Annotated in this window: 57 protein-coding genes (2 of these 57 only partly in view); 30 read left to right on the forward strand and 27 right to left on the reverse strand. The window is 71.3% G+C overall.

The window, feature by feature from the left end; translation table 11 throughout:
• Positions 1-1,245, reverse strand: partial view of a substrate-binding and VWA domain-containing protein gene (locus ADK67_RS08390; RefSeq protein ID WP_053715823.1) — the 5' portion only. Its footprint begins 456 nt before the window's first position; 1,245 of the gene's 1,701 nt are visible here — the first part of the coding sequence; its start codon is at positions 1,243-1,245; its stop codon lies off the left edge, out of view.
• Between the two features lie 420 nt (positions 1,246-1,665).
• On the opposite strand from ADK67_RS08390, the gene ftsH reads away from it, so the two are divergent.
• The 8 genes from ftsH to ADK67_RS08430 are packed head-to-tail and all read left to right on the forward strand — an operon-like array spanning position 1,666 to position 9,234.
• Positions 1,666-3,924, forward strand: coding sequence for an ATP-dependent zinc metalloprotease FtsH (gene ftsH / locus ADK67_RS08395; protein ID WP_053715824.1), 2,259 nt, complete (start codon positions 1,666-1,668; stop codon positions 3,922-3,924).
• 17 nt (positions 3,925-3,941) lie between these two features.
• Entirely contained in the window at positions 3,942-4,565 is a 624-nt protein-coding gene (gene folE / locus ADK67_RS08400) for a GTP cyclohydrolase I FolE (protein ID WP_053715910.1), read from the forward strand.
• Positions 4,566-4,594: 29 nt separating this feature from the next.
• Positions 4,595-5,383 (forward strand): dihydropteroate synthase, encoded by a 789-nt coding sequence (folP, locus tag ADK67_RS08405; protein WP_053715825.1) that lies wholly within the window; start codon positions 4,595-4,597, stop codon positions 5,381-5,383.
• A 28-nt stretch (positions 5,384-5,411) separates the two neighbouring features.
• Complete coding sequence (gene folB / locus ADK67_RS08410) at positions 5,412-5,774, forward strand: dihydroneopterin aldolase (RefSeq protein WP_053715911.1); 363 nt, start codon at positions 5,412-5,414, stop codon at positions 5,772-5,774.
• A complete protein-coding gene (gene folK, locus ADK67_RS08415) occupies positions 5,767-6,249 on the forward strand; it encodes a 2-amino-4-hydroxy-6-hydroxymethyldihydropteridine diphosphokinase (RefSeq protein ID WP_053715826.1) in 483 nt (160 codons plus the stop codon). The genes folB and folK overlap by 8 nt, the downstream gene beginning before the upstream one ends.
• Positions 6,250-6,302: 53 nt before the next feature.
• Complete coding sequence (locus ADK67_RS08420; protein WP_053715827.1) at positions 6,303-6,959, forward strand: maleylpyruvate isomerase family mycothiol-dependent enzyme; 657 nt, start codon at positions 6,303-6,305, stop codon at positions 6,957-6,959.
• 17 nt (positions 6,960-6,976) lie between these two features.
• Complete coding sequence (locus ADK67_RS08425) at positions 6,977-7,429, forward strand: DUF3180 domain-containing protein (protein ID WP_053715828.1); 453 nt, start codon at positions 6,977-6,979, stop codon at positions 7,427-7,429.
• Positions 7,430-7,479: 50 nt separating this feature from the next.
• Positions 7,480-9,234: a DUF6779 domain-containing protein gene (locus ADK67_RS08430; protein WP_157620013.1), complete on the forward strand. Its 1,755-nt coding sequence runs from the start codon at positions 7,480-7,482 to the stop codon at positions 9,232-9,234.
• A 4-nt stretch (positions 9,235-9,238) separates the two neighbouring features.
• Here ADK67_RS08430 and ADK67_RS08435 read toward each other — a convergent pair whose 3' ends face one another.
• From ADK67_RS08435 to ADK67_RS08445, 3 genes are all read right to left on the reverse strand, one after another.
• Positions 9,239-10,303, reverse strand: coding sequence for an NADH-quinone oxidoreductase subunit D (locus tag ADK67_RS08435; RefSeq protein WP_053715830.1), 1,065 nt, complete (start codon positions 10,301-10,303; stop codon positions 9,239-9,241).
• A gap of 42 nt (positions 10,304-10,345) precedes the next feature.
• Entirely contained in the window at positions 10,346-10,792 is a 447-nt protein-coding gene (locus ADK67_RS08440) for a DUF1203 domain-containing protein (protein ID WP_053715831.1), read from the reverse strand.
• Positions 10,793-10,855: 63 nt separating this feature from the next.
• Positions 10,856-11,284, reverse strand: a complete 429-nt coding sequence (locus ADK67_RS08445) for a MarR family winged helix-turn-helix transcriptional regulator (protein ID WP_053715912.1) — start codon at positions 11,282-11,284, stop codon at positions 10,856-10,858.
• Between the two features lie 64 nt (positions 11,285-11,348).
• Between ADK67_RS08445 and ADK67_RS08450 the strand changes: the two genes are divergently transcribed.
• Positions 11,349-11,672 (forward strand): hypothetical protein, encoded by a 324-nt coding sequence (locus tag ADK67_RS08450; RefSeq protein ID WP_053715832.1) that lies wholly within the window; start codon positions 11,349-11,351, stop codon positions 11,670-11,672.
• A gap of 38 nt (positions 11,673-11,710) precedes the next feature.
• Here the strand turns inward: ADK67_RS08450 and ADK67_RS54560 are convergent, their stop codons facing one another.
• Positions 11,711-12,901, reverse strand: coding sequence for an SAM-dependent methyltransferase (locus ADK67_RS54560; RefSeq protein ID WP_053715833.1), 1,191 nt, complete (start codon positions 12,899-12,901; stop codon positions 11,711-11,713).
• 30 nt (positions 12,902-12,931) lie between these two features.
• On the opposite strand from ADK67_RS54560, the gene ADK67_RS08460 reads away from it, so the two are divergent.
• The 5 genes from ADK67_RS08460 (at position 12,932) to ADK67_RS08480 (ending at position 17,321) form a co-directional block, all read left to right on the forward strand.
• Positions 12,932-14,104 carry a PrsW family intramembrane metalloprotease gene (locus ADK67_RS08460; RefSeq protein WP_053715834.1) on the forward strand — a complete coding sequence of 391 codons (1,173 nt, stop codon included), beginning with the start codon at positions 12,932-12,934 and terminating at the stop codon, positions 14,102-14,104.
• Positions 14,105-14,195: 91 nt separating this feature from the next.
• On the forward strand, positions 14,196-15,086 hold the full coding sequence (locus ADK67_RS08465) for a Rossmann-like and DUF2520 domain-containing protein (protein ID WP_053715835.1): 891 nt from the start codon (positions 14,196-14,198) through the stop codon (positions 15,084-15,086).
• A complete protein-coding gene (panC, locus tag ADK67_RS08470) occupies positions 15,083-15,973 on the forward strand; it encodes a pantoate--beta-alanine ligase (protein WP_053715836.1) in 891 nt (296 codons plus the stop codon). Before ADK67_RS08465 ends, panC begins: the two co-directional genes overlap by 4 nt.
• Before the next feature lie 10 nt (positions 15,974-15,983).
• Positions 15,984-16,466, forward strand: a complete 483-nt coding sequence (panD, locus tag ADK67_RS08475; protein ID WP_053715837.1) for an aspartate 1-decarboxylase — start codon at positions 15,984-15,986, stop codon at positions 16,464-16,466.
• A 69-nt stretch (positions 16,467-16,535) separates the two neighbouring features.
• Positions 16,536-17,321 carry a type III pantothenate kinase gene (locus tag ADK67_RS08480; RefSeq protein WP_053715838.1) on the forward strand — a complete coding sequence of 262 codons (786 nt, stop codon included), beginning with the start codon at positions 16,536-16,538 and terminating at the stop codon, positions 17,319-17,321.
• A 4-nt stretch (positions 17,322-17,325) separates the two neighbouring features.
• Here the strand turns inward: ADK67_RS08480 and ADK67_RS08485 are convergent, their stop codons facing one another.
• Positions 17,326-18,081 carry a class I SAM-dependent methyltransferase gene (locus ADK67_RS08485; RefSeq protein WP_053715839.1) on the reverse strand — a complete coding sequence of 252 codons (756 nt, stop codon included), beginning with the start codon at positions 18,079-18,081 and terminating at the stop codon, positions 17,326-17,328.
• 62 nt (positions 18,082-18,143) lie between these two features.
• On the opposite strand from ADK67_RS08485, the gene lysS reads away from it, so the two are divergent.
• The 5 genes from lysS to ADK67_RS08510 all read left to right on the forward strand — a co-directional run bounded on the left by lysS (position 18,144) and on the right by ADK67_RS08510 (position 23,248).
• The gene (gene lysS / locus ADK67_RS08490) at positions 18,144-19,655 is read left to right on the forward strand and encodes a lysine--tRNA ligase (protein ID WP_053715840.1); all 1,512 of its coding nucleotides are present in this window, start codon (positions 18,144-18,146) and stop codon (positions 19,653-19,655) included.
• Between the two features lie 114 nt (positions 19,656-19,769).
• Positions 19,770-20,117, forward strand: coding sequence for a histone-like nucleoid-structuring protein Lsr2 (locus tag ADK67_RS08495; RefSeq protein WP_053715841.1), 348 nt, complete (start codon positions 19,770-19,772; stop codon positions 20,115-20,117).
• A gap of 259 nt (positions 20,118-20,376) precedes the next feature.
• Positions 20,377-21,366, forward strand: a complete 990-nt coding sequence (locus ADK67_RS08500; RefSeq protein WP_231648074.1) for a FecCD family ABC transporter permease — start codon at positions 20,377-20,379, stop codon at positions 21,364-21,366.
• Positions 21,367-21,371: 5 nt separating this feature from the next.
• Positions 21,372-22,445, forward strand: a complete 1,074-nt coding sequence (locus ADK67_RS08505; RefSeq protein WP_197289343.1) for a FecCD family ABC transporter permease — start codon at positions 21,372-21,374, stop codon at positions 22,443-22,445.
• A complete protein-coding gene (locus tag ADK67_RS08510; RefSeq protein WP_053715844.1) occupies positions 22,442-23,248 on the forward strand; it encodes an ABC transporter ATP-binding protein in 807 nt (268 codons plus the stop codon). Before ADK67_RS08505 ends, ADK67_RS08510 begins: the two co-directional genes overlap by 4 nt.
• Positions 23,249-23,390: 142 nt before the next feature.
• On the opposite strand, the gene ADK67_RS08515 is transcribed toward ADK67_RS08510, so the two are convergent.
• The gene (locus ADK67_RS08515; protein ID WP_053715845.1) at positions 23,391-24,191 is read right to left on the reverse strand and encodes a (2Fe-2S)-binding protein; all 801 of its coding nucleotides are present in this window, start codon (positions 24,189-24,191) and stop codon (positions 23,391-23,393) included.
• Positions 24,192-24,555: 364 nt separating this feature from the next.
• On the opposite strand from ADK67_RS08515, the gene ADK67_RS08520 reads away from it, so the two are divergent.
• Complete coding sequence (locus ADK67_RS08520; RefSeq protein ID WP_053715846.1) at positions 24,556-27,114, forward strand: ATP-dependent Clp protease ATP-binding subunit; 2,559 nt, start codon at positions 24,556-24,558, stop codon at positions 27,112-27,114.
• A gap of 66 nt (positions 27,115-27,180) precedes the next feature.
• On the opposite strand, the gene pcp is transcribed toward ADK67_RS08520, so the two are convergent.
• Positions 27,181-27,813: a pyroglutamyl-peptidase I gene (pcp, locus tag ADK67_RS08525; protein ID WP_053715847.1), complete on the reverse strand. Its 633-nt coding sequence runs from the start codon at positions 27,811-27,813 to the stop codon at positions 27,181-27,183.
• An 18-nt stretch (positions 27,814-27,831) separates the two neighbouring features.
• On the opposite strand from pcp, the gene ADK67_RS08530 reads away from it, so the two are divergent.
• Positions 27,832-28,806 (forward strand): endonuclease/exonuclease/phosphatase family protein, encoded by a 975-nt coding sequence (locus ADK67_RS08530; protein ID WP_053715848.1) that lies wholly within the window; start codon positions 27,832-27,834, stop codon positions 28,804-28,806.
• Here ADK67_RS08530 and ADK67_RS08535 read toward each other — a convergent pair.
• From ADK67_RS08535 to ADK67_RS08550, 4 genes are read right to left on the reverse strand one after another with little or no spacing between them, the layout of a single operon-like run.
• A complete protein-coding gene (locus ADK67_RS08535) occupies positions 28,778-29,575 on the reverse strand; it encodes an SIR2 family NAD-dependent protein deacylase (protein WP_053715849.1) in 798 nt (265 codons plus the stop codon). The two genes, ADK67_RS08530 and ADK67_RS08535, sit on opposite strands and share 29 nt — an antisense overlap.
• Positions 29,576-29,585: 10 nt before the next feature.
• Positions 29,586-29,894 (reverse strand): antibiotic biosynthesis monooxygenase family protein, encoded by a 309-nt coding sequence (locus ADK67_RS08540; protein ID WP_053715850.1) that lies wholly within the window; start codon positions 29,892-29,894, stop codon positions 29,586-29,588.
• Positions 29,895-29,903: 9 nt separating this feature from the next.
• A complete protein-coding gene (locus ADK67_RS08545) occupies positions 29,904-30,515 on the reverse strand; it encodes a CGNR zinc finger domain-containing protein (RefSeq protein ID WP_053715851.1) in 612 nt (203 codons plus the stop codon).
• A gap of 39 nt (positions 30,516-30,554) precedes the next feature.
• Positions 30,555-32,042, reverse strand: coding sequence for a M1 family metallopeptidase (locus tag ADK67_RS08550; protein WP_053715852.1), 1,488 nt, complete (start codon positions 32,040-32,042; stop codon positions 30,555-30,557).
• 17 nt (positions 32,043-32,059) lie between these two features.
• On the opposite strand from ADK67_RS08550, the gene ADK67_RS08555 reads away from it, so the two are divergent.
• On the forward strand, positions 32,060-32,806 hold the full coding sequence (locus tag ADK67_RS08555; protein WP_053715853.1) for an alpha/beta fold hydrolase: 747 nt from the start codon (positions 32,060-32,062) through the stop codon (positions 32,804-32,806).
• Here ADK67_RS08555 and ADK67_RS08560 read toward each other — a convergent pair.
• The 3 genes from ADK67_RS08560 to ADK67_RS08570 are packed head-to-tail and all read right to left on the reverse strand — an operon-like array spanning position 32,755 to position 34,660.
• A complete protein-coding gene (locus ADK67_RS08560; protein ID WP_053715854.1) occupies positions 32,755-33,252 on the reverse strand; it encodes a 2'-5' RNA ligase family protein in 498 nt (165 codons plus the stop codon). The two genes, ADK67_RS08555 and ADK67_RS08560, sit on opposite strands and share 52 nt — an antisense overlap.
• A 2-nt stretch (positions 33,253-33,254) precedes the next feature.
• On the reverse strand, positions 33,255-34,130 hold the full coding sequence (locus ADK67_RS08565; protein ID WP_053715855.1) for an A/G-specific adenine glycosylase: 876 nt from the start codon (positions 34,128-34,130) through the stop codon (positions 33,255-33,257).
• A gap of 38 nt (positions 34,131-34,168) precedes the next feature.
• Positions 34,169-34,660, reverse strand: a complete 492-nt coding sequence (locus ADK67_RS08570) for a beta-class carbonic anhydrase (RefSeq protein ID WP_053715856.1) — start codon at positions 34,658-34,660, stop codon at positions 34,169-34,171.
• Between the two features lie 139 nt (positions 34,661-34,799).
• On the opposite strand from ADK67_RS08570, the gene ADK67_RS08575 reads away from it, so the two are divergent.
• A complete protein-coding gene (locus tag ADK67_RS08575; protein ID WP_053715857.1) occupies positions 34,800-35,450 on the forward strand; it encodes a hypothetical protein in 651 nt (216 codons plus the stop codon).
• 3 nt (positions 35,451-35,453) lie between these two features.
• On the opposite strand, the gene ADK67_RS08580 is transcribed toward ADK67_RS08575, so the two are convergent.
• The 3 genes from ADK67_RS08580 to ADK67_RS08590 form a co-directional block, all read right to left on the reverse strand.
• The gene (locus tag ADK67_RS08580; RefSeq protein WP_053715858.1) at positions 35,454-36,356 is read right to left on the reverse strand and encodes an aminoglycoside phosphotransferase family protein; all 903 of its coding nucleotides are present in this window, start codon (positions 36,354-36,356) and stop codon (positions 35,454-35,456) included.
• 239 nt (positions 36,357-36,595) lie between these two features.
• The gene (locus ADK67_RS08585) at positions 36,596-37,699 is read right to left on the reverse strand and encodes a LacI family DNA-binding transcriptional regulator (RefSeq protein ID WP_082403313.1); all 1,104 of its coding nucleotides are present in this window, start codon (positions 37,697-37,699) and stop codon (positions 36,596-36,598) included.
• 107 nt (positions 37,700-37,806) lie between these two features.
• A complete protein-coding gene (locus ADK67_RS08590) occupies positions 37,807-38,856 on the reverse strand; it encodes a LacI family DNA-binding transcriptional regulator (protein ID WP_053715860.1) in 1,050 nt (349 codons plus the stop codon).
• A 226-nt stretch (positions 38,857-39,082) separates the two neighbouring features.
• Here ADK67_RS08590 and ADK67_RS08595 point away from each other — a divergent pair, with 226 nt between their 5' ends.
• From ADK67_RS08595 to ADK67_RS08605, 3 genes are all read left to right on the forward strand, one after another.
• Positions 39,083-40,339, forward strand: a complete 1,257-nt coding sequence (locus ADK67_RS08595; protein WP_053715861.1) for an extracellular solute-binding protein — start codon at positions 39,083-39,085, stop codon at positions 40,337-40,339.
• 103 nt (positions 40,340-40,442) lie between these two features.
• A complete protein-coding gene (locus tag ADK67_RS08600; protein WP_053715913.1) occupies positions 40,443-41,324 on the forward strand; it encodes a carbohydrate ABC transporter permease in 882 nt (293 codons plus the stop codon).
• Complete coding sequence (locus tag ADK67_RS08605) at positions 41,324-42,217, forward strand: sugar ABC transporter permease (RefSeq protein WP_053715862.1); 894 nt, start codon at positions 41,324-41,326, stop codon at positions 42,215-42,217. The genes ADK67_RS08600 and ADK67_RS08605 overlap by 1 nt, the downstream gene beginning before the upstream one ends.
• 43 nt (positions 42,218-42,260) lie before the next feature.
• On the opposite strand, the gene ADK67_RS08610 is transcribed toward ADK67_RS08605, so the two are convergent.
• Both ADK67_RS08610 and ADK67_RS08615 read right to left on the reverse strand, forming a co-directional pair.
• Complete coding sequence (locus tag ADK67_RS08610) at positions 42,261-42,665, reverse strand: PIN domain-containing protein (RefSeq protein WP_231648075.1); 405 nt, start codon at positions 42,663-42,665, stop codon at positions 42,261-42,263.
• On the reverse strand, positions 42,658-42,933 hold the full coding sequence (locus tag ADK67_RS08615; RefSeq protein ID WP_053715863.1) for a hypothetical protein: 276 nt from the start codon (positions 42,931-42,933) through the stop codon (positions 42,658-42,660). Before ADK67_RS08615 ends, ADK67_RS08610 begins: the two co-directional genes overlap by 8 nt.
• A 257-nt stretch (positions 42,934-43,190) precedes the next feature.
• Between ADK67_RS08615 and ADK67_RS08620 the strand changes: the two genes are divergently transcribed.
• From ADK67_RS08620 to ADK67_RS08635, 4 genes are all read left to right on the forward strand, one after another.
• On the forward strand, positions 43,191-44,291 hold the full coding sequence (locus ADK67_RS08620) for an ABC transporter ATP-binding protein (RefSeq protein WP_053715864.1): 1,101 nt from the start codon (positions 43,191-43,193) through the stop codon (positions 44,289-44,291).
• A gap of 179 nt (positions 44,292-44,470) precedes the next feature.
• On the forward strand, positions 44,471-45,415 hold the full coding sequence (locus ADK67_RS08625) for a metal ABC transporter solute-binding protein, Zn/Mn family (RefSeq protein ID WP_157620014.1): 945 nt from the start codon (positions 44,471-44,473) through the stop codon (positions 45,413-45,415).
• Entirely contained in the window at positions 45,412-46,245 is an 834-nt protein-coding gene (locus tag ADK67_RS08630) for a metal ABC transporter ATP-binding protein (RefSeq protein WP_053715866.1), read from the forward strand. Before ADK67_RS08625 ends, ADK67_RS08630 begins: the two co-directional genes overlap by 4 nt.
• The gene (locus ADK67_RS08635) at positions 46,245-47,075 is read left to right on the forward strand and encodes a metal ABC transporter permease (protein WP_053715867.1); all 831 of its coding nucleotides are present in this window, start codon (positions 46,245-46,247) and stop codon (positions 47,073-47,075) included. Before ADK67_RS08630 ends, ADK67_RS08635 begins: the two co-directional genes overlap by 1 nt.
• A gap of 326 nt (positions 47,076-47,401) precedes the next feature.
• On the opposite strand, the gene ADK67_RS08640 is transcribed toward ADK67_RS08635, so the two are convergent.
• From ADK67_RS08640 to ADK67_RS08670, 7 genes are all read right to left on the reverse strand, one after another.
• Entirely contained in the window at positions 47,402-48,817 is a 1,416-nt protein-coding gene (locus ADK67_RS08640) for a GGDEF domain-containing protein (RefSeq protein WP_231648076.1), read from the reverse strand.
• A 293-nt stretch (positions 48,818-49,110) separates the two neighbouring features.
• Positions 49,111-50,334: an MFS transporter gene (locus tag ADK67_RS08645; RefSeq protein WP_053715869.1), complete on the reverse strand. Its 1,224-nt coding sequence runs from the start codon at positions 50,332-50,334 to the stop codon at positions 49,111-49,113.
• 359 nt (positions 50,335-50,693) lie between these two features.
• Positions 50,694-52,115 carry an MBOAT family O-acyltransferase gene (locus ADK67_RS08650; protein ID WP_053715870.1) on the reverse strand — a complete coding sequence of 474 codons (1,422 nt, stop codon included), beginning with the start codon at positions 52,113-52,115 and terminating at the stop codon, positions 50,694-50,696.
• Between the two features lie 489 nt (positions 52,116-52,604).
• Complete coding sequence (gene rlmB / locus ADK67_RS08655) at positions 52,605-53,573, reverse strand: 23S rRNA (guanosine(2251)-2'-O)-methyltransferase RlmB (RefSeq protein ID WP_053715871.1); 969 nt, start codon at positions 53,571-53,573, stop codon at positions 52,605-52,607.
• A gap of 4 nt (positions 53,574-53,577) precedes the next feature.
• A complete protein-coding gene (gene cysS / locus ADK67_RS08660; RefSeq protein ID WP_053715872.1) occupies positions 53,578-54,969 on the reverse strand; it encodes a cysteine--tRNA ligase in 1,392 nt (463 codons plus the stop codon).
• Positions 54,970-55,014: 45 nt separating this feature from the next.
• On the reverse strand, positions 55,015-55,626 hold the full coding sequence (locus ADK67_RS08665; RefSeq protein ID WP_053715873.1) for an HAD family hydrolase: 612 nt from the start codon (positions 55,624-55,626) through the stop codon (positions 55,015-55,017).
• A 91-nt stretch (positions 55,627-55,717) separates the two neighbouring features.
• Positions 55,718-55,829: the end of a PPOX class F420-dependent oxidoreductase gene (locus ADK67_RS08670; RefSeq protein WP_053715874.1), read on the reverse strand. It continues 284 nt past the right edge of the window; only the last 112 of its 396 coding nucleotides appear in the window; the start codon falls outside the window, past its right edge — the gene reads right to left on this strand; the stop codon is at positions 55,718-55,720.

Below are 55,829 nucleotides of genomic sequence, written 5' to 3' on the forward strand. Positions count from 1 at the left end.
CGGCGGCTTCTTGTTCGTCGAGAACGCCCACAGGCCGATCTCCGAGGTGTCGGGCAGCATGCCCAACGCGGTCAGCGCCGCCTCCCGGGCCGCCTCGACGCGGGTCTGGCCGTTGCTCATCTTCTCGGCCATCGAGCCGGACACGTCCAGCACGGCGAGCAGCCGGGTGTCCAGGCTCACCGCGCCCCACGTGCGCAGCAGCTCGGAGACCTGGTCGGGGTCCGGCGTCTGCAGCACGGCCACGTCGTCGCCGCGCACGCCGTGCTCCTCGTTGGTCCAGCCGCCGGGCGCCTTGCCGTCGGGCGTGCGGAAACCGGCCTCGGCGAACCGCTGGGCGGTCCGGCTGGTGCGCAACGCCTGCTCGAAGCCCTCCGCGGCCTGCGCGGTGCCCGCCTGCTCGCTCAACCGGCTCACCCGCACCACCGGGTAGTCGAACGCGACGGTGCCCTCCTTGGGGTAGGAGGCGACGACCCGGCGTGACCCGGCCGTGCGGTTGGCGGACAGCACGGACTGCTCCGAAGCGGTGAACACGGGCGCGTTGTCCGCGCCCTGCACGACCTTGCCGAACGCGTCGCGCACGGACGGCAGCGCGTTGCGGCCGACCCGCAGCAGCGCGCCGATCAGCTCCGCCTTCGGCGTGCCGTCCGGGTTGCCGAGCTGCGCGCGGATGACCGCGAGCGTGGCCAGGCCCTCGGTGGACGTGGTCGGGTCGCTCAGCGTCACCGGCACCCTCGGGTCGACGACCTTCGCCCAGGTCACGGGCGCGATGGGCCAGCCGAGCGCGGTCATGGCCTGCTCCGAGCCCGCGATCACCAGCGGCGAGCTCGCCAGCGGGTCGTGGATGTCGAGCCGCGGCGCCTCGGTGCCCTCGTCACCGGCCTGCCGCTGGGTCTCGGCCGCCCACATGGACGAGTCCGGCACCCACAGCGCGGGCGGGTTGATCTGCGCGGTCGGCAGCTCGTTGGCCACGTCGGCCGCGCCGCGCGCCTCGACCTGCACCTGCACGCACTTGCCGTCGACGATGGGCTGGGTCGCCTGGTAGTCGTCGGCCGCGCCGCGCACGACTTCCTCGATCGCCGGGGTCACCGCGATCTTGAGCGGTAGGGTGCCCTTGCACTCGGGTCCGCTGGTGGCCCGCAGCGCCACCACCGTGACGCCCGCGGCGGCGATCACGCCGAGCAGCGCGCCGACGGGCAGGATGACGCGGCGGAGGCGACCGGGGCTGTCCGGGTTGCGAGCTGACATCTTCGTACCTTCGGTCGGTGTTCACCCTTTCGGGTGGGCGAGGAACACTCGGTGGTTGCCGAGGATGACACGGCTCACTCACATGACAAACTCTCGTGTTCTACGTCACTCGAGTGGTCCTCATGTTGTCGCTACCTGCTAGGCACGGATAACCCCTCGTGAGTGGTTACGGTGCCGACAGCCATCCGGTTCATGATCGAAACGGTCGACCGGTCGAACCCGGCGTGACCTGCGATGCGTGTTCGCGGTCACCACGGGAACACTGGACGCCTCTCGCCCGTTGGTCCGGCAAGACGCGACAGGGCCCGCACGCGGAGCGCTTCGCCCGAGCCATGGGCGGTAGTCTGGTCGGACGGGTGTGCCCGTCTGCGCCCGTCGACAAGTCAGGGAGGGTCGAGGCCGCCCGCCGGCCGTAAGTGCATGGACCGCAAGCGCCTGCTTCGCAACCCGCTGCTGTGGATCGTGGCGGTGTTGTTGCTCTTTTACGCCTTCAACGTGCTCTTCGACGACAACCGGGGCTACACCCCGATCAAGACGTCCCAGGCACTGCAACAGATCCGGGACGGCCAGGTCAAGGAAGCCACGATCGAGGACAAGGAGCAGCTCCTCAAGCTCACCCTCAACGACGGGGTGACCGTCGAGGGCAGCAACCGCGTGCGCGCCCAGTTCCCGGCGAGCTCGACGGACGAGGTCTTCACCATCCTCGACCAGGCTGGCAACAAGCCGGTCGTGGAGACCAAGGTCACGCAGGACTCGTTCCTGATGCAGATGCTGCTGTACATGATCCCGTTGGGTCTGCTGCTGCTCCTGCTGATGTGGATGATGAACAACTCCCAGGGCGGCGGGAACCGCGTCCTGAACTTCGGCAAGTCCAAGGCCAAGCAGCTGTCCAAGGACATGCCCAAGACGACGTTCGCCGACGTCGCGGGCGCCGAAGAGGCCGTCGAAGAGCTCTACGAGATCAAGGACTTCCTGCAGAACCCGGGCCGCTACCAGGCCCTGGGCGCGAAGATCCCCAAGGGCGTGCTGCTGTACGGCCCGCCCGGCACCGGCAAGACGCTGCTCGCGCGCGCCGTGGCCGGCGAGGCCGGCGTGCCGTTCTACTCGATCTCCGGCTCGGACTTCGTCGAGATGTTCGTCGGCGTCGGCGCCTCGCGCGTCCGCGACCTGTTCGAACAGGCGAAGCAGAACGCGCCGTGCATCATCTTCGTCGACGAGATCGACGCGGTCGGCCGCCACCGCGGCGCGGGCCTCGGCGGTGGGCACGACGAGCGCGAGCAGACCCTCAACCAGCTCCTGGTGGAGATGGACGGCTTCGACTCGCGCGGCGGGATCATCCTGATCGCGGCGACGAACCGGCCCGACATCCTCGACCCGGCGCTGCTGCGCCCCGGCCGGTTCGACCGGCAGATCCCGGTGTCCGCACCGGACCTGAAGGGCCGCAAGCAGATCCTGCGCGTGCATTCCAAGGGCAAGCCGTTGACGCCGGAAGCGGACCTCGACGGCCTGGCCAAGCGCACCGTGGGCTTCTCGGGCGCCGACCTGGCCAACGTGATCAACGAGGCCGCCCTGCTCACCGCGCGCAAGAACGGCACGGTGATCAGCAGCGTCGAGCTGGAGGAGTCCGTCGACCGCGTGATCGGCGGTCCGGCCCGCAAGAGCCGGATCATCTCCGAGAAGGAGAAGAAGATCACCGCGTACCACGAGGCCGGGCACGCCCTGGCCGCGTGGGCGATGCCGGACATCGACCCGGTCTACAAGGTCACGATCCTCGCCCGCGGCCGGACGGGTGGTCACACCCTCTCCGTGCCCGAGGAGGACAAGGACCTGATGACCAGGTCCGAGATGATCGCCCGGCTGGTGTTCGCGCTGGGTGGCCGCTCCGCCGAGGAGCTGGTCTTCCACGAGCCGACCACGGGCGCGTCCAACGACATCGAGCAGGCGACCAAGATCGCCCGCGCGATGGTCACCGAGTACGGAATGTCCGCCCGGCTCGGCGCCGTCAAGTACGGCCAGGAGCAGGGCGAGCCGTTCCTCGGCCGCACGGCGGGCCGGCAGGCCGACTACTCGCTCGAGGTCGCGCACGAGATCGACGAGGAAGTCCGCGAGCTGATCGAGGCCGCGCACACCGAGGCGTACGAGGTGCTGAACACGTACCGCGACGTGCTCGACGCGCTGACGCTGGAGCTGATCGAGAAGGAGACCCTGCACCAGAAGGAACTGGAGCGGATCTTCGCCGCGGTCGAGAAGCGCCCGCGGATCACGAAGTTCAACGACTTCGGCCACCGCACCCCGTCGGACAAGCCGCCGGTCAAGACCCCGGCGGAACTGGCCAAGGAGCGCGGCGAGCCGTGGCCGCCGGCGATCGAGGACACCCTCGACGCCGAGCCCCGGCCGCAGGACCAGGTGCCCACGCCGCCGAACGGCAACGGCGTGCCGCCCCACAGCCCGCAGCCGCAGCCGTACCCGCAGGCCTACCCGCAGCAACAGCAGCCGCAGCCCTACCCGCCGCAGCCGCAGCACCCGTCGTCCGGCCCGCCGAACTACGGCGCGCCGCCCGGGTGGACGCCCGCGACGGTGCCCGGCGGCGCCCCGCAGCCACCGCAGTGGCAGCCGGAGCCGACGGACGCGGAAGCGGGGAAGCGGTCCTTCGACACGGACCCGGACAACCGCACGTGACCGAGCACGGCACCGCGATCGACCAGACCGGCCTCTCCGTCAACGGGGGGGCCGGTTTGGCGCGCCGGCCCTTCGACCAGAAGCGGGCCGAGGCGGCGGTGCGTGAGCTGCTGCTCGCGTGCGGTGAGGACCCGGAGCGCGAAGGGCTCCGCGACACGCCGGCACGGGTGGCGCGGGCGTACCGGGAGCTGTTCGCCGGGCTGCACACCGACCCGGACAGCGTGCTGGCCAAGACGTTCGACGAGAGCCACGAGGAGCTGGTGCTGGTCACCGACATCCCGATGTTCTCGTTCTGCGAGCACCACCTCCTGCCGTTCCACGGCGTCGCGCACGTCGGGTACATCCCGAACGAGCACGGCCGGGTGACCGGGCTGTCGAAGCTGGCCCGGCTGGTCGACCTGTACGCCAAGCGGCCCCAGGTGCAGGAGCGGCTGACGTCGCAGGTGGCGGACGCGCTGATGCGGCGGCTCGACCCGCGCGGCGTGATCGTGGTCGTCGAGGCCGAGCACTTGTGCATGGCCATGCGCGGCGTGCGCAAGCCGGGCTCGCGGACCACGACGTCGGCGGTGCGCGGGCTGCTGCGCAGTTCGGCGTCGTCGCGGTCGGAGGCGATCGACCTGATCAAGGGGCGGTTGCGGTGAGCGTGCCCAGGCCGGGGCACTGCGTGGTGATGGGTGTGCTCAACGTCACACCGGACTCGTTCTCCGACGGCGGCCGGTACCTCGACCTGGACGACGCGGTGGCGCACGGCGTCGCCCTGTTCCGCCGCGGCGCGGACCTGGTCGACGTCGGCGGCGAGTCGACGCGGCCCGGCGCGGACCGGGTGTCGCCGGAGGTCGAGGCGGCCCGGGTCGCGCCGGTGATCCGGGCGCTGGTCGCGGAAGGCGTGCCGGTCAGCGTCGACACCACGCGGGCCGAGGTGGCGCGGGCGGCGCTGGACGCGGGCGCGTCGATCGTGAACGACGTGTCCGGCGGGCTGGCCGACCCGGCGATGGCGCCGCTGGTGGCGTCGGCGGGCGTGCCGTACGTGCTGATGCACTGGCGCGGGCACAGCAGGCGGATGGACCGGCTGGCCGTTTACGACGACGTGGTGCGCGACGTGCGCGACGAGCTGTGCCGCCAGGTGGACGCCGCGCTGGCCGCCGGTGTGGCGTGGGACGACATCATCCTCGACCCCGGGCTGGGTTTCGCGAAGGACGCCACGCACAACTGGCAGCTGCTGCACGGCTTGGGCTCGTTGCTGGAGCTGGGTTTCCCGGTGCTGGTCGGCGCGTCGCGCAAGCGGTTCCTCGGCGCGCTGCTCGGCGACCGGGCCCCGGACGGTCGGGAGGACGCGACGGCGGCCGTGTCGGCGCTGGCGGCGTTCGTCGGCGCGTGGGGCGTGCGGGTGCACGACGTGGACCGGTCATTGGACGCGGTGGCCGTGGCGCGGGCGTGGAGGCGTGGCCGTGCCGACTGACGGGGGTGGCCGAGCGGAGGTGGCCGGGATTTCCGACCGGATCTCGTTGCGCGGCCTGCGGGTGCGCGGGTTCCACGGCGTGTTCGAGCACGAGAAGCGCGACGGCCAGGACTTCCTGGTCGACATCACCGCGTGGCTGGACCTGTCGCGCGCGGCGGCCACGGACGACCTGCGGGAGACGCTGCACTACGGCGAGCTGGCCGAGCGCGCGGCGGCGATCGTGGCCGGCGGGCCGTACGACCTGATCGAGACGGTGGCGGGCAAGGTCGCCGACGAGGTGATGACCGACCTGCGGGTGCGGGCGACCGAGGTGACGGTGCACAAGCCGTCGGCCCCGATCCCGTTGGCGTTCGAGGACGTCGCGGTGACGATCAGGCGCTCGCGTGACTAGGGCGGTGCTGTCGCTCGGCTCGAACCTGGGCGACCGGCTCGGGCACCTGCGGCTCGCGGTGGCCGGGTTCGCCGACGTGCTGGTGGCGGCGTCGCCGGTGTACGAGACGGCGCCGTGGGGCGTGACGGACCAGGACGACTTCCTCAACGCCGTGCTGATCGTCTCCGGAGACGTGGACGAGTGGGGCTGGCTGCGGCGCGGGCAGGCGTTGGAGCAGGCCGCCGGGCGGGTCCGGGAGCGCCGCTGGGGCCCGCGCACGCTCGACGTGGACGTCGTGACGGTGGACGGCGTGCGGTCGTCGGACCCGGAACTGCTGCTGCCGCACCCCGGCGCGCACGAACGCGCGTCGGTGCTGGCGCCGTGGCTCGACGTGGAGCCGGACGCGGTCGTGCCGGGGCACGGCCCGGTGCGCGACCTGCTCGCCGGCCTCGGCCTCGACGGCGTCACCCGACGGGATGATCTTCGGCTGACCTGATCAGCGCTGCGGCGTGCGCGCGGCGGGGTTAGCGTGGGCGCGGAGGTGGCGCGATGAGCAACGCGGTCACTTACGACGCCGCACGGCGGCGGATCATCAGCCTGGTCACCGGCGGCGATCCCGACGCGCCGGTCGGCGCCTGCCCGGGGTGGACGGTGCGGGACGTGGTCGCGCACCTGGCCGGCGGGTTGGGCGACTTCACCGAGCGCCGGTTCGAGGGCGTGACCGACGGCTCGTGGGGCGAGCGGCAGGTGCACGACCGGCGCGGCCGCACGATGGGCGAGCTGCTGGTCGAGTGGGAGCGGAACTTCCAGATCGCCGAGGGCCTGTTCGACTCGCCGATGGGCGCGGTCCTGATCGCCGAGATCGTCTCGCACGAGCACGACATCCGCACCGCGCTGGGGCAGCCGGGCGAGCGGGACAACGTGGCCGTGCGGGCGGCGTTGACGCGGCCGTTGCAGGAGCTGGACAAGCGGCTGCGGGACAAGCACCTGCCCGCGCTGCGGATCACGCTGGAGCACGGCGACCGGGTCGTCGGCGAGGGCGAGCCGGCGGGCGCGCTGCGGACGTCGTCGTTCGAGCTGCTGCGCGTGCTGGGCGGTCGGCGTGACGAGGACCAAGTGCGCGCGCTGGACTGGGACACCGACCCCGGGCCGTGGCTGCCCGAGCTGTCGCTGTTCGGCAGGCGCGACACCGCGCTGGTCGAGTAGTCGGGGACGATGGTGGGGTGAGGTTCACCAAACCCCGTGACCTGCTCGCCGTCGGACTCGTCGCGGGCCTGCTCGCGCACCTGCTGATCAGGCTCGCCTACGACACGCTGCCGCCGCTGCCGACGTTCGCCGGTTTCACCCTGCTGGTGATCGCGGCGGTCAACCTGTACCTCGCGTTCTCGCTGCGCGCCCGCATCCTGCGCAAGCCGGGCGCGCGGCCCGTCGAGCCGTTGACCGCGGCGCGGGCGGTGGCGTTCGCCAAGGCGTCGTCGCTGCTCGGCGCGATCATGCTGGGCGCGTGGGCGGGCGTGCTGGTGTACGTGCTGCCGGCTCGCGGCGAGTTCGAGGCGGCCGACCGCGACACGGTCAGCGGGTTCGTCGGCGCCGGCTGCGCGGCCGTGCTCATCGCCGCCGCGTTGTGGCTGGAACGGTGCTGCAAGACACCCGACGACCCGCATCTCGATCAATAGATACCGACACCGAGGTCTCAATCGGATAACTGACCGGTACGGTAGACGCCATGACCGGGCGAGGCGCGTCGGAAGATGACGAGCAGCAAGATCACGGTCGTGGCACCGGGCGACTACTGCTGGTAGCGGCATTGGCGCTCGCACTCGGTGCCGCGGCGGTGTTGGTGCTGAGCGACAACGCCCGCTGGCTGCGGTTGGCCGTGGTCGCCGCGCTGTGGGCGGCGCTGGTCGGCGCGTTCCTCGCGGCCCGCTACCGCAAGCAGATCTCCGAGCGCGAGGACGAGGTGGCCGACCTGCAGTCGGTCTACGAGCTCGAGCTGGAACGCGAGATCGCCGCACGCCGCGAGTACGAGCTGGAGGTCGAGGCCGAGACCCGCAGGCGCGTGCAGGAGGAGGCCAAGGACGACCTGGACGCGCTGCGCGGCGAGCTGCGCGCCCTCCGGGAGAACCTGGAGGCACTGCTCGGCGGCGAGGTGCTGGTCGAGCGGGTGGCGCTGCGCGCCGAGTCGACCCGGATGCGCGCCCTGTCCGACCAGTCCCGGTTGATGGCGGTGGGTGACAAGCGGATCATCAACGCGGGCCCCGCCGTACCGGTGGCGAAGAAGGCCGCGGAGGCGCCGCAGGTCGAGCGGGTCGAGCGCACGGAGCTGATCGAACGGGTCAACGTCGACACCTCGCGCAAGGACCAGGTTCGGCGTCCCGAACCGACGCGCCCCGAGCCCGTGCGGCGCGAACAGGCCCAGCCGGCGCGCCGCGAGCCGGCCAGGGCGACGGCCCAGCCCCGCCCGACGCCGCCGGTGGTGGTGCGGCGGGAGGCCGCCAAGCAGGAGCCGACCGAGCGGGTGGGCCGGGACGTGGCGGCGCGGTTGTCGCCGCAGTCCGCGCCGGCCGGTCGGCCCGCCGAGCCGTCGAAGACCGAGCACACCGTGCAGCGGCGCAGCCGGGTGGCCGACCGGACCGAGATGATCAGCCGGGAGGCGTTGGCCGAAGGTCCCGTGCGGCGGCCCGAGGGTGCGAGCGCCGTGCGGCGGACGGGTGAGCAGCGGGCCGTGCCGTCGACCGGGTCGACCGGCGAGCAGCGCGCCGTGCCCGCGAACGGCCGCCCGTCGACCGCGCGGGCGGAGCTGACCGGCGAGCACCGCCCGGTGGACCCGCACCGGCCCGTCACGCGTGCCGAGGCGACCGGTGAGCACCGTCCGGTCGAGCCCGGTCGTCGGCCTGCCGGCCGTGCCGACCTGACGGGTGAGCACCGGCCTGTCGGTCGCCCTGACGTGACCGGTGAGCAGCGGTCCGTCGGTCGGCCCGACCTGGCCGGTGAAGCCGGTCGACGGATCGGCACGACCGGTGAGCAGCGGTCCGTCGGCTCGCGTCCCGACCCGGCGCGCCGACCCGCGACGCGTGCCGAGCTGACCGGCGAGCACGTCCCGGTCGCCGAACCCGCGCGCCGGTCCACGACCGAGGACGACGCGCGCCGGTCGCGCCGTGCGGCCGAGCTGACCGGCGGGCACCGCCCCGTGGTCGAGCCGGAGTCGATCGGTGGTCGTTCGGCGGATTCCGCGTCGGCGTCCGTGACGCCCGAGGGCCGTCGCCGGGCCGCCGAGCCCGCGGCCGAGTCGGGTGGTCGGCGTCGGGCCGAAGAGCGCTGGGACTCGTGGGAGGACACCCCGAAGCCGGCCGGCAGGCGCAGCGCGCCGGAGCCCGCCGAACCCGCGGGCGCCCACGCGGACGGCAAGTCGGTCAGCGAGCTGCTCGCCGCGTTCGGCGGTGGCGACTCGCCGCGCCGCCGTCGTCGCCGCGAGGACTAGGCCCTTACTTGTCGATGTCGCCGACGACCACGGCGAACGACCCGAGCACCGCGGGCAGGTCCGCCACCTTCGTGCCGGGCAGCAGCGCGGACAGCGCCTGGACGTTGTTGAACGACGGCGTGCGCAGCTTCAGCCGCCACGGCGTCTTCTCGCCCCGTGACGCGAGGTGCACGCCGGACGTGCCCAACGGCGCCTCGACCCACGTGTAGACCGAGCCCTCGGGCGCCTTGATCGCCTTCGGCAGGCGCAGGTTCACCGGGCCGGACGGCAGGTGGTCCAGGCACTGGTTCGCGAGCGCGACGGACAGGCGGACCTCGTCCACCAGGCCGCGGACGCGGGCCAGCGCGTCGCCCTCGGTGCGCACGACGGGCCGCACGTCCAGGTTCCGGTAGCCGGGCAGCGGGTCGTCGCGGCGCAGGTCGAAGTCCACTCCGGACGCCCGGCCGATCGGACCGGTGACGCCGAACGCGAGCGCGGCGTCCCGGTCGAGCACCCCGAGGCCCGCCAACCCCTCCGGCGCCTCACCGGGGTCCACAGTGGACAGCACCTCGCGCACGCGACCGGTCCAGCCGGCGGGGACGTCCTCGCGCAGGCCGCCGATCCGGTTGAACATGAAGTGGATCCGGCCGCCGGAGGCCTCTTCCAGCACGGCCTGCACGGCGTCGCGGTCGCGGGTGCCGGTGAGCGGCGCGAGGAACACCAGGTGCGCCATGATCCGGTTCAGCTCGCACAGCAGCACGCGCAGCGCCTGGGCGCGCGGCGGGACGTCCATGCCGGTCATGCGTTCCACGGCCAGGGCGACGGCCAGCTCGTTGCAGAAGGCGGCGAGCCAGTCGTGCCGGTTGGCGAGGGTGAGGACCTGCCGGTAGTCGCGGACCTCGAACAGCTTCTCCGCGCCCCGGTGCAGGTGGCCGACCAGGGGTGCGGCGGTGGTGATGACCTCGTCGTCGCGGACCGTCAGCCGCAGCCGGTACGCGCCGTGCGCCGACGGGTGCAGGGGGCCGAGGTCGACCACCCGGTCCACGCCCAGGTGGCGTGCACCGGCGCCCACGCCAACGGTGATCTCCACCCGGTCATCGTCGCACGGCCGGGCCGCCGTTCGGGGGCAGGCCTAATCGCGGGTGATCGCGAAGAGGAAGCACCCGTGGGACACGCTGCGGACCTGGATTTCGGCGACGTCCGGATCGTCGAGCAATGCGGTGACGCGGTCGGCGAGGTTTTCCGGGGCGGCGATTTCACCGCCGTGGATGCGGCCTTCGGCGGTGTAGGCGCGCAGGGTGCGGGGCGCGTGGCGGAACGCTTCGGGGAACTCCGCGGTGGTCGCCGGCCCGTCGCACGGCTCGGCGTGCGCGAACACCGGGCCCAGCTCCTCGTACGGCCCGACGCCCGCGGTGGGGGTGTGGCGGAAGAGGATCAGCGACTCGCCCGGCTCGGCTTTGCGCAGGCAGCAGCGCAGCGGCGCGCCGGGTGACTCGTCGTGCGACTCGTGGTGCTCGTCCGTGCCGGCGAGCTCGCGGGCGCGGTCCAGCACGTTGTTCGGCAGCGCGTGGATTCTCATGTGCCCGACCTTGTCCCGTGCCGTGTCGTGCCGCCGGCGGTCTTCGGCCGTCGAACCGGCGGGTCACCAGACCGGGCGGATGCCTTCCGACTTGCTGTCCGCGAGGTAGGTCTCCAGGGCCTCACGGACGATGGTCAGTTGTTCCGCGCCGACGACGGCCGCGAATTCCTCTTCCAGTTCCGACCAGAGGGCGTCGGCGAAGCGGAGGTAGGCGTGGCCTTTGCCGGTGAGGGTCAGCGCGTGGGCGCGGCGGTCGGTGGGGTGGGGCGTTCGGTGGACGTAGCCCCACTCGACCAGTTCGGCCACGGTCTTGGTCGCGGCCTGCTTGGAGACGCCCAGGTGGGCGGCGAGGTCGACGGCGGTGGCCGAGGGTTGGGCGGCGAGGTAGCGGAAGACGTAGCCGTGCGCCGGGCGCAGTGGTTCGAGGTCGCGTCCGGCCAGCCGTTCGTGGAAGCGGTCGGTCATGGCGCGGAACGTTCTGGCGAACAACATCGACACGGGTTCCACGGTCGCCTAGTCTGCTACTAGACAACTTGGTTGACTAGTTTGGAGAACAATGTTCGAGCGCCACGGCTTCGTGTTCCACCCCCACGCCTCCCCGTCCAACGGTGGGAGCACCCAGATCGCCCTGTGGACCGTCGAGGTGCCGGCGGACGCGGAGAGCGAGAGGCACCAGGTGGACAAGGAGGAGGTGTTCCACGTGCTGGAGGGTTCGGTGACGATCAACGACGTCGCGGCGGGCGCCGGGGACACGGTCGTCGTCCCGCCGCACCTGGAGTTCCAGCTGGTGGGTGGGCCGGCCAAGGTCCTGGTCGCGACGTCGGTCGGGATCACGGGACTGGTCGGGGACCAGCGGATCACCCCGCCCTGGGCGGTGTAGGCGCGCGGCCGGGTCGCGGAGGTCGGGGGCGGCGGAGGTCAGGGTCGCCACGGGGGCAGCGGCGGGACCAGGGACGACACGGGCACGCCGACGCCGTGCAGCAGCCAGCCGAACGACCCCAACCCGCCCTCCGCCCGCAGTTCCGCGATCCGGGACGCCCGCTCGGCCGCCGCCAACCACGCCAACCCGGCCCCGGCACCCGGTCCGGTCCGGCCTGCGCCCCCGGACCCGCCTGCCGATCCGGGCCGGCTCGCGGCGCCAACCTCACCTGCGATACCGGCCCCGCTTGCCGCCCCGAACCTCGCTGCCGTGCCGGACCCGCTTGTCGACCCTGGCTTGCCCGACCCGCCCGCCAGGCCTGCCGACGCGGGCCTGCCTGACGAACCGGACCCGCCTGGCGAACCAGGCCGGTCTGTCGGGCCAGACTCACTTGCCGTGCCGGACCCGGCTGACCCACCCGCCGGACCTGCCATGTCCACCTTGCCGACCAGACCCAGCGCGGCCAGCGCGTCGCGCTGCGAGACCAGCACCCACTCACCACCGGCCGCCTCGGCGCACGCGTCCAGCGCCACGTGCGCCGTCAGGTCGCACGTGCCGTCGAACACCGGCTCCACCCGACGCCCGCCCCGGTACGCGGCGAACGTGCCCGCCACGTACCGCCCCGCCACCCGGTCGGCCCGCACGTGCCCGTAGTCCACCGCCAGCGCCGCCCCGCGCGCCACCCGCGACACCGCGTCCGCCCACGCCGCGTCCCGCGGCTCCCCGATCTCCGCCCGTTCCCCCTCTCCCACCGGCCACCACCGATCCAACCAAGGATGGGATAACGGCCCCGTAACCAACGGGCACGGCACCGCGTCCAGCCACTCGTGCCCGACCAACAACCCGCGCACCGAACCCGGCAACGTCGACCGCCACCGCACCCCCGGCACCGACCGCGCCGGCCCCACGTCCACGGCCGTCACCACCAGCCGCGCCGCCAGCGAGCCCGTCGCCGACGACCGCACCGCCCCCGCCAGCTCCCCGCCGCCGGCGCCCACGTCGACGAAATCCAGCCGCGCCGGCCGGCCGAGGGCGAAATCCACCCGATCGAGCAGCACGAGCAGTGCTTCGGCCAGCTCAGGGCCCACCAACGGAGCGGTGCGGAAGTGGTCGGCGGGCACCTCGCCACGCGTGAAGAACCCCGACGGCCCGTACAACGCCTCCCGCCACAGGGCTTCCGAGTCCACCATCGGTCAAGTGTCCCTTTAAGGTTTCTCCCCGTGACCACTCCCGCCCGCAAGCGAGTCGACCAGCAGCGCTGGACGGTCCTGCTCCCGGTCCTGGGCCTGATCGCGTTGGGCGTGTGCGGGCTGGTCCTGCTCGGCCTCGGCACCTCCCAGACCGGTCTGCTGCCGATCCTGGTCGGCGCGGTGGCCGCGCTGCTGCCCGTCCTCGCCGTGATCGGCGCCTACCTGTGGGTCGACCGCTGGGAGCCGGAGCCCGCGAAGATCCTCCTGCTGGCCTTCCTCTGGGGCGCGTGCGGCGCGACGATCACGTCCCTGGTGTTCAACCAGAGCGCGCACGTGCTCGGCCAGCTCATCGACGGCGGCGACGGCAGCACGTTCGCCGCCGTGGTCGGCGCGCCGATCACCGAGGAGGCCGCGAAGGCGGCGTTCATCGTGGTGCTGTTCCTGCGCCGCCGCCAGGAGTTCGACGGCGTGGTGGACGGCGTGGTCTACGCGGGCGTGACGGCCGCCGGCTTCGCGTTCACCGAGAACATCTGGTACTTCGCCCGCGTCTTCTCCGACAGCGGTTTCGGCGACCTGAGCAGCGGCGTGATCGCGCTGTTCATCCTGCGCGGCGTGCTCTCGCCGTTCGCGCACCCGCTGTTCACGTCGATGACGGGCATCGGGATCGGCATCGCGGCCATGACCGCGAGCCCGAAGGTGCGGGTCGCCGCGCCGGTCCTCGGCTACCTCGGCGCGGCCGGCCTGCACTCGCTGTGGAACTTCTCCACCACCGTCGGCACCGGCTCCACCTTCATCAACCTGTACTTCCTGATCATGGTGCCGATCTTCGCCGGCATGGTGCTGATGGTCGTCTGGCAGCGCCGCCGCGAGCAGCGGATCGTCGCGGGCCAGCTGCCCGCCATGGCCGCCAACAAGTGGATCGCCTCCAGCGAGGTCACCCTGCTGGCCAGCCTGCAGGGCCGCAGCCGGTGGCGGCGCACGGTGCGGCGGCGCGTCGGCGACGAGGCGGCCAAGGCGGTCGCGGGCTACCAGGTCGCCGCCACCGAACTGGCGTTCCTGCGCCACCGCATGGCCAACGGCACGGCGGGCCACGACGCCGAGCAACGGCACGCCCAGCTGCTCACCGCCCTCGTCGCCGCACGTCAGGCCGCGGTGGACGCGCCGGGTGCGCTGAAGGCCGCAGGTGGCGTTCGTCGCAGTTGACGGCCCATGGCAGCACACCGGATTACGCTCGCGGCCGTCGTCCGGTACCCGGGCATCGGGACTGGAACGCCGCGGTGAAGGAGTACGTCGCATGGACGCGACCCCCCGCCCCGCGCGGTTGGCCGTGGGAGTGATCTCGGCAGGCCGGGTGGGTTCGGTGCTGGGCGCCGCGCTGTCCCGGTCGGGGCACGTCGTGAGCGCGGTCTCCGCCGTTTCCCGCGACTCGCTGCGCCGCGCCGAGGAGCTGCTGCCCGACGCGCCCGTGCTGTCGCCGCCCGAGGTGGCCGCCACCGCCGACCTGGTGCTGCTGGCCGTGCCGGACGACGAGCTGCCCGGCCTGGTCCGCGGCCTCGTCGCCACCGGTTCGCTGCGCGCCGGGCAGATCGTCGTGCACACCAGCGGCGCGCAGGGCGTCGAGGTGCTGCGGCCCGCCGCCGAACTCGGCGCGCTGTGCGTGGCACTGCACCCGGTGATGACGTTCACCGGCCGGGTCGAGGACGTGCAGCGGATGAACGCCTGCTCGGTGGGCGTCACGGCGGCCGACGACGACGAGATCGCCTGGCACGTCGGCGAGGCGCTGGTCGTGGAGATGTCCGCCGAACCGGTGCGCGTGCCCGAAGCCGCCCGCCCGCTCTACCACGCCGCCCTCGCGCACGGCGCGAACCACCTGATCACGCTGGTCGCCGACTGCGCGGACCTCTTGCGCGACGCGGGCATCCAGGACGCCGAGCGGATGCTGGGCCCGCTGCTGTCCGCCGCCCTGGACAACGCACTGCGGCACGGCGACCGCGCCCTCACCGGCCCCGTCGCGCGCGGCGACGCGGGCACCGTGGCCAAGCACCTCGCGGTGCTCTCGGACACCGAGGCGCTCCCCGCGTACCGAATCCTCGCGCTCCGCACCGCGGCCCGCGCCCAGGCCGCCGGGCTGCTCAAGCCCGAACTCGCGTCCGACGTCCGCACCACCCTCGAGGGACAAGCATGACCAAGCCGCTCACCAAGGACGACTACACGCCGAACGACGTGACGGTGCACCGCGACCCGGACCGGCTGCGCCGCGTCACCAGGGCGTTGAAGGCGGCCGGCCGCAACATCGCCCTGGTGCCGACCATGGGCGCGCTGCACGAGGGTCACCGCAAGCTGATCCGCGAGGCGCGGGTGCTGCAGAACACCGTGGTCGTCGTCTCCATCTTCGTGAACCCGACCCAGTTCGGCCCGAACGAGGACTTCGACCGCTACCCGCGCAGCTTCGAGTCCGATGTGGACCTGTGCCGCGAGGAGCTCGTCGGCCTGGTGTTCGCGCCGTCCGTCGACGACATGTACCTGCCCGGCAGCACGGTCACGGTGGACCCGGGACCGCTCGGCGACGAGCTGGAGGGCCGGACCCGTCCCGGCCACTTCGCTGGCGTGCTGTCCGTGGTCGCCAAGCTGTTCAACATCGTGCAGCCGACCTACGCGGTGTTCGGCGAGAAGGACTACCAGCAGCTCACGCTGATCCACCGGATGGCGCGCGACCTGAACTTCGGCCTGGACGTCGTCGGCGTGCCGACCGTGCGCGAGCCGGACGGCCTGGCGCTGTCCTCGCGCAACCGCTACCTGTCCGAAGAGGAGCGTTCCGCCGCGACCGCGCTGTCCGCCGCCCTGGTGGCGGGCGCGTACGTCAGCGGCCAGGGCGCGGACGCCGTGCTGAAGGCCGCGGGCGACACGCTCGCCGCGGCGCCCGGCGTCGACCTCGACTACCTGGAGCTGCGCGCGCCCGACCTCGGTCCGGCGCCGGAGAGCGGCGACGCCCGCCTGCTGGTGGCCGCCCGCGTCGGCTCCACCCGACTGATCGACAACGCCGCCGTGCTGCTCGGCACCGGTGACGAGTAAGGGGACCGCCATGTTCCGCACCATGCTCAAGTCGAAGATCCACCGGGCCACCGTCACCCAGGCCGACCTGCACTACGTCGGCTCGGTCACGGTGGACGAGGACCTGATGGAGGCCGCCGACCTGCTGGCCGGCGAGCAGGTCGCGATCGTGGACGTCACCAACGGCGCGCGCCTGGAGACCTACGTCATCCCCGGCGAGCGCGGCACCGGCGTGATCGGCATCAACGGCGCGGCGGCGCACCTCGTCAAGCCGGGTGACCTGGTGATCCTCATCGCCTACGGGCAGATGGACGACGCCGAGGCGCGCGGGTACGAACCGAGGGTGGTCTTCGTCGACGCCGACAACAAGGTCGTCGAGCTCGGCGCGGACCCGGCGCACGCGCCGGAGGGCTCGGGGCTCGTGAACGGGTCCGCCGCCGCGCAGCCGGAGCCGGTGGCGGCGGAGACCGAGGACGCGGCGGCGCTGGACGCGTTGATCCAGGCCGAGGACTAGCAGGCCGAGAACCGGGCCGGAGACTTCACGCCGAAGGCTTCAGGCCGAAGACCTAGGGGGAGACCCGCTGTGCTGCTCGCCATCGACGTCGGCAACACCAACATCGTGCTGGGCCTGTACGACGGCACGGGTGACGCCGCCGCGCTGATCCGGGACTGGCGGATGCGCACCGACGCCCGGATGACCGCCGACGAGCTGGCGCTGACCATGCGCGGCCTGCTCGGCGAGTACGCCGACAAGATCACCGGCATCTCGGCGCTGTCCACCGTGCCCGCGGTGCTGCGCGAGCTGCGCGTGATGCTCGGCCGGTACTACAGCGGCGTGCCGAAGGTGCTCGTGGAGCCGGGCGTGCGGACCGGCGTGCCGCTGCTGGTGGACAACCCCAAGGAGGTCGGCTCCGACCGGGTGATCAACACGCTGGCCGCGCACCACCTGCACAGCACGGCGTGCGTGGTGGTCGACTTCGGCACGTCCACGAACCTGGACGTCATCTCGGCCAAGGGCGAGTTCCTCGGCGGCGCGCTGGCGCCGGGCATCGAGATCTCCGTCGACGCGCTGGCGGCCCGCGCCGCGCAGCTGCGCAAGGTCGAGCTGGTGCGGCCCCGGTCGGTGATCGGCAAGAACACCGTGGAGTGCCTGCAGTCCGGCATCGTCTACGGGTTCGTCGGCCAGGTCGACGGCCTGGTCCGCCGGATCGTCGACGAGTTGCAGCTCACCGAACCCGGCCCGGTCACGGTCATCGCGACCGGCGGCCTCGCGCCCCTGGTGGTGACCGAGTCGGCCACCATCCAGGCGCACGTGCCCGACCTGACGCTGCTGGGCCTGCGGTTGGTGTTCGAGCGCAACAGGCCCTGAGGCGTCAGCCGGTCCGCCGCACCCGTTTCACGTAGGTGGTCAGGGGGAAGTCGAACTCGCCCTCCGCGGTCTCGGGTCGGGACTTGAGGAACGCGAGGATCCGCGCGTTCAGCTCGACCCGCTCCTCCTCCGGGATCACCAGCGCGTGCGAGTGCGTGTTGACGGTCGACACGACGGACTCGGCGGTGCGCCGGTGCGCGTGCCGGAAGACGCGGTCCTCGGTGCCGGTGAACAGCTCGTGCTCCGGCACCGGGTCGGCGTCCACTTCGGGCACGGCGACGTCGTCGCGGGCGACCCGGACGAACTCCGCCACCCACGGCACCGAGTCGTCGAAGTCGTTCCACAGCGCGGCCAGCACGCCGCCCGGCCGCAGCACGCGAGCGATCTCCGGCATCGCGCGCGTCGGGTCGAACCAGTGGAACGCCTGGCCGACCACGACGGCGTCGACCGTGCCGTCCGGCACGGGGATCCGCTCCGCGCTGCCGGGCAGGGCGCGTGCCGCGCCGTGGTGGCGCACCAGCTCCGACAGCATCGCCTCGTCCGGCTCTACCGCCGTCACGTGGTGACCCTGGGCGAGCAGGACGCCGGTCAGCTTGCCCGTGCCCGCGCCGAGGTCCAGCACCTGGTGCGGCCCTTCGCCGAGCGGTTCGAGCACCCAGCGGACGGCCTCGGCGGGGTAGTCCGGTCGGTGTTGCGCGTACGCCGAGGCGTGCGCTCCGAAGGAGGAGGCCCGCCTGGCCCGCAAGTCATCTCCCGTCACCCACAAGAGCCTAGTGAGATCCGGTTCGATTTCCCGAGCGGTCTTTCCGTACTCTTCGTCCTGTGAGTGAGCAGCCAGCGACCGGTTCCGCGACCAGCGACGACGATCTCCCCGAGCAGCTGAGGGTGCGCCGGGAGAAGCGGGCGCGACTGCTGGAACGCGGTGTCGACCCGTATCCGGTCGAAGTACCACGCACGCACACGTTGCGAGAGGTGCGCGAAGCGCATCAGGGACTGGAACCGGACACCGCGACCGGTGATGTGGTCGGTGTGACGGGCCGGGTCATGTTCATCCGCAACACCGGCAAGTTGTGCTTCGCGACGCTGCGCGAGGGCGACGGCACCGAACTCCAGGCGATGCTGAGCCTGAACGGCGTCGGCGAGCAGTCGCTCGGCGAATGGAAGTCCGACGTCGACTTGGGCGACCACGTATTCGTGCACGGCGAGGTCATCACGTCCCGCCGCGGCGAACTGTCCGTGATGGCGGACGAGTGGGCGATGACGGCGAAGGCGTTGCGCCCGTTGCCGGTCGCGCACAAGGAACTCGCCGAGGAAACCCGCATTCGCCAGCGGTACGTGGATCTGATCCTGCGTGAGCAGGCCCGGAACACGGTGCGCAACCGGGCCGCGGTGGTGCGCTCGTTGCGGGAGTCGTTCCACCGGCGCGGTTTCATCGAAGTCGAGACCCCGATGTTGCAGACGTTGCAGGGCGGCGCGACCGCCCGACCGTTCGTGACCCGGTCGAACGCGCTCGACATCGACCTGTTCCTGCGGATCGCGCCCGAGCTGTACCTGAAGCGGTGCGTGGTGGGCGGTATCGAGAAGGTCTTCGAGATCAACCGCAACTTCCGCAACGAGGGCATGGACTCGTCTCATTCGCCCGAGTTCTCGATGCTGGAGTACTACGAGGCGTACGCCACCTACGACACGAACGCGGTGCTGACCCGCGAGCTGGTGCAGGAAGCCGCGCTGGCGATCGCCGGTTCGCACGTCGTGACGCTGGTCGACGGCACCGAGTACGACCTCGGCGGCGAGTGGACCACGTTGAGCATGTACGACTCGTTGTCCGACGCGGCGGGCGAAGAAGTCACGCCCGAAACCTCTCCGGAGCGGCTGCGGGAGCTGGCCGACAAGCACGGCCTGGAGACGGACCCGAAGCTCGGGCACGGCAAGCTGGTCGAGGAGCTGTGGGAGCACCTGGTCGGCGACACCCTGCACGCGCCGACGTTTGTGCGCGATTTCCCCGTGGAGACGTCGCCGCTCACCCGTCAGCACCGCACCCGGCCGGGTGTGGCCGAAAAGTGGGACCTGTACGTGCGCGGTTTCGAGTTGGCCACGGGATACTCCGAACTCGTGGACCCGGTGGTCGAGCGGGAGCGGTTGGAAGCCCAGGCCCGGCTCGGGGCGACCGGTGACGCCGAGGCGATGCCGGTCGACGAAGACTTTCTGCGATCACTGGAGTACGGAATGCCACCGAGCGGTGGTGTGGGAATGGGCATCGACCGGCTGCTGATGGCGCTCACCGGTCTCGGTATCCGGGAGACGATCCTGTTCCCCCTCGTGCGCCCGGAATGAGTAACTTCTCGGACTCCAGGCGGCGCATTCCTCCAGTTGTGCGCTAACCTGCACTCGCCAATGCTTTAGGTCGCGGTCGGGGAACACCGCGCATTCGAGTCCAGGAGGATACGCATGGCGCAGAAGGTCACCGTGACCCTGGTCGATGACCTGGACGGTGGGAAGGCAGAGGAGACGGTCGGCTTCGGATTGGACGGTGTGTCCTACGAGATCGACCTTTCTGCGAGCAATGCGGGCAGGCTCCGCGACGCTCTCGCCGACTTCGTCGCCAGTGCCCGCAAGGCGGGTGGCCGCAAGCGCGGCCCGGGTCGTCCGGCCGGTGTGAAGGCAGCTCGTCCGGCTTCGGCGGATCGCGAGCAGAACCAGGCGATTCGGGAGTGGGCGCGCAAGCAGGGGATGAAGGTCTCCGATCGCGGGCGCATCCCGGCCGAGGTGCTGGAGGCTTACCACCAGCAGGGCTGACGCGAGTTGTGGACGTGGCGCAGGCCACGGCAATTACGTCAATCGACGAAGGGGCGCCGGATGATTCCGGCGCCCCTCGGTTGTTTTAGAGGACTCGCCGCGGAGTTGTGAAGATCGATTGTGCGGATCGCGCGTCGGGCACTCAGGTGATCTCCGACTCGACCGTTCGGCGGCACGGAGTGCGTTCACCGGTGATCAGACCGTGTTCGGTTAGGCTTACCTCACCGAAGGTCGGGTCGCCGTGGGAGGAGCAAGCGCTGTGGCCCTCCGCACCACCCGACTGGTCCTGCTCGTCGGTCTCTTGGCCGTGGTCGCGCTCGCCAGCGTCGCCATCGGCGCCAAGGACATCCCGCTCGCCGACGTCTGGCACGCGCTGACCGCCCACGCCGGGCTGGAGAACGACCTCGTCGTCCGTGAACTCCGGGTGCCGCGCACGCTGCTCGGCATCGCGGTCGGTGTCGCGCTGGGCGTCGGCGGCGCGTTGATGCAGGGCCACACCCGCAATCCGCTGGCCGACCCGGGCATCCTCGGCGTCACGCAGGGTGCCGCGTTCGCGGTCGTGCTGTCGATCTTCACGTTGGGCGTGACCAGCCTCTACGGGTACGTGTGGTTCGCGTTCGGCGGCGCTCTCGTGGCCAGCGTCGTGGTGTTCCTGCTCGGTTCGGGGCGCAACGGGCCGACACCGGTGACGCTGGCGTTGGCAGGCGCGGCGGTCAGCGCGCTCATGCACGGGCTGGTGTCCGCGATCGTGCTGCTCGACCGGCAGAGCCTCGACGCGTTCCGGTTCTGGCAGGTCGGCGGCATCGCCGGGCGCGACCTCGCCGTGCTGTGGCAGGTGCTGCCGTTCCTGGTGCTCGGGCTGGTGCTGGCGGCGGGCAACGCGCCCGGGCTGAACGCGCTGTCGCTCGGCGACGACGTGGCCAGGTCGCTGGGGCAGCGGGTGGCGGCGACCAGGGTCGTCGGCGTGGTCGCGACGACGTTGCTGGTGGGCGGGGCGGTGGCGGTGTGCGGGCCGATCGGCTTCCTCGGGCTCGTCGTGCCGCACGCGGCGCGGGCGCTGACCGGGCCGGACTACCGGTGGCTGCTGCCGTTCGCCGGGGTGATCGGCGCGATCGTGCTGCTGGTCGCGGACGTCGTCGGGAGGGTCGTGACCAGGCCGGGCGAGCTGGAGGTCGGTGTGGTGATGGCCCTGGTCGGCGCGCCGTTCTTCATCGCCCTGGTGCGGCGGCGGAAGCTGGTGAAGCTGTGAAGGCCGTGGCGGAAGGGGCGGTGCCGCCCGCCAGGGGGTTCCGGTGGGGGCCGGTGTCCGGGCCGCTGCGGTGGCGGCCGTTCGCCGTGGTGGTCGTGGGGCTGGTGCTGGTGGTGCTCGCGGGCGCGGTGAGCGTGGCCCGCGGTGACTTCCCGATCCCGCTGGGGCAGGTGTTCGACGTGCTGCTGGGCGGCGGGCAGCGCGGGCAGCGGTTCATCGTGCTCGACCTGCGGCTGCCGCGGGCGTTGACAGGGGTGTTCGTCGGCGCGGCGCTCGGGGTGGCGGGCGCGGTGTTCCAGTCGATCGCGCGCAACCCGTTGGCCAGCCCGGACATCCTCGGCGTCACGTGGGGCGCCGGGGCGGGCGCGGTCACCGTGATCACGTTCGCCGGGTCGCTGGGCGCGGTCGGCGGGACCGCGGCGACGGTGGGCGTGCCGCTGGCGGCGCTGGGCGGTGGGCTGCTGGCCGGGCTGCTGGTCTACGGGCTGGCGTGGCGGCAGGGGATCGAGGGGTTCCGGCTGGTGCTCGTCGGCATCGGCGTGTCGGCCGTGACCGGCAACTTCACCCACTACCTGCTGACCGTCGGCGACGTGACCGACGCGGCGCGGGTGATGGTGTGGATCACCGGCAGCCTCAACGGGCGCGGGTGGGAGCACGTCGTGCCGGTCGGGGTGGCGCTGGCCGTGCTGATCCCGGCGGCCCTGGTCGGGACCCGGTTGCTGGGCGCGCTGCAGTTCGACGACGACACCGTGCGCGGGCTGGGCGTGCGGCTCAACGGCGCGCGGACCGTGATGCTGCTGCTCGCGGTCGTGCTGGCCGCCGTGGCGACGGCGTCGGCCGGGCCGGTGGCGTTCGTGGCGCTGGCGTCGCCGCAGATCGCGTTGCGGCTGGCCGGGACCGCCACGCCGCCGCTGCTCGGGTCGGCCGTGGTCGGCGGGCTGCTGGTGGTGGTGTCGGACCTGGTCGCGCGGCTGGCGTTCGGCGGTTTCGAGCTGCCGGTGGGCGTGGTGACCGCGGTGCTCGGCGCTCCTTATCTGATGTACCTGCTCGTCCGCAGTCGCCGGGAGGCACGGGTATGACCGCTGTTCGGCTGCAGGCGCAGTCGCTGTCCGTGGGGTACGGGGAGCGACTGGTGGTGTCCGGGCTGGACCTGGACGTGCTGTCCGGTTCGGTGACGGCGGTGATCGGGCCCAACGGGTGCGGCAAGTCGACGTTGCTGCGCGCCCTGGGGCGGCTGCTGCCGGCGCGTTCGGGCGCGGTGGTGCTCGACGGCAAGCGGATCGACCGGACGCCCACCCGTGAGGTGGCGAAGGTGCTGGCGATGCTGCCGCAGTCGCCGCAGGCGCCCGAAGGCCTGACCGTGGCCGAGCTGGTGGCGCGCGGGCGGCACCCGCACCAGGCGTGGTACCGGCAGTGGTCGCCGGAGGACGAGGCGGCGGTGGCGTCCGCGCTGGAGATGACCGCGATGACCGGGCTGGCCGACCGGACCGTGGACGAGCTGTCCGGCGGGCAGCGGCAGCGGGCGTGGATCTCGATGGCGTTGGCGCAGGGCACGGACCTGCTGCTGCTGGACGAGCCGACCACCTACCTGGACCTGGCGCACCAGATCGACGTGCTGGACCTCGTGCAGCGGCTGCACCGCGACTTCGGCCGGACCGTCGTGATGGTGCTGCACGACCTGAACCTGGCCGCCCGCTACGCCGACCGGCTGGTCGCCATGAAGGACGGGCGGATCGTGGTGGCCGGCGAGCCGTCCGACGTGCTGACCGAGCCGAACCTGCTGGACGTCTTCGGCCTGGACGCCCGCGTCGTCCCCGACCCGGTCACCGCCACCCCCTTGGTGATCCCGATCGGCCATCGCCACCGCACCCCCGAGCGTTGAACTCGGGTGTTCCGAACGTAGGACACGCCTGTTCCGAACGTAGGACACGCGCGACGCGAACGTAGGACTCTCGCGCGTGTCCTACGTTCAGAACGCGCGTGTCCTACGTTCGGAACGGGTGAGTTGAACGCTCAGGACGGGGTCAGCAGACGCGGGGGCACGTGGCGCAGGCGTCGGCGTTCGGCAGCACGAAGTGGAAGCAGCAGCTCTCGCGGCGGCGGGTCCAGCCGGTGTCGGTCGCGCGCAGCGTCGACGCCGAGGTGAACGGGTCGAGCTTGGCCGGCAGCAGCAGCGCCGAGTCCATCACACCCGCCGTCTCGTCACCGCACAGCTGACCCGCCGTCCACGCCGCGCTGTCCAGCGCGTCCGTGGCCGCCGCCCACAGCATCCGCCGTCCCAGCCGCACGGTCGGCCCGAACGCGCCCACGAACTGCGCGCTGTGCGCCGCGAACCGGGCCCGCAGCAACGCCGCCAACGCGGTCTCGTCGGCCACCTCGGTCGCCGCCGGGTGGTCGCCCTCCGGGTCGTCCGGGAGGCACGCGAACTCGTCGCTCAGCAACGCCACGCCGACCACGTGCGGCCTGCCCTCGGCCGCGACCTTGACCGCCACGTCGGCGGGCCGCAGCGACGGCACCCGCCGCGCGGTGTGGAACAGCAGCCCGCCCAGCACGCCGACGACGTTGAGGTACCAGCTCATCACGTACCCGGCCGTGGTGCGGTCGGGCGCCTCGCCGTGCTGCTCCCGCAGCCACTCCGCCAGCGCCTTGCGCCACGCGTCGAACCGCTCCGGCTCGCCCAGGAACTCCGAGCACAGGACCCAGTCGCCGCGCTCGGCCGGCAGCCCGAACCGCAGCTCGAAACCCTCGTACAGCGACACCCGCCCCAAGGACCGCGCGACGGGCGTCGTCACGTCGCACGCGGTCGTCGTCACCGGTACGGTCATGTCCAGAAGGTCCTCGTCGGTTCGGGTGGCCGAGTGGGTTCAGCGGAGCGGGTTGAGGCTTGCCTAACCTTACCGAGGTTCCCCTAACTCGCACCTCGTCGGTGACCCGGGTCACCCCTCGTGTCGCCGAACGGTTGAATGTTCGCGCTCAGCGGACAACACCCGTTCCGTGGAATCTCGCTGGCAGATCACGCGTTGATACCGATGTCAGAGATCCCCGAAGACGGCTGCCTGCGATCGGGAACTGAGAGTGTCGGGGCTGACGACTACAGTGGTCCCACGGTGCCGCGCTCTCCAACGGTCAGCCAGACGGTCGGCCAGGGGTGAGCCCGAGGACCGCCGGCGCAGCAGTCAGGGAGTGCGAATGTTCGAAAGGTTCACCGACCGCGCGAGGCGGGTGGTTGTCCTGGCCCAAGAAGAGGCCCGGATGCTCAACCACAACTACATCGGCACCGAGCACATCCTCCTGGGGTTGATCCACGAGGGTGAAGGTGTCGCCGCCAAGGCGCTGGAGTCGTTGGGGATCGCGCTGGAGGGCGTCCGCCAGCAGGTCGAAGAGATCATCGGCCAGGGCCAGCAGGCCCCATCCGGCCACATCCCCTTCACCCCGCGCGCCAAGAAGGTGCTCGAGCTGTCACTGCGCGAAGCGCTGCAGCTCGGACACAACTACATCGGCACGGAGCACATCCTGCTCGGCCTGATCCGCGAGGGCGAAGGCGTCGCCGCGCAGGTGCTGGTCAAGCTGGGCGCGGACCTCAACCGGGTGCGCCAGCAGGTTCTCCAGCTCCTGTCCGGCTACTCCGGCGGCAAGGAGCCGGCCGAGTCCGGCGGCCGCGGTGAGGGCACCCCGTCCTCGTCCCTGGTCCTCGACCAGTTCGGGCGCAACCTGACCGCCAGCGCGCGGGAGGGCAAGCTCGACCCGGTGATCGGGCGCACCAAGGAGATCGAGCGGGTCATGCAGGTGCTGTCCCGCCGCACCAAGAACAACCCGGTCCTGATCGGCGAGCCCGGCGTGGGCAAGACCGCCGTGGTCGAGGGCTTGGCCCAGATGGTGGTCAAGGGCGAGGTGCCCGAGACGCTGAAGGACAAGCAGCTCTACACGCTGGACCTGGGTTCGCTGGTGGCGGGCTCGCGCTACCGCGGTGACTTCGAAGAGCGTCTGAAGAAGGTGCTCAAGGAGATCCGCACGCGCGGCGACATCATCCTGTTCATCGACGAGATCCACACTCTGGTCGGCGCGGGCGCGGCCGAGGGCGCGATCGACGCGGCCTCGATCCTCAAGCCCATGCTGGCCCGCGGCGAGCTCCAGACCATCGGCGCGACCACCCTCGACGAGTACCGCAAGTACGTCGAGAAGGACCCCGCCCTGGAGCGCCGGTTCCAGCCGATCCAGGTCGGCGAGCCGTCGCTGGAGCACACGATCGAGATCCTCAAGGGTCTGCGGGACCGGTACGAGGCGCACCACCGCGTCTCGATCACCGACTCCGCGCTGGTCGCCGCGGCCACGCTGGCCGACCGGTACATCAACGACCGGTTCCTGCCGGACAAGGCGATCGACCTCATCGACGAGGCGGGCGCGCGGATGCGCATCCGCCGGATGACCGCGCCGCCGGACCTGCGCGAGTTCGACGAGAAGATCGCCGACGTGCGCCGGGACAAGGAGTCCGCGATCGACGCGCAGGACTTCGAGCGCGCCGCGAAGCTCCGCGATCAGGAGAAGACGCTGCTGGGCCAGAAGGCCGAGCGGGAGAAGCAGTGGAAGGACGGCGACCTCGACGTCGTCGCCGAGGTGGACGACGAGCAGATCGCCGAGGTGCTGGCGAACTGGACCGGCATCCCCGTGTTCAAGCTCACCGAGGAGGAGACCACGCGTCTGCTCCGCATGGAGGACGAGCTGCACAAGCGGATCATCGGCCAGGTCGACGCCGTCAAGGCCGTCAGCCAGGCGATCCGCCGCACGCGGGCGGGTCTGAAGGACCCGAAGCGCCCGTCGGGCTCGTTCATCTTCGCCGGCCCGTCCGGTGTGGGTAAGACCGAGCTGTCGAAGGCGCTGGCGAACTTCCTGTTCGGCGAGGACGACGCCCTGATCCAGATCGACATGGGCGAGTTCCACGACCGCTACACGGCGTCGCGCCTGTTCGGTGCCCCTCCCGGGTACGTCGGCTACGAAGAGGGCGGGCAGCTCACCGAGAAGGTGCGCCGCAAGCCGTTCTCCGTGGTGCTGTTCGACGAGATCGAGAAGGCCCACCAGGAGGTCTACAACACGCTGCTCCAGGTGTTGGAGGACGGCCGCCTGACCGACGGTCAGGGCCGGACGGTGGACTTCAAGAACACCGTCATCATCTTCACGTCCAACCTGGGCACGTCGGACATCAGCAAGGCCGTCGGCCTCGGCTTCACCTCGGGTCAGGACACCGCGTCCAACTACGAGCGCATGAAGAACAAGGTCAACGACGAGCTGAAGAAGCACTTCCGGCCCGAGTTCCTCAACCGCATCGACGACATCATCGTCTTCCACCAGCTCACGCAGGACGAGATCATCAAGATGGTGGACCTGATGATCGCCCGCGTCGAGACGCAGTTGAAGAACAAGGACATGGCGATCGAGCTCACGGATCGCGCGAAGAGGCTGCTGGCCAAGCGCGGGTTCGACCCCGTGCTGGGCGCCCGGCCGCTGCGCCGCACGATCCAGCGGGAGATCGAGGACCAGCTGTCGGAGAAGATCCTGTTCGGGGAGATCCAGCCCGGCCAGATCATCATCACCGACGTCGAGGGCTGGGACGGCGAGTCCGAGTCCGACGACAAGGCGCACTTCACCTTCCGCGGCGAGACCAAGCCGCTGCGGGTGCCGGACGCCCCGCCGGTCGACCTGGCCGCCTCCGGTGGCGACTCGGGCGGCGACTCGGACTCCGAGTCCGCCTGACCGCACGATCGAACGGAAACGCCTCTCGGGTTCGCCCGGGGGGCGTTTCCGCGTTCCGGCCCGAAGTCAGTGCAGGGTGCCCGCGGTGACGCGCAGGTCGGTGGACGTGGTCAGCGACGTGCGGACGATCAGCTCCAGCGCCCGCGCCGTGGTGGCGACGGGCAGGCTGGGGTGACCGCCCGCCTCGGCCTGCTCCGGCGAGAACGGCACGTGCACGAACCCGCCGCGCACGCCCGGGAACTCGGTCGCCACCAGGTGCATGAGGCCGTAGAACACGTGGTTGCACACGAACGTGCCCGCCGAGTGCGACACCGACGCCGGGATGCCCTCGGCCGCCAACGCCGCCACGCACGCCTTCACCGGCAGCCCGGTGAAGTACGCCGCCGGCCCGCCGGGCACCACCGGCTCGTCGACGGGCTGGCCGCCCGCGTTGTCCGGGATCCGGGCGTCGTCGAGGTTCACCGCGACGCGCTCCGGCGTGACACCGGCCCGTCCGCCCGCCTGTCCCACGCACACGACGAGGTCGGGGCGGCGGGCGGCGAGCGCGTCGCGCAAGGCGGTGACCGAGTCACCGAACACGCACGGCAGGCGCAGCTTGGTCAGCCGGTAGCCGTCCGGTCGCACGGCGTCGACCGCGTCCCACGAGGGGTTGGCGACCTCGCCGCCGAACGGTTCGAAGCCCGTCAGCAGAACGTCCACTCGGGCAGACTAGATCGCGTGGTCGACATCGAGGAACGCCGCACCAGGCGCAAGGGGACGACGTTCCTGCTGGTAGTGGCGGCCATCACGTTCCTGCTCGCCGCGTTCACCCGGCTGCTCGGCATCGACGGCACCCGGTACATGGTCGCCACCACGGCCCTCACGCCCTACTTCACGGCGGCGGGCGTGGCGCTGGGCGGGCTGGCGCTGCTGGCGCGGCGCTGGGCGGTCGGCACGGTGACGTTGCTGGTCGCGGTGGTGCTGGTGGCGGCGGTCGCGCCGCGGGCGTTCCCCGACTCACGACCGGTCGGCGTGGGCCGCGAGGTGACCGTGATGGCGGCGAACCTGCTGGTCGGCAAGGCCGAGGCGGAGGCGGTCGTGGCGGCGGTGCGGGCGCACGACGTCGACGTGCTCGCGATGCAGGAGCTGACGCCGGCGATGGTCCGCGACTTCGAGCGCGCGGGACTGGACGAGGTGCTGCCGTACCGGCACTTCCTGGACGAGCCGGGCGGCTCCGGGTCCGGCATCGCGTCCCGCTACCCGGTGTTCCCGCGCACGCTCACGCCGCCGAGCACGTTGCGGCAGGCGGGCGCGCTGGTCGACCTGCCCGGCGAAGACCTGGAGGTGCTGTCCGTGCACCCGCTGCCGCCGGTGGTCGACGACGGGCCGGAGAACTGGCAGCGCGACATGGCCGGCCTGCCGGAACGGGAGCTGGACGGGCCGGTGCGCGTGCTGGCGGGCGACTTCAACGCCACCCTGGACCACGTCGGCCTGCGCCGGCTGCTCAACGGCGGCTACGTGGACGCCGCCGACCAGGTGGGCGCGGGCCTGAACCCGACGTGGCCGTCCGGCGGCGCGCTGTGGCCGCCGCCGGTGACCATCGACCACGTGCTGGTGGACGACCGGTGCCCGGTGGACACGTTCGCCGTGGTGGACGTCCCCGGCTCGGACCACCGGGCCGTGGTCACCCGATTCGTCGTGCCAGCTCGGTGATCGCGGCCAGCGCGCCCATCGGCAACGACACACCGCGCCCGTGCCGCACTTCCGGCTCACGCGGGTTGATCCGGATCAACGCGCCCGACGCGGCGCTCGCCAACTCCGCCTGACGCCGCACGGTCGGCACCGCGACCCCCGCCCCGAGCTCCAGCACGGCGAGGTTCCGGTGCGCGCGCCGCCACTGGGCCAGCCCGTCCAACGCCTTCTGCGACGGCCCGCCGACCCACGACCAGTCGCCGAACATGAGGATGTTCGGCCGCGCGAGCCCACCGCAGTTGCGGCACGACGGCAGCGGACCGGTCGCCCGCATCGACTCGGGGTCCACGTCCACCACGACGTCCTCGGCGGGCCACACGTCGTCCGTGCACGGCTCCACGCACTGCAGGTGGTGGATCGACCCGTGCACCTCGGCGACGTCGGCGAACCCGGCCCGCTGGAACTGGCCGTCCACGTTCGACGTGAACACCCGCGCGCCCCACTCCCGCAGCACGCGGAACCCGTCGTGCGGCACCGTGCGCCGGTACAGGTCGAGCCGGTGCCCGTAGAAGCCCCACGCGAGCGTCGGGTCCGCCACGAAGTGCACCGGGTCGGCCAGCTCCTCGAACCGCAGCCCCAGCCGCTCGTAGGGCGGGTACGCCTGCCAGAAGCCGGTGGCGCCGCGGAAGTCGGGCAGGCCCGAGTCGACGCCCATCCCGGCGCCCGCGCACACGAGCACCGCGTCGGCGGAGGTGATCAGCTCCGCCGCGCGGTCGAGCGCCTCGTTCACCCTCTCGAGGTCACTTCTTCGCCTCGGAGCTGAGCACGACCTCGAACTCCAGCAGGTCCGACCCGGTGCCGACGGGCTTGGCGCGCTCGCCCGAGTGCGCCTCCTTGGCCCGGCCGCCCATCCAGTTCTGGAAGTCCTCCTCGGTCTCCCACTGGGTGACCACGAAGTACCGCTCGTCGCCCTTGACCGGCCGCAGGAGCTGGAAGCCGAGGAAACCGGGCTCGGAGTCCACCGCGCCCAGTCGCGCGGCGAACCGCTTCTCCAGCTCCGGGCCCGAGCCGTCGGGCACGTGGATCGCATTGATCTTCACAACCGCCATGCCCCGACGTTACTGCGCTTCGGCGGGTTCCGTCTCGTGGCGGGCCCGGTGCGCGCGCACCTTGTGCCGGTTGCCGCAGCGCTCCATCGAGCACCAGCGGCGGTTGCCGGACCGGGACGTGTCCGCGAACAGCAGGCCGCAGTCGGCCGCCGAGCACTTCCGCACGCCGCCGTGCGCGACCAGCTCGACCGCGTCACGGGCCGCCGCGCCGAGCACCTGCGTGCCGGTGATCGGCAGGGCCCACGTGAGCGCGCGCGTCCGCGGGTCGACGACCGGCCGCGGTGTCTCGGCGGTGGCCGCGTTCAGGACGTCCAGGCTCGCGGGCGGCAGGTCGGCGTCCCGGACCATCGCCCGCGCGACGTGCCAGAACGCGTCACGCAGCCGCTTCACCGCGTCCAGTTCGGCTTCGGTGACGCGCACGTCGGCCGCGGTGAACGGCGCGGTGGCGGCGAGGCGCGAGTCGACCAGCCACGCGGCCAGGTCGTCCGGCGCGTGCAGGGCCTCGAACACCCGAAGTTCGTCGGGGCCGCCGCTGACCAGCAGTTCCATCGCGAAGCTGCCGGCGTCGAAGCGGAAGCTCTGCCCGTCGGGCCGGGTCAGCGTCCTCGTCCACGTGGCCATGTAACCACTGTAGCCAGTTTCACGGACCGGCCAGGGGAGTCACCGGCGCAGCGGACCCGGGTAGAGGAACTCGTCGGCGGGCACCTGGTCGCCCCGGAACCACGCGGCGAAGAACGCGTCCAGCTCCTGCCCCGACACCCGCTCCGCGTGCGCCTCGAACTCCGGCCACGACGCGTTGCCGTCCCGGTTCGCGGTCGTCCAGTCCTTGAGCACGCGGTCGAACGCCGGGTCGCCGATCTGGCGGCGCAACGCGTGCAGCGCGAGCTGGCCCTTGTCGTAGACGCCCCGGAACTCGTTGCCCCGGCCCATGTCGTAGAGCTTGCGGCCCCAGTACGTCTCGCGGTCGGCGACCCGCTCGACCTCGGCGAGGTAGCGGTCGTCCAGGTCGACGCCCTCCTTGGCCTCCGCCCACAGCCACTGGGCGTAGGAGGCGAAGCACTCGTTCAGGCAGATGTCGGCCCAGTTCTCCAGGCTCACCGAGTCGCCGAACCACTGGTGCGCGTTCTCGTGCACCACCGTGTCGAGGTCGGCCCAGCCCGCGTAGATCGGCCGGGTCTGGGTCTCCAGCGAGAAGCCGATGTTGTCGGCCAGGAAGATCCCGCCCGCCGACTCGAACGGGTAAGGCCCGAACTTCTCCGCCAGGAACGCGAGCACCTCCGGCAGCCGCTCCTGGTGCTGCCTGCCGTTCTCCGCGCCCGGCGCGTAGGCGTCCACCACGGGCGTGCCGTCGGGCAGCGTGGACCGCTCGACGGTCCACTTGTCGATCGCGATCGTGGTCAGGTAGGTGGCCATCGGCTGCTCGGCGACCCAGCGGAACGACGTCCAGCCGTCCGCGCTGGTCGAGCCGCCCTCGACGCCGTTGGAGATCACCGACCAGCCGTCCGGCACGCGTGCGGTCAACGCGAACGACGCCTTGTCGCGCGGGGTGTCGTTGGCCGGGAACCAGGTGGTCGCCGAGTGCGGCTCGCCCGCCGCGAACGCGCCGCCGGACGACGAGACCTGCCAGCCGCTGCGGCCCAGCGCGCGGTCCTCGAACAGGGTCGGCTCGCCGCCGTACCGGACGGTGGTGGTGAACTCCTCGCCGTTCGCCAGCGGCGACCCCGGCGTGACGACCAGCTCGTGGTCGCCCTCCTGGCGGTACTCGGCCGCCTGGTCGCGCACGTCCACGCCGGTGACCTTCAGCGCGTACAGGTCGAGGTTGAACCGGGACAGGTCGGTGGTCGCCTTGGCGGTGATCTTCGCGACCCCGTCCAGCCGCTTCGTCGCCGGGTCGTACGCGACCGACACGTCGTACGCGCTGACGTCGTAGCCGGTGTTGCCGTCCCGCGGGTAGTAGGCGTCGCCCGCGCCGTCCCCACCCTCGGCGTTGATCACCGGAGGGCTGGTCGAGGACGACGTCGACGGCGGCGTCGAGGCCGACGTCGCGGTCGGTTCGTCCTTCGGCAGCCTGGCCACCACGATCCCGGCCACCACCAGCACCACGATGACGACGATCAGGTACGGGCGCGCCTTGGGACTCATGGCCATGCCGACATGATGCACGCATGAGCGTTGCGGAGTTCGGGGGATCGGGGCAGGGCATCCTGCTGCTCCACGGCCTGATGAGCCGGGCGAGCACGTGGTGGACGGTGGCGCAGTGGCTCAAGCGGTACGGGCGCGTGGTGGCGCCGGACGCGCGCGGGCACGGCCGCAACCCCGTGCGGGGCCCGTACCGGACCGAGGACTTCGTCGCCGACGCGGTCGAGGCGATCGAGCGGCACGACCTGGCGCCCGCCGTGGTGATCGGGCACTCGATGGGCGGGCTGCACGCGTGGGCGCTCGCCGCGACCCGGCCCGACCTGGTGCGCGCGGTCGTGGCCGAGGACGTCGTGCCGGACAACCGCGGCCGCACGACCGACGAGTGGAAGTGGTACTTCGACACGTGGCCGCCGGCGTTCGAGTCGTTGGCGCACGTCCGGACGGTCGTGGACGTGCCGCGGGTAGAGGAGATGTTCGAGGAGCGCGAGGACGGCTGGCACCTCATCGCGGACCTGCCCGACCTGTACGAGATCGCCTCCGAGTGGGGAGAGCGGGCGTACTGGGACTACGTGGACGCGATCCGCTGCCCGATGCTGGTGATCGAGGCCGGGATGGGCGGGCTGCGCGCCGGGCAGATGGCGGAGGTGGCCCGCCGGACCGGCGCGACGCACCTCGTCGTGCCCGAGTCCGGCCACGTCGTGCACGACCAGGCGCCGGACGTCTACCGGGGCGCGGTGGAGGCGTTCCTGAGCGGGTCGATCGACCCGGTCTGAGTGTCCACGATCGCCATCTCGCGGGTCTTGGCGCGGATCGGCGTGATCGGGTGCAGCTCGGCGAACGCGGTCTTCACGTCGGCGTCCTCGCCGTCGACGAGCCGGCAGTGGGGCACCCAGTTGCCCGGCAGGTGCTGGGCGTTGGGGTGCTTCACGCGGCCCGCGAGGACGTCGTGCACCGCCGAGTGCACGGCCAGCAGCTCGGCGTCCACGACCGCGCCGAGCTGGAGGGTGTTCTCCGTGGCGCTCAGGGTGTGCAGCCAGACGTCAGGTAGCCACAGCCGGGACAGGTCCTCGCGCAGCTCGGCGCGCACCTTCGGCCCGATCGTGCCCGCCGCCGCGTAGGTCAGGTGCGGCGGCAGCTCGGACCTCGCGCCGATCCGCCGCCACAGGGACCGCACGGCCTGGTCGGCCTCGGCGTCGAAGAACACCACCAGCGCGTGCACGGTCAGTGCTCCCCGGGCAGGGCGAACAGGCCCTCGCGCGTCTGCTCGACCAGGCCGTCGGTGAGCAGCGAGTGCAGGCACCGGTCCCGCTGGCCCGCGTCCGACCACACCACGTCCAGCCGCGCCTTCGCGACCGGCTCGGCCGTGCCGCGCAGCACGTCCAGCAGCAGGCCGCGCACCTGCCGGTCGGTGCCCGCGAACTTCTGCACGGCCTTCGCCGGGCCGTCGTACGCCGGGCGGCCGTTGAGCTGCCACGCGCACGCGTCGAACACGGGACAGTCCGCGCACTTGGGCGCGCGGGCCGTGCAGACGAGCGCGCCCAGCTCCATCAAGGCGGCGGAGTAGACGGCGGCGGGCCCGTCCTCGTCGGGCAGCAGGGCTTCGACGTCCCGCATGTCCTTCGTGGTGGACGGCGGCCCGGCGTCGCCCGCGCCGTGCACGGCCCGTGCGACGACGCGGCGGACGTTCGTGTCGACCACCGGGCACCGCTGCCCGTAGGCGAACGCCGCGACCGCCCGTGCCGTGTACGCGCCGATGCCCGGCAGCGCCAGGAGGGTGTCCACGTCGTCCGGGACCACGTCGTCGTGCTGCTCGGCGATGGCCTGCGCGGCGGCGTGCAGCCTCAGCGCGCGGCGCGGGTAGCCCAGCTTGCCCCAGGCGCGCAGCACCTCGCCCTGGCTCGCCTCCGCCATCGCCGACGGCGTGGGCCACCGGGCCAGCCACTCGTGCCAGATCGGCTCGACCCGCGCCACGGGGGTCTGCTGCAACATGATCTCGCTGACGAGCACGCCCCACGCCGTGCACTCCGGCCGTCGCCAGGGCAGGTCGCGGGCGGTGTCGGCGAACCAGTCGAGGAGGAGGTCGGCGTCCAGGCTCATAGCGCCGCACAGTCTTCCACGACCGGTTCGCCGACCGGTCACACGACTTCGGTCAGCTCGCCCGTGTGCACGTCGTAGACGAAACCGCGCACGTTGTCGCGGTGCGGGAGGAACGCGCTGCGCCGGACCCGGTTCACCGAGCCGCGCACGCTGTCCTTCACCTCGCGGAACGCCTCCACCGACCACGGCGGCCGCAGGCCGGACGCCTGCTCCAGCTCGTCCTTGAAGTCGTCCTCGGTGACCAGTTCCAGGCCGCAGTTGGTGTGGTGCACCAGCAGCACCTCGCGGGTGCCGAGCTTGCGCTGGCTCAACGCCAGCGAGCGGATCATGTCGTCGGTCACGACACCGCCCGCGTTGCGCAGCACGTGCGCCTCACCCTGCTTGAGGCCGAAGATCTCGAACACCCGGATCCGGGAGTCCATGCAGGTCAGGATGGCTACGTTCATCGAAGGTCGCGGCGAGGAACGGTCGCCGGGAACGATGTTGCCCAATTCGGCGTTGCGGTGGAGCAGCTCGTCGATCGCGGTCATCGCACACCTCCCGTTGTTCCCTCGGATTGGAACCCGAGTCCCGCATGGCGGGCAAGCGAATCGGGCGAACCTCACGTTCACCTCATCGGGGGACCGATGCTTCCGGTGGAATTCCACGTGACCCGGCTACCTTCGCCCTGTGATCGAGCCCACAGGCCCGCACCCGCGGTCGGTGTACCGGCGGCGGCGCGCGCTGGCCGTCGCCGGGTCGGTGGTCGCGCTGGTGTCGGCGGTCTGGCTGGTCGGCGCCCTGATCGGCCACGGCGACCCGGCGCCGGTGGCCGCGCAGCCCTCGTCCCGCCCGCCGGAGCCGCCCGCCACGCCCGTGGTCGTGTCGTCGTCCTCCACGACTCCTCCTCCTGCTTCCCCCGCGCCGCCGACCTTGCCGCCGGGTCCGCCGCCGCCGTGCGAGGACGCGCAGGTGGCCGTGGCGGCCGAGGTCGACAAGCCCTCGACCCCGGCCGGGCAACCCGTGCGGTTCACGATCGCGGTCTCCAACACCGGCCCGCTGCCGTGCGCGAAGGAGATCGGGCGGCAGGTGCGCGAGCTGGTCGTGACGAGCGTGGACGGCGCGAAGCGGCTGTGGTCGAGCAACGACTGCTTCGTCACCGACGGGTCGGAGGTGCGCGTGATGCAGCCGGGTGAGCGGTTCACGTACGGCCTGCTGTGGATGGGCGGCACGTCGGAACCGGGCTGCCGCGAGCACTCCCGGCTCGGCGCGGGCGACTACCTGCTCACCGCGCTGGTGGCGGGCAAGGCCGGCAACCCGGTGATCTTCCGGGTGACGTGAGGCTCAGACCAGCAGCGCGGCCAGCGCGTCGACCACCGCGGTGACCGGTGCGGGCTCGCGCAGCCGCCGTGACCACAGGGCGGACTCGGCGGCCCTGGCCTGCGCCCACCGGCGGACCCGTGCCCGATCGACCTCCGCCGCCTCGGCGAACTCCGCGATCCGCCGGTCCACCGCCCGGCGCAAGTCCGGTTCGGCCGTGACCGCGGGCCAGTCGCCGCGCAGCAGGGGCAGCAGTTCGAAGGCCGGGTCTCCCACCAGCGCGGTCGGGTCGACGGCGCGCAGTCCTGCGTCGTGACGTTGCCCTGTGTCGTCGCGCAGGATGTTGCCGAAGTGCAGGTCGCCGTGCAGCAGGACGGCCGGCTGGTCGACGGCCAGGTCGCGTGCGTTGGCGACCGCCGCGTCGACCACCCGTGCGGGCAGCGGCGAGCCCAGCTGGGCGGCGTGCGGAGGCACGTCCGCCGCCCAGCCGAGCGCCTTCTCGGCCAGCGAGGGCACGCCGGGCGGCGCGGGGACGGCGAGCCGCCGCACGAGCCTGCCCACCGCGGTGAACGGTGCCGGTTCGGGTTTCCTCAAGGGGCGCAACCGTTCCAGCAGCAGGGCGAACCGGCTGTCGTCCCGTGCCAACAAGCGCACCGCGCCGTTGCCGTTCCACGCCGCCAGTGCCACCGGCTCCGCCGTGTTGTACGAGAGCGGGAACCCCAACTTCACCACCACTTCCGCACCGTCCACCCGCACGGCGGGGATGACCACGCCGACGGCACCGTGCATGAGCGGCCCGGACGGCGTGCAGGACCAGCGTTCGAGGAACTCGGCGGCCAGCGCGGGCAACGACTCGACCCACCGCCTGCCGGGCTCGCCTTCACGCCGGATCGTGGCCTCCGCGAACCCGGGCGGAACGACGACCATGCGGAACCCCCGATGTTCGTGCACGTCGAGCTGATCGTGCACGTCGAGCCGATGTGGACAGCGAGACGGTCGTGCACGTTGAGACGGTCGTGAACGGCGGCCGTGGCGGCGGGTGAGCCGGAATTGTCGGTGGTCGCCGGCAAAATAAAAGCAGGGGTCCCCTTGGGCGAGGACCCCTGCGAAGCGTGGGAAAGCGGTAAGTGGGGACGGGCGGGTGAGGGGTCAGCGCGGAGCCGGGGTCACGGGCCGAACCAGCGTTCCTCCGCCGTCCCGCGCGGTGGGGCGGCGGTGGTGCCGTGGATCAGTTCGGTGGACAGGGTGACGGCTCGGGGGCGGGTGCGCTCGGCCGAGTCGAGGAGCAGCTTGCCCGCCGCGCGGCCCTTCTCCAGGACCGGCTGGCGGACCGTCGTCAGACCGGCCTGCTCCGCCTCGCGGATCCCGTCGAAGCCGGTGACGGTGATGTCGACCGGCACGCGCAGGCCGCGCCGCTGAACCTCCGCCATGGCGCCGAGAGCCAGTATGTCCGACGTGCAGATCAACGCGGTGATCTGCGGGTCGCGCTCCAGCACCTGGGCCGCCGCCGACGCGCCGGACGCCATGGTGTGGTCGAACCGCTCCGCCACCGGCACGGTCTCCCAGTCCACGCCGACCGACGCGAACGCCTGCGCCAACCCGGCCAACCGGGCCCGCTGCACGTGGAAGTGCGCCGCCTGCTGCCGGTCCGGCGTCACGAAGTCGTCGTTGCGGTCACGGGCCAGCCGCATGCACACCACGCCGACCCGCCGGTGCCCCAACGAGATCAGGTGCTGCGCCAACGCGTGCATGGCCGCCTGGTCGTCGATGCCGACGCGGTCGACGTTGCCGAGATCGGGCTGGTCGCACACCACCGTCGGCACCGGCCGCTCCAACACCGCCGCCAGGTGCGGGTCGTCGTCGGGCACCGAATACACCACGAAACCGTCCACCCCTGCCCGGTGCACGGCCGCCACGTCCTCGCGCTCGGGGTTCGCCGGCACGAGCAGCAGCCCGGTCCCGGCGTCCTCGCACGCGAGCGCCAAACCCTCAAGGAACCCGATCGCCGCCGGGTCGCGGAACGCGTAGGACAGGTTCTCGGTGAGCAGCAGGCCCACCGCACCGGCCTTCCTGGTCCGCAGTGAACGGGCAACCGGGTCGGGCCCCGGGTACCCGAGTCGTCTAGCTGTCTCCAACACCCGGCGTCGCAGCTCTGGCGAGAGCTGGTCGGGACGGTTGTACGCGTTGGACACCGTTGTCCGGGAAACACCCAGCTCCGCCGCCAGTGAGGCGAGCGTCGCGGGGCGTCGCACATGCATCGACCGCGCCATGAAGTGACCGTAACGGTTCAGAACCATTTGCAGAAGTGGGGGTGACCGGCGTCCCTCAAAATTGCCATCAGTGCAGATGAGGTGTGGTTACCTCAGGGTACAATGGTCTAAACCAATAGGGGTGCGGCGGACGACTCGCGCACCACCAACCGCGGTCGGAAAACACGCGTGTAATTGCCCGCCGGACGCCGTCGCCGATCCGGGTCGAGCCGGTGCACCAACTCGTCCACGGCCGCCGACGCCATCTCCTCGATCGGCTGCGCCAGCGTGGTCAACGACGGCGAGCAGTACGACGCCAGCGGGATGTCGTCGAACCCCACCACGGACAGGTCCCGCGGCACGGTCAGCCCGCGCCGGTGCGCCTCCCGCAGCACGCCGATCGCCATGTGGTCGGACGAGCAGATCACCGCCGTCGGCCGCACGGTGTCCAGCAGCGTCGACACCGCCTCCGCCCCGCCCTCGGGCCCGAACGGCGCGTGCGCCACGAAGTCGGACGTCGCCGGCAGCCCGTCCTCCTCCAGCGCCGCCGCCCACCCGGCCCGCTTGAGCCGCGACGGCAACGCCCGCGCCGGCCCCGACACGAACCCGATCCGCCGGTGCCCCAACTCCACCAGGTGCCTGGTCGCGGCATATCCCGCGTGCTGCTCGTCCACGGTCACGTCCGGCACGTCCAGCGACGGCGTGGCCCCGTTGAGGAACACCATGTGCACGCCGTCGGCCAGCAGCTTCGCGTAGTACGACGGCCGCGGCGCCTGGCCGAGCGGCACCTCGACGTTGGTGATCTCCGGCGACACGAACACCATGCCCTCGACGCCGCGCGCGAGGAGCATCCGCACGTACTCCTCCTCGCCCATCGCGCCCGCGCCGGTGGCCCGCGTGTTGCACAGCAGCGACGAGTAGCCCAGCCGCGCGGCCCGCACCTCCAACGCCTCGGCGAACGCCGGGAACACCGGGTTCGACAGCTCGGGCACGAGCAGCCCGATCACACCGGTCCGCTGCAGCGCGCCGAGCCCGCGCGGCGTGTAAGGCATTTCCGCAAGCACCGCGAGCACGCGCTGGCGCGTCTCGTCGTTCACGCCCGCCCGGCGGTTGAGCACCCGGCTGACCGTGGAGATGCTCACCCCGGCTGCCCTGGCGATCTCGGACAGACCGGACACCGTGCCTCCTCGCAGACTTGTGGGTGAGGTGCAGCCTGCCGTCAGCGGCAAATTTTTGCAACGCCCACCTTGGTTTCCTCCGGCCACGCGGGGCCGTTACGGCTTGGTTACGTCAAGACCCTTGACCCGGCCCTGGTCGGCGGGATGAAATCCGCGTCAACAATTTCGCAAGTTCTTGCAAGAGCCTTCATCACGGTGGAGGCCCGCAGGAGGGACGACAGCAACGATGCGACGTACCACCCTCGTGACCGCAGTGGCGGCCGTCTCCGCCCTCGTCCTCACCGCGTGCGGTGGTGGCGACGGCGGATCGGCGTCCGGCGACTCCGGTGAGATCACTTTCTGGGACACCAGCGGCCCCAACGAAGGCCCGGTGTTCGCCGCGATCGCGCAGGAGTGCGCGACCAAGGGCGGCTACAAGGTCAAGACCGAGACCGTGCCGTTCGACGCGGCCCTGAACAACTACCGCACCGCCGCCCAGGGCGGTCAGGGCCCGGACGTGTTCCGCGCCGAGGTCGCGTGGGTGTCGCAGCTGGCCAAGCTCGGCTACGTCGTCGACCTGGCCGGCACCGAGCTGGCGAGCGACACGTCCGACTTCCTGGAGACGCCGCTCGGCTCCACCAAGTACGACGGCAAGACCTACGGCGTCCCCCAGGTCACCGACTCGCTGGCGCTGTTCTACAACAAGAAGCTGCTGGCCGACGCCGGTGTCGAGCCGCCGAAGACGTGGGACGACGTGAAGGCCGCCGCGGCCAAGCTCGGCGGCGAGAAGACGATCTTCATCAACAACGACGCGTACTACGCGCTGCCGTTCATCTACGGCGAGGGCGGCGACCTGGTCGACGCCGGCGCGAAGAAGATCGTGGTCAACTCCGCGGACAACGTGAAGGCGCTGGAGACCGCCAAGGGCCTGCTGGACGCCAAGGCCGCGTCCACCGCGCTGGACCCGACCAACTCGTACAACAACATGCAGGCCGCGTTCACCACCGGCGAGGTCGCCATGGTGATCAACGGCCCGTGGTCGGTCGCCGACTACCTCAAGGGCGCCGCGTTCAGCGACGCCGCCAACCTGGGCATCGCGCCCGTCCCCGGCGCCACCGCGGGCAAGGGCTCCGCGCCGGTCGGCGGCCACGACTACGTGATCCGCCAGGGCACCAAGGCCAAGGACTCGTCGGTCAAGTTCATCGCCTGCATGGCGAGCACCGAGTCGCAGGTGCGCATCGCCAAGGAACTGGGCGTGCTGCCCACCCGCAAGTCGGCCTACGAGAACGCCGACGTGAAGGCCAACGCGGTCGTGTCCGCGTTCGAGCCGGTCGTCACCGCCGCCCACCCGCGCGCCTGGATCCCCGAGGGCGGCCAGCTGTTCGACCCGCTGAAGATCGCCTACGCCGACGTGCTGGCGGGCAAGAAGGACGCCAAGACGGCGCTGGACGAGGTCGCCAAGACCTACAAGGACACCGTCGTCCCCGAGTACACCGTCGGCTGACCATCCCTCGTGACGCCCGGCCCGATCGTGGGCCGGGCGCCGCGAGGAGCGAAGGGAGACTTCGGTGCGCAGGTTCCTGGACCGGCACTGGTACGCGTACGCGATGGTGCTGCCGGTCGTGGTGGTCATCGCGGTGCTGGTGCTGTTCCCGCTCGCCCAGGGCGTGTTCTTCACCTTCACCGACATCAACGAAGGCAACATCGCCAACCCGATCCTCGACCGGCCGGCGACCTACGTCTCCGTTGGCCTCGACAACTACCTGAACGTCCTGTCCGGCGACGCCAGCTACGGCGCGTTCTGGTCCACGCTGGTGCGCACGCTGATCTGGACGCTCGCCTGCGTGTTCTTCCACTACACGATCGGCCTCGGTCTCGCGCTGCTGCTCAACCGGCAGGTGCGCGGCCGGGCGGTGTACCGGGTGCTGCTGATCCTGCCGTGGGCCGTGCCCGCGTTCATCAGCGCGTTCGCGTGGAAGTACATGTTCAACGCGCAGTACGGGATCATCAACCAGGGCCTGCGCTTCCTCGGCCTGGACGACCCGCCGGTGTGGCTCGGCCAGTCGGACTGGGCGCTCGTCGCGGTGATCATCGTGAACGTGTGGCTCGGCGTGCCGTTCATGATGGTGGCGCTGCTCGGCGGGCTCCAGTCGATCCCCGGCGACCTCTACGAGGCGGCCGAGGTGGACGGCGCGACGCCGTGGCAGCGGTTCCGCAACGTGACGCTGCCCGGCCTGCGGTCGGTGTCCAGCACGGTGGTGCTGCTGGGCATCATCTGGACGTTCAACATGTTCGCGATCATCTACCTGATCACCGGGCCGAACCCGAACACCCGGATCCTGGTGACCTACGCGTTCGAGCGGTTCTTCTCCGGCGCGTCCCGCGACTTCGCGGTGGCGTCGACCTACGGCGTGCTGATCCTGTCCGTGCTGCTCGTGTTCGCGGGCGTGTACCGGCGCGCGCTGCGCAAGCAAGGCGAGGTGTGGTGATGACGGTCGAAGCCGCTTCCGTTCGAGTGGTCCAGCCGGTCCGGGCGCTCAAGCGCACGCAGCGGTCGCCGCTGGCCAGCGTGGGTCTGCACGGCGCGCTGGTCGTGGCGTCGCTGATCGCGGTGTTCCCGGTGTTCTGGGTGCTGGTGACGTCGTTCAAGCCGGACGCCAAGGCCGTGGAGACCACGCCGAAGCTGGTCAACGACTCCAGCCTGGCCAACTACGGGCGGATCCTGGCCGGCGAGAAGGGCGACTTCCTGGCCTGGTTCGGCAACTCGGTGCTGATCGCGCTGATGACCACGGTGGTGGCGGTGTTCCTGTCCGCGACCACGGGGTACGCGGCGTCGCGGTTCCGGTTCCCGGGCAAGCGGTCGCTGATGCTGTCGTTCCTGGTCGTGCAGATGTTCCCGTTCGCGGTGCTGATCGTGCCGCTGTACAACATCCTGCTGGAACTCGGGCTGCAGGGCACGTCGCTGGGTCTCGTGCTGGTGTACTGCACGACCGCCGTGCCGTTCTGCACGTACATGCTGAAGGGCTACTTCGACACCATCCCGACCGACATCGACGAGGCGGGGCGGGTGGACGGCCTGTCGCCGTTCGGCGTGTTCTGGCGGCTGGTGCTGCCCCTGGCCCGGCCGGGGCTGGCCGTGACGGCGTTCTACGCGTTCCTGACGGCGTGGGGCGAGGTGGCGTTCGCGTCGGCGTTCCTGTCGGCGGCGGACGAGTCGAAGACGCTGGCCGTGGGCCTGCAGGTGTTCGTCCAGCAGAACCGGACCGAGTGGGGCCACCTGGCGGCGGCCTCGATCCTGGTCGCGATCCCCGCGATCGTCGTGTTCTACCTGGTGCAGAAGTTCCTGGTGACCGGCCTGTCGTCGGGTGCCGTGAAGGGCTGACTGCCGCCGGAGGGCCTCCGTCTCGTCTCGGAGGCCCTTCCGGTCAGACCTCGATGACCTCGACCAACTGCTCCAAGCCCACGAAGTCCTTCGGGTTGCGGGTGTAGAGCGGCAGGTCGTGGCACGAGGCGATGGCCGCGATCATCAGGTCCAGCTTGCGCGATCGAGGGTCGCGATTGGCCGCGATCGTCAGCCTGATGAGGCTGCCGTATCGGGTGGACGCCTGACGGTCGAAGGGCAGCGGGGCGTAGCCCACGATCGCCGCACCCAGCCGCTTGTTCCGCATGTCGTGGGTGGTCGGGTCCTTCGCCGCCGCAACGCCGTGTTGCAGTTCGGCCAAGGTGATGGTGGTCAGTGCGGATACCTCCGGGAGGGCGAACTCGTTCAGCTCCGCCAGGTCGATGAAGACATTGGTGTCGAGCACCCCGGTCGGCCGAAGCTCACCCACGGCGGCGTTCCCACGGGTCGTCGCCGATGCGGTCCTCGTTGCCGAAGAACTCGTCGATGTCCGCCCGCATCTTCGCGTAGTCCACCGGCGGCAGGTCCTTCACCAGCTCGATCACCTCGGCGGTGGTCAAACTCTGCCGCGGAGGTGGCAGGCGCAGCTCGAGAACCTCCCCGTCCTCACGAGTGACCCTGTACGTCTCGCCCGCCTCGACGGCTTCGAACACCTCGCTCGGGTTGTCGCAGAAAGCTTGTTCGCTGATGACCTTCATGACGGTGAGGTTAGGGAGCCGGAGCACGGCGCGCCAGCAGTAAGACCGCTGGTCAAAGGCCTGGTCGGTGGGCCTCGATCGGGTGACCGCCGCCCCACGGGACCGGCAGACCGCAGGGCCGGGCCGGGCCCGTCGAGACCCGGATCCGGCTCGTCCAGGTCCTGAACCGATCCGGAATTAGACCAATTCACCCGTTCCCGTAAGCGCTTGCAATCCCTAGCGTTGCGGCAAAGCTTGGGTAGTGAAAGGTGCGTGGCATGGCTGAGGTCGCCTACGTCAAGGCTTCGCGGATCTTCTCCGGCAACCCGCCGGTCCGCGCGGTCGACGAGCTGTCGTTGGACGTCACCGACGGCGAGTTCCTGGTTCTGGTCGGTCCGTCCGGCTCCGGCAAGTCCACCGCGTTGCGGATGCTCGCGGGTCTGGAGGACATCGACGAGGGCGCCATCCACATCGGCGGCAAGGACGTCACCAACGTTCCGCCCAAGGGCCGTGACATCGCGATGGTGTTCCAGTCCTACGCGCTGTACCCGCACATGACGGTCGCGGAGAACATGGGCTTCGCGCTCAAGCTGCGCGGCGTCAACAAGGCCGACATCAAGCAGAAGGTCTTGGAAGCGGCCAAGATGCTCGACCTCGAGAAGTACCTCGAGCGCAAGCCGAAGGCGCTGTCCGGTGGTCAGCGGCAGCGTGTCGCGATGGGCCGCGCGATCGTCCGCGAGCCCTCCGTGTTCCTCATGGACGAGCCGCTGTCCAACCTGGACGCGAAGCTGCGCGTGGAGACCCGCGCGAACATCGCCGCCCTCCAGGCGCGCCTGGACACCACCACGATCTACGTCACGCACGACCAGGTCGAGGCCATGACCATGGGCCACCGGGTCGCCGTGCTCAAGGACGGCCTGCTCCAGCAGTGCGACACCCCGCGCGCGCTGTACGACAAGCCGGCCAACGCGTTCGTCGCCGGCTTCATGGGCTCGCCCGCGATGAACCTCAAGACCGTGCCGCTGACGTCGGAGGGCGCGAAGCTCGACGGCATCGTGGTGCCGCTGGAGCGCCGCGCGCTGGACAAGGCGGCGGGCGAGGGCCTGTCCGAGGTCACGTTCGGCATCCGGCCCGAGTCGCTGGCCCTGGTCAGCTCATCGGAGCAGGGCATGGACATGACCGTCGAGCTGGTCGAGGAGCTGGGCGCGGACGCGCTCATGCACGGCTCGGTCCGCATCGGCGACGTGCCCGAGCGGTTCGTGGTCCGCGTCGACGGCCGCACGCCGCCCACCCTGGGCCAGACCGTGAAGGTCGCCGTGCGCGACGCGAGCGAGGTCCACCTGTTCCACCCGGAGTCCGGCCACCGCCTGACCGACTGACGAATCTCGACGAATCTCGGCGATCTCCCAGCCACAGGGGCCACCTCCCGTTCCCACGGAGGTGGCCCCTGTGGTGTGCAAAACACCCGGTCGGTGGACGTGTCGGTAGCGCAGCGTTCTAAACTGAACTCGACAACGGTTTCCATTGCCTGTCTGTCCGCCTGTCGAGGAGTGCTCTGATGACCGTCCGCAACGTGTTGCTCGGCGCGGTAGCCGCCGCGACCGCCGTCGCCCTCACCGCTTGCGGTGCCCAGAACACCCCCGCCGCGAACGACGGCGCGATCAAGGTCGTCGCCTCCACCAACGTGTGGGGCAGCGTCGTCAAGGCCGTCGGCGGCGACGCCGTGCAGGTCAGCGCCATCATCGACGACCCGTCCGGCGACCCGCACTCCTACGAGAGCAAGCCGTCCGACCTGGCCGCGGTGCGCGACGCCAAGCTCGTCATCTTCAACGGCGGCGGCTACGACGACTTCTTCGCCACCCTGCTCGGCCCCGAGACCGAGGGCGCCAAGAAGATCGAGGCGTTCCCGGTGTCCGGCAAGGCCTCCGGGCACGAGGAGCCCGAGACGTCCGCCGAGCCGGAGGGCGAGGAGGGCCACGACCACGCGGTCAACGAGCACGTCTGGTACGACTTCGAGACCGTCCGCAAGGTCGCCGACCAGGCCGCCGCCGACCTCGGCGCGATCGCGCCCGACAAGAAGGCGACCTTCGACGCCAACGCCAAGGACTTCACCACCAAGCTCACCGAGCTGGAGCAGCGCGTCGCGGGCAAGGGCGCGGGCAAGAAGGTCGTGGCGACCGAGCCGGTGGCGCACTACCTGCTCGACACCGCGGGCGTCGAGGACGTCACGCCCGAGTCGTTCAGCGAGGCCGTGGAGAACGAGACCGACATCCCCGCCGCCGCGCTCGCCGACGTCACCCGCCTGATCGAGCAGAAGCAGGTCGCCGCGCTGGTCAACAACGCGCAGACGGAGAACGCCGGCACGCAGCAGGTCGTCGACCAGGCCAAGACGGCGGGCGTGCCGATCGCCGAGGTGACCGAGACGCTGCCGGAGGGCGTCACGGGTTACCTTGATTGGATGACGAAGCAGGTCGACTCGCTGGTGGGAGCGCTCGGCGCATGACGCTCTCGGGCAAGACGGCTCAGGTGGCGGACCGCTCCACGCGTGCGGCGGTCGCGTTGCGCGGCGCGCGGCTGTCCTACGGCGACCGCGTGCTGTGGGACGGGCTGGACCTGGACGTCGCGCCCGGCGAGTTCGTGGCCGTGCTCGGGCCGAACGGCTCGGGCAAGACCAGCCTCATCCGGGTGCTGCTCGGCCTGCAGCCGCTGTCCTCGGGCACGGTCCGCGTCGCCGGCGGCAACCGGCGCATCGGCTACGTCCCGCAGCAGCGGGCGATCGACTCCAGCCTCGCGCTGCGCGGCCGTGACCTGGTCGGTTTCGGCCTGGACGGGCACGGCTGGGGCGTCGGCTGGCGCACCCGCCGCGAACGCCGGGCCGCCGTGGACGCCGCGCTGGAGTCCGTCGGCGCGACGAGGTACGCCGACGAGCCCGTCGGCCTGCTCTCCGGCGGCGAGCAGCAGCGGCTGCGGGTGGCGCAGGCCCTGGTCGGCGACCCGGAGGTGCTGCTGTGCGACGAGCCGCTGCTCTCGCTGGACCTCGCGCACCAGCGCGTGGTCAGCGACCTGATCGACGCCCGGCGCCGGGCCGCGGGCACGGCCGTGCTGTTCGTGACCCACGAGATCAACCCGATCCTGCCGCTGGTCGACCGGGTGCTGTACCTGGTCGACGGCCGGTTCCGGATCGGCGCGCCCGCCGAGGTGATGACCTCGCGGACGTTGACCGAGCTGTACCGCACGAACGTCGAGGTGGTCCGCGTGCGCGACCAGATCCACGTGGTCGGCGCGCAGCACGTGTGCGAGGACGAGCCGCACCACGTGGCGGATGAGGGCTGATGGAGAACTTCTTCGACGTCGGGCTGACGCTGGAGCTGCTGGGCTACGTCCAGCCGATGCTCATCGCGGGCGCCGTGCTCGGGCTGGTGGCGGGACTGCTCGGCCCGCTCGTGGTGACCCGCAAGATGGCGTTCGCCGTGCACGGCACGAGCGAGCTGGCGTTCACCGGCGGCGCGGCGGCCCTGCTGATCGGGATCGGCGTCGGGTACGGCGCGCTGGCCGGGTCGGTCGTCGCCGCGCTGCTCCTGGGCCTGCTCAGCACGCGCGACTCGGACCGCGACTCGGTGATCGGGGCGATCCTGGCGTTCGGCCTCGGCCTGGGCGTGCTGTTCCTGGCCCTCTACAACGGGCGTGCGGCGAACAAGTTCGGCCTGCTGACCGGTCAGGTGGTCAGCGTCGGGTCGACCGACCTGTGGCTGCTCATCGGCGCGTCGGTGGCCGTGCTGGCGGTGCTGGCGGTCATCTACCGGCCGCTGCACTTCGCCAGCGTGGACGCCGCCGTGGCCGTGGCGCGCGGTGTGCCGGTGCGGACGTTGTCGGTGGTGTTCGCGGTGCTGGTGGGCGTGGCGACGGCGTTGAGCGTGCAGCTGGTGGGCGCGCTGCTCGTGCTGTCGCTGATGATCACGCCCGCGGCGGCGGCGACCAGGGTCACCGCGAGCCCGGTGCGGGCCACCGTGCTGGCCGTGGTGTTCGCCGAGGTGTCCGTGCTGGGCGGGATGATCCTGTCGCTCGCGCCCGGCATGCCGGTGAGCGCGTTCGTCACCGCGGTGTCGTTCCTGATCTACCTGGTCTGCCGGTTGATGAGCGGCAAGCGAGAAAGAGTGCAGTAACACGTTTGGGACGTGCCGCGAGTGGGTAATCGTGGTTCGAGGGGGCACCAGAGGCCCGGTCGCGGGATCCGGGCCGCGCGGAGACAACGGGTGCCATGCGCAGCACGACGACCACGTCGGCCGACCACCGCGACCGCGGTGACGGTGATCGCTGTGCCCTGAGGCGCTGTGCCCTGAGGCGCTGCGCCCTGAGGACCTGTGCTCCGGGACTGCCTGCTCTGGGTCTTCGTGCCCTGGGTCTTCCTGCTCTGAAGCCTCGTGCGGTGGGCCGGTGCGGACGCCACGCCCGCACTCCGGGCAGCGGTCGCGTGCCCGACCGCGGGGACTTACGCGGTCCGCGTGACCTCGGCGCCCGCCTGGTCGGGGGTGGCGCCCTCGGCCACCGGCTGGTCGCCCCGAGGCGCGGGCAGCAGCCGGATCTCGCCGCCGGCGACCCGCACCTGGTTGCGCCCGTTCTCCTTGGCCGCGTAGAGCGCCGCGTCCGCGCAGTGCTGCGCGTCCATCAGGCAGTCGCCGTTGTCCGGCAGCACGGCCACGCCGATGGACGCCGAGATGGCGCGCACCTCCGGCCCGTCCGGCGTCAGCGGCAGGTTCCGCCCGCGCAGGGTCACGGTGTTGCGGTGCTTGTCGGTGGTCATCACGGACATCTGGCCGATCGCCTCGCGCACCCGTTCGGCGATGGCCGTGCCCTGGGCCAGGCCCGTGTCGGCGAGCACCACGACGAACTCCTCGCCGCCGTCGCGCCCGGCCACGTCGCCCGGCCGCAGCTTCTCCCGCAGGATCCGGCCCACCTCGGCCAGCACGGCGTTGCCCGCCGGGTGGCCCCAGGTGTCGTTGATCCGCTTGAAGTGGTCCAGGTCGATGGCCAGCACGGTCACCGGCTGGTTGTCGTGGCGGCACCGGTCGGTGAGCCTGCCCGCGTACTCGGCCAGGCCGTTGGTGTTGAGCAGGCCGGTCCGGTAGTCGGTGTGCGCGTCCTCGGCCAGCCGCGCCTGGAGCTGCTCCTGCTCGCGCAGCAGCCGTTCGAGGTGCGCCCGCCGCTGCGCCGCGTGGTAGAGCAGCGCGTTCACCAGGATCACCGGGAACACCAGCAGCAGCGGACCCACCCAGTGGGTGGTCATCAGCATGCCGAGCATGGCGCCGGCACCGAGCGTGCTCAGCTCCAGCATGTTGTCCGCGCGCGAGCCCAGGAACTCCTGGATGCGGGTGTGCGGGGTGACGATCTTCAACGCGATGGCGATGTTCATGCCCTGCGCGCCCCAGTTGACCACCCCGGCCACAATGAGCACCAGCACGAGGCCCAGGTCGGTCGGGATGCTGCCGGTGGCCAGCAGCGACGTCCCGGACAGGTGCACCACCGCCCAGGCCAGCATGGTGCCGCCGAGGATGCTCGCGGAGCTGAACACGAACCGGTACGGCTGGCGTCGCGCGATCGGCTGGATCAGGATCCGCATCCAGACCGTGGCGAGCACGGCCAGCGCGCCCGGCAGCGCGATGGCGGCGGCGAACGTCCAGACCGACGTCAGGTCGATGTGCGGACCGGCCGACTCGTTGCGGCGCGACTCCTCGGCCCGCCGCACGATCATGAGGTGCACGGTGATGGCGAACATCACCGCGCCGAATCTGAGCCAGTCGGCGTTGGAGACCGAGTCGAGGCCGGTGAGCAGCCAAATGGCGGCAGCCGCTACCGCCGATTCGATGAAGAAGAAGTACACCAGCGCGGCCGGTCGCAACGACCACACATCCCAGTTGCGAATCGAGGGCCGGCCGACTGCCCCAGATGTCTTCTGGTCAGTCAAACTGTTCTTCACCACGACCCCCTACCCTCTGCCCGGCGCCGCGTGGCGAACGCCGTTCGCAGCGGCACGTCCGTGCCCGAGATGCGCACTGAGGAGGTGTTCGCCATGCGCAACCGCGACATGTGAGCCGCTCCCTCCATCCCGGACCGAATGTTCACCGTACGTGCCCGCGGGCTAGCGGGCCGCAGCCGAGGGGTCCTTCATGTTTGACAATCGCGATATGTGATGAGTCCGTTTCAGATCGCCACCGCCTTCGGATCGTTCCGGGTGCGGGCCCGTCGCCAGGCTACGGTCGCCTGCGTGGCGAGCAACAGCCCGATGCCGCCTGCACCCGCGATCGTCGCGGTCACCGAGCCGATCGAGTGCGCCACGACACCGGCCAACGCCATCCCGCCGCCCTGCGACGAGCGCAGAGCGGCACGGCCGATGCCGTACGCGCGACCGCGGTAGGCGTCGGGCAGGATGCGCATCCACGCCGAGCGAGCGGGCGTGTGGTACGCACCGGCCATACCGGCGATCACCAGTAGCACGATGGTCCAGGTCAGGTTCGGGTTCAACGCGAACATGACCAGTGGGGCCAAGGACAGTATGGCGAGCGGGCCGATCAGCCGCTCGCGTTTCGCGGGATCGCGCACCACCCGGAACAGCACGGCCACGCCGAGGACGTTGGCGGCGGGCTCGATGGCCAGGATCAGGCCGACGGCCCACACCGCGTCCAGACTCGCCGCCAGGGGCACGGCGAGTCCCTCCGGGACCATCGCGAGCCCGGCCAGCAGGCGCATGCCCATCAGGCTGCGCAGCCGCGGTTCGGTGACCAGGAGCGTGAACGCTCCCTTGGGGCCTTCGGGGTCCCGCTTCGTGCCGCGCGGGTCGGCCGCCGGACGGTGCTTGACCGACAGCTGCACCAGGATCGCCACCCACACGAACGAGGCCGCGTCGATGGCGAGCGCGACGTTGGCGCCCGCGTTCGTGACGAGGAACCCCGCGGCGGCCAGGCCGACCATCTGGGCGACGTCCACCGACGTGCCGAACAGCGCCACGCCGTCGTCGTAGCGCTTGTCCGGCAGCACGTGGGGCAGGCTCGCCTCCTGCGCCGCCAGGAACGGCGACGAGATCATCAGCACCACGACCAGCAGCACGATCATCAGCCACAGCGGCGCGCCGGGAATGGCCATCAGCGCCACCAGCGCGGCTTGCAGCCACGCGCACCACACCATCACCGTGCGGCGGGGGAACCGGTCCGCGACCCAGCCGAGCAGCGGACCCGAGACCAGCGGCGGGAACAGCGTCAACGACCAGGTGAGGGCGGTCCACGCGGCGGACTGGGTGCGCTCGAACACCAGGAGGGAGAGCGCGACCGCGGCGAGTTGATCGCCGACGGTGGACACCGTCGAGCCGATCCACATGCCGCGGAACTCGCGGTTGCCCACGAGCGCGCGGATGGTCCCCCCGGAAGTCACAACTCCCCCAGGTTGGTCGGCCCCGATGAGTGAGTCACGTTACCCCCACCCGAAGTAACAATTCCCTCGGTTAGCACGGTAGAAGCTGCCGGATGTGCAATCTCTGTCCTACCACACTGTGTACCCGAACGGAGCAGGTCGGTTACATAAAGTAGTTACAACGGCGAAAAATCGCCCACTTATTCTTGACAGTTGACGGTAGGTGACACGGCGTGAGCAATCCTCGCCTACCCTACGTCGACCGCCACCCCCATTGGGTACGGCGGGGCTGGTCCGACCGGGTCAGCGCGTTCCTGCGCCCGCCGCCGACCCCTGCCGGTCGATGGGTCAATTGTTGAACATCGACCGCCAGTCGATCTTCAGAACTGGTAGTAGAGGAACGGGCTGAACGTGCCGCTCGCCACCAGGATGGCCGCGTAGCCGATGCCGATCGTCATCAGCGAGACCCTGGCCGCGGTGGCGATCTTGTCCCGGGAAGACTCCAGGTAAGGCCCGCTCACCGGGTGATCGGGCATCGCGACAATCGCCAGCGCCAGCACCAGCAGCACAATCCGCTGATTGGTCGCCGCGGAGGCCACCGCGTCCGTCAACCCGCCGAAATCCGGCAACAACATGTGCCCGATGATTGTGAACGCCGTACCCAGATCGGCGGAGCGGAAGAACACCCAGCCGATTACCACCAGCAGCATGGTCAAGACCCGGCGGGCAATTCGGGTACGCGTAGTGACCGGACCCGAATCCCAGCCGAAACGGCGCTCCAGGACGAGCAGGCCGCCGTGGAACAAACCCCACACCAGGAACGTCCAGTTGGCGCCGTGCCAGAAACCGGTGAGCACGAAAACGATCGACAGGTTCCGGTAAGTCTGCAACACGCCGCCGCGGTTGCCGCCGAGCGGGATGTACACGTAGTCGCGGAACCAGCGCGACAGCGACATGTGCCAGCGGCGCCAGAACTCGGTGATCGTGACCGAGGAGTACGGGCGGGCGAAGTTCTCCGGCAGCCGGAAGCCCAGCATCCGGCCCAGGCCGATGGCCATGTCGGAGTAGCCGGAGAAGTCGAAGTAGAGCTGGAGCGTGTAGCCGATCGCGCCGAGCCAGGCGATGGACGTGGTCATCTCGTCGGCCGGGGTGGCGAAGCAGGCGTCCACCATCGGCGCGAGCGAGTCGGCGATGATCACCTTCTTGCACAGGCCGAGGGCGAACCGGGGGAAACCGGCCGCCACGTCGTCCCAGCGGTGCAGGCGCGGCTGCGGCAGCTGGTCGGCGATCTCGCGGAACCGCACGATCGGGCCGGCCACGAGCTGCGGGAACATCGCGATGTAGGTGACGAACGCGACGGGCTCGCGCAGCGCCGGTCGTTCGCCCCGGTACACGTCGACCACGTACGAGATGTGGTGGAACGTGTAGAACGAGATGCCGATCGGGAGCGCGAGCTCGACCACCGGCAGGTCGGCGCCGACGACGGCGGCGATGTCGTGCAGCTGGCCGGTGGCGAACCCGGCGTACTTCCAGATCACCAGCACGCCGAGGTTGAGCGCGATCGAGCCGACCAGGACCAGCCTGCGGTCGCCCGGGGAGCCCGGTTCCAGGCGTCGTCCGGCCAGGTAGTTGACCGCCATGACGGCGAGGAGCAGCAGGGTCGTGCCGCCGGCGCCGGAGACGTAGAAGAGGAGGCTCGCCACGGCGACGACGCCGTTGCGCCAGTTCCTGGGCGTGACGAGGACGGTCGCGAGCACGACCGGGAGGAAGAACCACAGGAACAGCGGGCTGGCGAAGGACATCGCCGCAGACCTTATCCGCCGGTCACGCCCCGCCGGTCCGGATCACCCACAAACCGTCCCACCTCACACCGCCCGCGTGTCGAACGCTCGGGTCCCGCGTGTCGAACGCTCGGGTCGGGTGAGTTCAGCGCTCGAGAGCGCGAGAGTCCTACGTTCGCGGTGCGTGAGTTCAACGTTCGCGTGGTCGTGGCGCGGAGGCAAAAGATCAAAAGCGTCCTCGCCGGACGGGCAGATCAGCAGGATGACCTCGACTGCCTGGTTCTGTGGCGGGTCCGTTGTGGTGCGGGTTTCGTGTCATCCCACCGACCTCCCTCCGGGCTACCACCCGCGTCAAGGGGGCAGCCAACAGTGCAAGCCGCGGGTATTGGACCCACAGCCCCCTTGACACGCGCGGTAGGGCACAGCCAGGTCGGCGGGATGACACGAAGCCCTCCCTTTGTGAGGGAGGGCGTGGTGGTGTGTGAACGGGGGAGTGGTGGTGTGGGGGGTTTAGCCGCGGATGTCGAGGCGGCGGCGGCGGGCGATTTCGGCTAGGACGACGCCTGCGGCGACGGAGGCGTTCAGGGATTCGACGCCGGCGGCCATGGGGATGGAGACCGTTTGGTCGCACGTTTCCTTGACCAGGCGGGAGAGGCCGCGGCCTTCGGAGCCCACGACGACCACTAGGGGGCCGGTGGCCAGGTCGAGGCCGTCGACGTCGACGTCGCCGTCAGCGTCCAGGCCGATGATCATCAGGCCTGCGTCGGCCCACTCCTTGAGCTGGCGGGTCAGGTTGGTGGCGATGGCGATCGGCATCCGGGCGGCGGTGCCCGCGCTGGTTCGCCAGGCGACGGCGGTGATGCCTGCGGAGCGGCGTTGGGGAAGGACGACGCCGTGGGCGCCGAAGGCCGCTGCCGAGCGCACGACGGCGCCGAGGTTGCGGGGGTCGGTGACGCCGTCCAGGGCCACCAGGAGGGGGGGTAGGCCGGATTGGTTCGCGATCTTGAGCAGGTCGCGGGGTTCGGCGTACTCGTAGGGCGGCACCTGGAGGCCGAGGCCCTGGTGCATGGCGCCGCCGGTGATGCGGTCCAGTTCGCCGCGCTGGACCTCAAGCACGGAGATGCCGCGGGTGGCCGCCAGTTGCACCGCCTCGGCGACCCGGTCGTCCGCGTCGATGCCCAGCGCCACGTACAGCGCCGTCGCCGGGATGCCGGCGCGCAGGCACTCGACCACCGGGTTGCGGCCGGCCACGGTTTCCGGGCCGTTCTCGGCGGCCTTGCGGCGCTGGGAACGCACCTGCTCGGCCTTTGCCGCGGCGTTCGCGCGCTTGTACGCGGGGTGGTTCGGTCGTTCGGTCGCCTTCGGGGTGGGGCCCTTGCCCTGCAGGCCCTTCGACTTCTGCCCGCCGGAACCGACGACCGCGCCCTTCTTGGAGCCGGGGTTGCGCATGGCGCCCCGGCGCTTGGAGTTACCAGCCACGAGCTCAGTCGTCCTTCAACGTCCACAACGGACCGTCGGGGGTGTCCTCGACGGCGATACCGGCCAGCAGCAGGTGATCGCGCAGCGCGTCCGCGCGCGCGAAATCCCTGTCCTTGCGGGCCTGCGACCGCTCTTCCAGCAGTCGCTCCACCAGCGCGCCCAACGCGCGTCTGCCCGCGCCGCCCGCCGCGGCGTCGTGCCACAGCGGCGACAGCGGGTCCAACCCGAGCACGCCGGTCATCGCCCGCACCGACTCGGCGGCGGCACGCGCGCCCAGGTCGTCACCGGACTCCAGAGCCGTGTTGCCCTCGCGCACCCGCTTGTGGATCGCGGCCAACGCGCCGGGTGTGCCCATGTCGTCGTCCATCGACGCCACGAACGCGGGCGACAGCTCGCCGTCCGCGCTCACGGCGCCCGTGCGCTCGACCACGCGCCGCAGGAACGACTCGATCCGCCGGTAGGCCGACACCGACTCGTCCAACGCCTCGGGCGAGTACTCGATCGTCGAGCGGTAGTGCGGGCCGACCAGGTAGTAGCGGAGTTCGGGGGCGCGGACCTGCTCCAGCATCGCCGGGATCGACACCGTGTTGCCCAGCGACTTCGACATCTTCTCGCCGCTGAGCGTCACCCAGGCGTTGTGCATCCAGTACCGGGAGAAGCCGTCGCCGGCCGCCCGCGACTGCGCCTGCTCGTTCTCGTGGTGCGGGAAGATCAGGTCGATGCCGCCGCCGTGGATGTCGAACGTCCCACCGAGGTACGCGGTCGCCATCGCCGAGCACTCCAGGTGCCACCCGGGCCGGCCCGGACCCCACGGCGTCGGCCACGACGGCTCGCCCGGCTTCGCCGCCTTCCACAGCGTGAAGTCGCGCGGGTCGCGCTTGCCCGTGGCGGCGGACTCGCCCTGGTGCACCTCGTCCAGCTTCTGCCCGGACAGCGCGCCGTACTCCGGGAACGACGTCACGGAGAAGTACACGTCGCCGTCGGAGGCGTACGCGTGGCCCTTCTCGATCAGCCGGTCCATCAGCTCGACCATCTGCGTGACGTGGCCCGTCGCGCGCGGCGAGTACGACGCGGGCAGGCAGCCCAGCACGTCGTAGGCGTCGTCGAACGCCCGTTCGTGCTGGTAGGCCCACTCCCACCACTCGGCGCCGTGCTCGGCGGCCTTGGTGAGGATCTTGTCGTCGATGTCCGTGACGTTGCGCACCAGCCGCACGGTCGAGCCGTCACGGCCCAGCCAGCGCCGCAGCACGTCGAAGTTGAGGCCGCTGCGCACGTGCCCGATGTGCGGAACGCCCTGCACCGTGGCCCCACAGACGTAGATCGACGCCGTTCCGCTGACCTGCGGGATGAACTCCCGCATGGACCGGGTCGCGGTGTCGAAGAGGTGGAGGCTCACGTGAAGATGGTACGGGCGGTGACCAGGCGGGGTTGAATCGCCCGGTCAGATGTGCTTGCGGAGCACCTGCAGGAGCGCCTCCGGGCGGCTGCCGGTCGGCAGCGGCTCGACGATCTCGACCTGGCAGCCGACCGCCGCCGCGCCGCCGTCGGCCTCGGCGCTGTCGCCGATCATGAGCGCCTCGGTGGGGTGCACGCCGAGCCGGTCGCAGGCGATGCGGAAGATCTTCGGGTCCGGCTTGACGAAGCCCTCCTGGTAGGAGAGCACGAACTCGTCCACCCGGTTCTCGACGCCGTGACGGGCGAAGACGGCGGAGATGTCCCACGCGATGTTGCTGACGACCGCGGTCGGCAGCTCGGTGCCCAGCGCCTGCGCGGTGTCCGGGTACGGCTGCCAGAACGGCGGGCTGCACAGGTCGGCGTAGAACTTGGCCGGGTCCTTCGCGCCCGCCTTCGCCAGCACGGCGAGGTGCATGTCGCGGTGCGCGTCGGGGTCGAGGTCGCGGCGTTCCCACTGCGCCGGGTCGATGTCCAGCCCGTCCGCCAGGCCGACGGGCGCGGTGAGCGCGCGCATCAGGCCGGCGTGGGCGGCCAGCGAGTCGTGCTCCAAGCGGAACAGGGTGCCGGAGAAGTCGAAGAGCACGGCGCGGATCGTCACATAACGCACGTTACGTGGTTCGGACATCGGAGGTCTCGTCTATCCCGCAGACAGTGAACAGCCTCACCAGACCGGAGTAGCGCCGCCGGTGTCAGGCGGCGTTGCCGGTGACCTTCGTCGGCGTCAGGCGCAGCACCACGCGCACCTGGCCCGGTCCGGGCTGGGAGAAGTCGCGGCCGTAGTACTTCCGCGCCAAGGTGTTC

It is taken from the genome of Saccharothrix sp. NRRL B-16348, assembly GCF_001280085.1.
Taxonomy (GTDB): Bacteria; Actinomycetota; Actinomycetes; order Mycobacteriales; family Pseudonocardiaceae; genus Actinosynnema.

Coding starts and splice junctions, on each gene's coding strand:
- ftsH (WP_053715824.1), top strand. CDS start 1,666: ATGGACCGCAAGCGCCTGCTTCGCAACCCGCTGCTGTGGATCGTGGCG.
- folP (WP_053715825.1), top strand. CDS start 4,595: ATGGGTGTGCTCAACGTCACACCGGACTCGTTCTCCGACGGCGGCCGG.
- ADK67_RS08420 (WP_053715827.1), top strand. CDS start 6,303: ATGAGCAACGCGGTCACTTACGACGCCGCACGGCGGCGGATCATCAGC.
- ADK67_RS08430 (WP_157620013.1), top strand. CDS start 7,480: ATGACCGGGCGAGGCGCGTCGGAAGATGACGAGCAGCAAGATCACGGT.
- ADK67_RS08440 (WP_053715831.1), bottom strand. CDS start 10,792: ATGAGAATCCACGCGCTGCCGAACAACGTGCTGGACCGCGCCCGCGAG.
- ADK67_RS08445 (WP_053715912.1), bottom strand. CDS start 11,284: ATGTTGTTCGCCAGAACGTTCCGCGCCATGACCGACCGCTTCCACGAA.
- ADK67_RS08450 (WP_053715832.1), top strand. CDS start 11,349: ATGTTCGAGCGCCACGGCTTCGTGTTCCACCCCCACGCCTCCCCGTCC.
- ADK67_RS54560 (WP_053715833.1), bottom strand. CDS start 12,901: ATGGTGGACTCGGAAGCCCTGTGGCGGGAGGCGTTGTACGGGCCGTCG.
- ADK67_RS08465 (WP_053715835.1), top strand. CDS start 14,196: ATGGACGCGACCCCCCGCCCCGCGCGGTTGGCCGTGGGAGTGATCTCG.
- panC (WP_053715836.1), top strand. CDS start 15,083: ATGACCAAGCCGCTCACCAAGGACGACTACACGCCGAACGACGTGACG.
- panD (WP_053715837.1), top strand. CDS start 15,984: ATGTTCCGCACCATGCTCAAGTCGAAGATCCACCGGGCCACCGTCACC.
- ADK67_RS08495 (WP_053715841.1), top strand. CDS start 19,770: ATGGCGCAGAAGGTCACCGTGACCCTGGTCGATGACCTGGACGGTGGG.
- ADK67_RS08510 (WP_053715844.1), top strand. CDS start 22,442: ATGACCGCTGTTCGGCTGCAGGCGCAGTCGCTGTCCGTGGGGTACGGG.
- ADK67_RS08515 (WP_053715845.1), bottom strand. CDS start 24,191: ATGACCGTACCGGTGACGACGACCGCGTGCGACGTGACGACGCCCGTC.
- ADK67_RS08520 (WP_053715846.1), top strand. CDS start 24,556: ATGTTCGAAAGGTTCACCGACCGCGCGAGGCGGGTGGTTGTCCTGGCC.
- ADK67_RS08540 (WP_053715850.1), bottom strand. CDS start 29,894: ATGGCGGTTGTGAAGATCAATGCGATCCACGTGCCCGACGGCTCGGGC.
- ADK67_RS08545 (WP_053715851.1), bottom strand. CDS start 30,515: ATGGCCACGTGGACGAGGACGCTGACCCGGCCCGACGGGCAGAGCTTC.
- ADK67_RS08550 (WP_053715852.1), bottom strand. CDS start 32,042: ATGGCCATGAGTCCCAAGGCGCGCCCGTACCTGATCGTCGTCATCGTG.
- ADK67_RS08555 (WP_053715853.1), top strand. CDS start 32,060: ATGAGCGTTGCGGAGTTCGGGGGATCGGGGCAGGGCATCCTGCTGCTC.
- ADK67_RS08565 (WP_053715855.1), bottom strand. CDS start 34,130: ATGAGCCTGGACGCCGACCTCCTCCTCGACTGGTTCGCCGACACCGCC.
- ADK67_RS08570 (WP_053715856.1), bottom strand. CDS start 34,660: ATGACCGCGATCGACGAGCTGCTCCACCGCAACGCCGAATTGGGCAAC.
- ADK67_RS08580 (WP_053715858.1), bottom strand. CDS start 36,356: ATGGTCGTCGTTCCGCCCGGGTTCGCGGAGGCCACGATCCGGCGTGAA.
- ADK67_RS08585 (WP_082403313.1), bottom strand. CDS start 37,699: ATGGCGCGGTCGATGCATGTGCGACGCCCCGCGACGCTCGCCTCACTG.
- ADK67_RS08595 (WP_053715861.1), top strand. CDS start 39,083: ATGCGACGTACCACCCTCGTGACCGCAGTGGCGGCCGTCTCCGCCCTC.
- ADK67_RS08600 (WP_053715913.1), top strand. CDS start 40,443: ATGGTGCTGCCGGTCGTGGTGGTCATCGCGGTGCTGGTGCTGTTCCCG.
- ADK67_RS08605 (WP_053715862.1), top strand. CDS start 41,324: ATGACGGTCGAAGCCGCTTCCGTTCGAGTGGTCCAGCCGGTCCGGGCG.
- ADK67_RS08615 (WP_053715863.1), bottom strand. CDS start 42,933: ATGAAGGTCATCAGCGAACAAGCTTTCTGCGACAACCCGAGCGAGGTG.
- ADK67_RS08620 (WP_053715864.1), top strand. CDS start 43,191: ATGGCTGAGGTCGCCTACGTCAAGGCTTCGCGGATCTTCTCCGGCAAC.
- ADK67_RS08625 (WP_157620014.1), top strand. CDS start 44,471: ATGACCGTCCGCAACGTGTTGCTCGGCGCGGTAGCCGCCGCGACCGCC.
- ADK67_RS08630 (WP_053715866.1), top strand. CDS start 45,412: ATGACGCTCTCGGGCAAGACGGCTCAGGTGGCGGACCGCTCCACGCGT.
- ADK67_RS08635 (WP_053715867.1), top strand. CDS start 46,245: ATGGAGAACTTCTTCGACGTCGGGCTGACGCTGGAGCTGCTGGGCTAC.
- ADK67_RS08650 (WP_053715870.1), bottom strand. CDS start 52,115: ATGTCCTTCGCCAGCCCGCTGTTCCTGTGGTTCTTCCTCCCGGTCGTG.